The organism is Catellatospora coxensis (assembly GCF_016862635.1).
In the GTDB taxonomy this organism is placed as follows: domain Bacteria; phylum Actinomycetota; class Actinomycetes; order Mycobacteriales; family Micromonosporaceae; genus Catellatospora; species Catellatospora coxensis.
Map to the genome: position 1 here is coordinate 1 of NZ_BONI01000080.1, position 43,518 is coordinate 43,518.

Below are 43,518 nucleotides of genomic sequence, written 5' to 3' on the forward strand. Positions count from 1 at the left end.
CCCGCGGTGGCGACCGTCCGGGTTACGGCGACCGTTCCGGCAGCCGCGAAGGCGGGTTCCGTGGTGGTGACCGGGACCGCACCGGCGGTAGCCGGGAGGGCGGGTTCCGCAGTGGCGGGGACCGTCCGAGCTACGGCGACCGTTCCGGCGGCAGCCGTGAGGGTGGCTTCCGCAGTGGCGGTGACCGTGCCGGTGGCGATCGCGGTGGGTTCTCCCGCGGTGGCGACCGTCCCGGTGGTGAGCGTCGCGAGGGTGGCTTCCGCAGTGGCGGCGACCGCGAGCGATTCGGCGGCGGCGACCGCCGTGAGGGCGGCTTCCGCGGTGGAGACGACCGTGGCGGCGACCGGGGTGGTTTCCGCAGCGGCGGTGACCGTCGCGAGGGCGGCTTCCGCAGTGGCGGGGACCGTCCGAACTACGGTGACCGTTCCGGTGGCAGCCGTGAGGGTGGTTTCCGTTCGGGTGGCGACCGTGCCGGCGGCGACCGTGGCGGTTTCCGCAGTGGTGGCGACCGTCCGAGCTACGGGGACCGTTCCGGCAGCAGTCGTGAGGGCTTCCGCAGCGGCGGTGACCGCGAGCGCTTCGGCGGCGGTGACCGTCGTGAAGGCGGCTTCCGCGGCGACCGTCCCGGTGGCGACCGTCGTGAGGGCGGCTTCCGCCGCCCGTCCGAGGACCGTGGCGGCTACCGCAGCGGTGGCTTCGGCGACCGCGACCGCACCGGCGGCGGCCGCGAGGGCGGCTTCCGCGGCGGCGACCGTGACCGTACCGGTGGCGACCGCCGTGAGGGCTTCCGCAGCGGTGGCGACCGTCCGAGTTACGGTGACCGTTCCGGTGGCAGCCGTGAGGGTGGTTTCCGTTCGGGTGGCGACCGTGCCGGCGGCGACCGTGGCGGTTTCCGCAGCGGTGGCGACCGTCCGAGCTATGGCGACCGCGCCGGCGGTACCCGCGAGGGTGGCTTCCGCAGCGGCGGCGACCGGGAGCGTTTCGGCGGCGGCGACCGTCCCGGCGGCGACCGTGGCGGGTTCTCCCGCGGCGGTGACCGGCCCGGTTACGGCGACCGCAGCGGCGGCACCCGTGAGGGTGGGTTCCGCAGTGGCGGTGACCGCGAGCGCTTCGGCGGCGACCGTCGCGAGGGCGGCTTCCGGGGCGACGACCGCGGCGCCGGCCGTGAGGGCGGTTTCCGTGGTGGCGACCGGGACCGTCCGTCCGGCGACCGTCGCGAGGGCGGCTTCCGCGGCGGCAGCGGCCCTGCCGAGCGCCGTGAGGGCGAGCGGTCCGCCGAGGGCACGGAGGCCCGCGAGTTCGAGGGTACGGGCCGTCCCGGTCCCGCGCTGCCCGACGACATCACGGCCGCGGACCTCGACAGCGAGGTGCGTGCCGAGCTGCTCTCGCTGGCCAAGCCGGTGGCGGACACGGTCGCGCGGCACCTCGTCGCGACCGGTCAGCTGATCGACGACGACCCGGAGCAGGCGCTGGAGCACGCGCTGGCCGCTCGGCGGCTGGCGTCGCGCATCGCGGTGGTCCGCGAGGCGGTGGGCCTGGCCGCGTACCAGACGGGTGACTGGGCGAGCGCGATCGCGGAGATCCGCACGTACCACCGGATGACGGGGCGGCAGACGCACCTTGCCGTGCTGGCCGACTGCGAGCGCGCGCTGGGCCGGCCGGAGAAGGCGATCGACCTGTTCCGCGGTGTCGAGCGCGACAAGCTGAGCCAGGGCGAGGCGCTGGAGCTGCTGATCGTGGCCGCCGGAGCCCGGGGCGACATGGGCCAGCACGAGGCGGCCGCGGCGATGCTGCAGGTGCGCGAGCTGACCGTGGAGTCGAACGAGGACTGGTCACCGCGGCTGCGGTACGCGTACGCCGACGCGCTGCTGGCGTCGGGGCGTGCCGAGGAGGCCCGGGAGTGGTTCACCAAGGCGGCCGCCGCGGACACCGACGCGGTGACCGACGCGGCCGAGCGGCTGCTGGAGATGGACGGCGTCGAGATCGAGGACGAGTCGGACGACGAGCCCGCCGACCGTGACCGTGCCACCTCGGCGAAGGCTGGGGAAGCGGACGCGGACACCGACGAGGACGATGACGACCTCGACGGCGAGGACTACGACGACGAGGATGACGACGACCTCGAGGACGAGGACGACGAGGACCTCGACGAGGACGACCTCGACGACGATGACGATGACGACGAGGACCGCGAAGGCGGTGCCGACGACGAGGACGACGACGACCTCGCGGACTTCGACGAGAAGCCCACGGCCGCTGCCGCCGACGCCCCCGCGACGAAGGCGGAAACAGACAAGTGACATCGCTCGTCGAGAACTATGACCTGGTCATATTCGATCTCGACGGCGTGCTGTACCTCATCGACCGCCCCATTCCCGGGGCGGTCGATGCGTTGGCGCGCCTCAGGGATCAGGGCATGCCCGTGCGCTTCGCGACGAACAACGCGTCGCGGCGTGCGGCCGAGGTCGCGGCGCTGCTGCGGGGTATGGGCATCGCCGCCCAGCCGCAGGAGGTGCTGACCTCGGCCGGTGCGGCCGCGGCGCTGCTGGCGCAGCGGCTGGAGCCGGGTGCGCCGGTGCTGGTGCTGGGCGCGCCCGCGCTGCGCGGCGAGGTGACCGACGTCGGGCTGCGGCCCGTCGACAGCGCCGACGACAACCCGCGTGCGGTCGTCCAGGGCTTCGGCCCGGATCTGGGCTGGAAGCAGCTGGCGGAGGCGTGCGTGGCGATCCGGGCGGGGGCCTGGTGGATGGCGACGAACACCGACCGGACCCTGCCGACGCTGCGCGGGCCGTTGCCGGGCAACGGTTCCCTGGTCGCGCTGCTGGCGCACGCGCTGGAGCGGGAGCCCGACGTGGTGGTGGGCAAGCCCGAGCCGGGCCTGTTCGCGACCGCGGCGGCGCAGGCGTCGGCGCGGCGGGTGCTGGTGGTCGGCGACCGGCTGGACACCGACATCGCCGGTGCGCACCGGGCGGGCATGGACAGCCTGTTGGTGCTGACCGGGGTCTCGACCGCGGTGGAGGCGGCAGCGGCGAGCGGTCAGTTGCGCCCGACGTACGTGGCCGCGGATCTGGGGGGCCTGTTCACTGCGCCTGCGGTTCCGGCACTGTAGCGTTGGTCCGCGGAACGGTACGGGACGCGTGCGGCGTCCCAAACCGGGCATCAGTCGGCAGGAGAGGTGGTGACCGCTGTGGCGAGCAAGTCGGGTGAACCAGTGCAGGACGTGGTCAAGGCGTACCTGGAGCTGGCCTTCGGGCTGACCGAGGCGTCGAAGAAGAAGGCGGAGAAGACCGTCAAGAAGGCGGCCAAGGAGCTGCTCGGCAAGAGCGGCGCGACCGCGTCGCAGTTGCAGACGATGGCCGAGGAGCTGGTCACCACCGGCCTGCAGAACCGCGAGGCGATCACCCGGATCGTGCGGCTGGAGCTGGACCGGGCGCTCGGCCGGGTCGGGCTGGCCACCGCCGAGGAGGTCGCCACGCTGACCGCCCGGATCGAGGACCTCGAGGGCCAGCTGCGGGAGGCGAAGGCCGACCGGCCCGCGTCCACGACCAACGGTTCCTCCGCCGCCGCGAGCCCGGTGGTCGCCGCCGCGCCGGTGGCGAAGAAGGCCATCGCGAAGAAGGCGGTCGCCCCGGCGAAGCCTGCCGAGGCAGCCGAGCCGGCGGAGTCCGTCAAGACCACGCCGGCGGCGGTCGCCAAGCGGGTCCAGAAGGCCACGCCCGTGGTGAAGGCCGCGCCCGCGAAGAAGGCGCCCGCGAAGAAGGCGGAACCGGCTCAGGAGGCCCCGATCAAGGGCGCCGCGGCGGCCCGCAAGCCGGCGAAGGTCGTGGCCAAGAAGGCCGCGAAGGCCGTCGCCGGGGTGGACGCGGCCGCCGCGATCGACGCCGTCGCCAAGGCGACGTCCGGCCACGAGCCGGTCGCCCCGGTCGCGTTCAGCTCCGCGGCCGACGTGCCGGTCGCCGCGAAGAAGGCCCCGGTGAAGAAGACCGCGGCCAAGAAGGCCCCCGCCGGCAAGGCGGCGAACGCGTGACCTCACCGCAGCTGCCGCTGTCGTTCTCGCCGTCGGCCGTGCCGGCGCCGCGTCCGATGCCGACACCCGCGACGCTGATGCCCGGACCGACCGGCCACCACGCGGTGGACGCGGCGGTCCGGGCCGTGGCGAACGCTGCCGACCTGCCGCTGGCCGAGCAGCTGGCGGCGTACGAGGCCGCGCACAAGACGTTGCGGGAAGTCCTGACCGCGATCGAGGCCTGACGCACATGGCACGTCGCACCCGCCTCGACGCGGAGCTGGTCCGCCGCGGGCTGGCCCGTTCCCGCGACCACGCCGGTGAGCTGATCGCCGCGGGCCGGGTCGAGGTCAAGGGCTCCGTGGCGCACAAGGCCGCGGCCATGGTCGACCCGGCCGACGCGGTACGCGTGACCGGCGAGTCCACCGGCGACGACTACGTGTCGCGGGGCGGGCACAAGCTGGCCGGGGCGCTGGCCGCGTTCACGCCGCACGGCCTGACGGTCGCCGGCCGCCGCTGCCTGGACGCGGGCGCCTCCACCGGCGGGTTCACCGACGTGCTGCTGCGCAACGGCGCGGCCGAGGTCGTCGCCGTGGACGTGGGCTACGGCCAGCTCGCCTGGTCCCTGCGTACCGACGAGCGGGTGAAGGTGCACGAGCGCACCAACGTGCGCACGCTGACGCCCGAGGTGATCGGCGGGATGGTCGAGCTGACCGTGGCGGACCTGTCGTTCATCTCGCTGCGGCTGGTGCTGCCCGCGCTGGCCGCGTGCACCGACGGCGACCTGGTGCTGATGGTCAAGCCGCAGTTCGAGGTCGGCAAGGAGCGCGTGGGCACGGGCGGGGTGGTGCGCGATCCGGCGCTGCGGGCCGAGGCGGTGCTGGACGTCGCGGCGGCCGCGGGCACGCTCGGGCTGGGCGTGGCCGGGGTGACGGCGAGCCCGCTGCCCGGTCCGTCGGGCAACGTGGAGTTCTTCGTGTGGTTCCGGCGTGACGCACCCGCCCCCGCGGTGGACGACATCCGCGCCGTGGTGGAGGCTGGGGTGCCGAACGCACCCGACGCGGAGGACTGAATGACGGAGCGCGTGGCGCTGCTGGTCACCCATACCGGCCGGAAGGACTCCACCGATCACGCCCGCACCGTGGCGCGGGACCTGATCGCGGCGGGGTTCAGCGTGCGGGTGGTGGCCGAGGAGGCCGAGGACCTGGACCTGTCCGGGGTCACCCCGATCTCGGGCGCGTGCGCCGCCCAGGGCGCGGAGATCGTGTTCGCGCTGGGCGGTGACGGAACGCTGCTGCGCGCGGCGGAGCTGGCCCGCCCGGAGGGCGCCCCGCTGCTGGGCATCAACCTGGGCAAGGTCGGTTTCCTGGCCGAGGCCGAGATCGCGGACCTGGACACGGCGGTACGCGACGTGGTGGCGCGCGAGTACAGCGTCGAGGAGCGGCTGACCATCGACGTGACCGCGGAGCTGGCCGGTGAGGTCATCGCCGAGTCGTGGGCGCTCAACGAGGTCAGCGTCGAGAAGGGCAGCCGCGAGCGCATGCTCGAACTGCTGGTCGATGTGGACGGTCGCCCGCTGTCGCGCTACGGCTGCGACGGTGTGGTGTGCGCCACCCCGACGGGTTCGACGGCGTACGCGTTCTCGGCCGGCGGGCCGGTCGTGTGGCCGCGGGTGGAGGCGCTGCTGCTGGTGCCGATCAGCGCGCATGCGCTGTTCAGCCGCCCGCTGGTGACCGCGCCGGACTCGACGATCCAGATCACCATCGACCCGTACACCGAGCATGCGCTGATGAGCTGCGACGGCCGCCGGGTGTTCAGTCTCGCGCCGGGCGCGCAGGTCACGGTGCGGCGCGGGGCGCTGCCGGTGCGGGTGGCGCGGCTGCGCCCGCGGCCGTTCACCGACCGGCTCGTGGCCAAGTTCGGCCTGCCCGTGGAGGGCTGGCGGGCGCACGGGCAGCGGCACGCGACCGGCCACTGACGGGGTACCCACCGGTCGGGGCGCAGCGCTCCGACCGCCTTGTTCATGGTGCGGAACGTTCCCGTTCCGGCAACGGCCACGGCGGCCCGGCGTGACACTGTCGGAGGGGCGGGCTACTGTCATCTGCTGTGCTGGAAGAGTTGCGCATCACCGGTCTCGGCGTGATCGAGGACACCACCCTCCCGCTGACCCGTGGCATGAATGTCATCACCGGTGAGACCGGTGCCGGCAAGACCATGGTCGTCACCGGGCTGGGGCTGCTGTTCGGCGGGCGTGCCGACGCCGGCCGGGTGCGGGCCGAGCCGGGCCGCGCCACCGTCGAAGGCCGGCTGCGGCTGGCGGGCAACGCGGCCAGTGCCGTGGCCGCCCGAGTGGCCGAGGCGGGAGCCGAGGGCGACGACGACGGCACGCTGCTGATGAGCCGCACCGTCACCGTCGAGGGCCGGTCCAAGGCCCACGTGGGCGGGCGCACCGTGCCGGTGTCGCTGCTCAGCGACGTCGGCGAGCAGGTCGTGGCGGTGCACGGCCAGTCCGACCAGCTGCGGCTGCTGCGCCCGTCGGAGCAGCGCGGCGCGCTGGACCGGTTCGCCGGCCCGGAGCACGAGAAGCTGCTCGTGGAGTTCAAGGAGCTGTTCGGCCGCTGGCGCGGCGTCGCCGACGACCTCGCCGACCGGCGCGCCAACATGCGCACCCGGGCGCAGGAGGCCGACCTGCTGCGGCTGGGTCTCGACGAGATCACCCGGGTGGACCCGCAGGCCGGCGAGGACGAGGAGCTGCGGGCCGAGGCCCAGCGCCTGGAGCACGCCGAGGGCCTGCGCACCGCCGCGCACATCGCGCACCAGGCGATCGCGGGCGGCGGCGAGACCGACAGCGAGGACGCGACCAGCCTGGTCGGCACGGCCCGGCGCACCCTGGAGTCGCAGTCCACCGTGGACGCGAAGCTGGGGGAGTACGCGGCCCGCCTGGAGGAGGCCGCGTCGCTGCTCGGCGACGTCTCCGTGGAGCTCTCGACATACCTGGCGAGCCTGGACGCCGACCCGGCCCGGCTGCAGCAGATCTACGAGCGGCGCGCCGCGCTGCGCTCGCTGACCCGCAAGTACGCCGACGACGTCGACGGCGTCATCGCCTGGGCCGACAACGCCCGGTCGCGGCTGGCCGCGCTGGACACCTCCGACGAGCTGCTGGAGGAGCTGGAGCGGGAGATGACCCGGCTCGCCGGCGAGGTCGCCGAGCTGGCCGCGAAGCTGCGCGCGGCGCGGCTGGAGGCCGCCGGGCGCTTCGCCGACAAGGTGACCGTCGAGCTGGCCGGGCTGGCCATGCCGCACGCGCGCATCTCGGTGCTGGTCGTGCCGCGCCCGGCCGGTGACATCAGCCTGGTGGTCGACGGCGTCGAGTCCGGGGTCACCCCCGACGGCGCCGACGACATCGAGCTGCGCCTGCTGGCGCACCCCGGCGCGCCCGCGCTGCCGCTGCAGAAGGGCGCCTCCGGCGGTGAGCTGTCCCGGGTGATGCTCGCGATCGAGGTCGTGTTCGCCGGGGTCGGCGGCCCGCCGACGCTGGTCTTCGACGAGGTCGACTCGGGTGTCGGCGGCCGCGCCGCGGTGGAGATCGGACGGCGGCTGGCCCGGCTGGCCCGCAACCACCAGGTGCTGGTCGTCACGCACCTGCCGCAGGTCGCCGCGTTCGCCGACCGCCACCTGGTGGTGGCCAAGGACACCGGCGGCGCGATCACCACGAGTGGGGTGCGCGTCGTCGAGGAGACCGAGCGGGCCCGTGAGCTGGCCCGCATGCTGGCCGGCCTGCCGGACTCGGACCTGGGCATCGCGCACGCGGAGGAGCTGCTGGCCGTCGCGGCCCGCGAACGCGCCGCCTGACCTCGTACGACCGCCGAGGGCGGTGCACGCCACACTGTGGCGCGCACCGCCCTCGGCGCGTTGCCACGGCTCCCGCTTTCCATAGACGTTGGCCTATCACATCGACTGGATCGAGATCGAACTCGATGTCATAGGCCAACGTCGACGTAAGGCGCGGCGCGGTGCGGCGGATCGGACGGGGGAGCCGAGGTGGTTGTCGGATCAGTGCTGCCGGCCCAGTTCCAGGGCGACGACGCCCGCCGCGACCAGGGCCAGGCCGGCGATCTGGAGCCAGCTGAACCGGTCCTGGAAGAAGACCACGCCGGCCAGGGCGACCAGGGCCACCCCGATGCCCGCGCAGATGCCGTACGCCAGCCCGAGCGCCATACCCCGCTTCAGTACCTGGCTCAGCAGCACGAACGCGGTGACGTACCCCGCGACCACCACCACGGACGGGATCGGCTTGGTGAAGCCGGCGGAGGCGCGCAGGCACACCGTGGCGACGACTTCGGCGAGGATGGCTCCGGCGAGCATGACGTAGATCACGCGGCTCACTGTAGGCGTCGATCATGGGGGTCGGCGCTCGCGTGGCGTTGCGGTTACCGTTGATGTCGCGCGAGGTTTCCGACATCACAATTCGACCCGTATGGGCCGATCAAGGGGTGTCGTACGCGCCAATACCGGACTGACATGCCAGGATGGCTGCGATGCGTCTTCCCACCTTGCGCCGGACCCGGCCCGCCGAACCGGGGATCCTCACCGGCACCGCACGGCTCGACCGCCGGACCAAACGTCTGGTCGGTCGACTGCGCCCTGGCGAGATCGCCGTGATCGATCACGTCGACATCGACCGGGTCGCCGCCGACTCCCTGGTGGCCGTGGGGGTGGCGGCGGTGCTCAACGCCAAGCCGTCCATCTCGGGCCGCTACCCCAACCTCGGTCCCCAGGTGCTGGTCGAGGCCGGCATCACCCTGCTCGACGATCTCGGCGAGGGGGTGTTCCAGCAGATCCGCGAGGGTGACTCGGTCCGGGTCGAGGGCAACACCGTCTTCGTGCGCGGTGAGCCGGTGGCGCACGGGGTGCGCCAGGACGGGGACACCATCGCCAAGGCCATGCTCGACGCCCGCGAGGGCCTGTCGGTGCAGCTGGAGGCGTTCGCCGCGAACACCATGGAGTACCTCAAGCAGGAGCGGGAGCTGCTGCTCGACGGTGTCGGCGTGCCCGAGATCAAGACCCAGATCTCCGGGCGGCACTGCCTGATCGTGGTGCGCGGCTACGACTACAAGGCCGATCTGGACGTGCTGCGGCCGTACATCCGCGAGTTCAAGCCGGTGCTGATCGGTGTGGACGGCGGCGCGGACGCGCTGGTCGAGGCGGGCTACACGCCCGACATGATCATCGGTGACATGGACTCGGTCACCGACGACGTGCTGCGCTGCGGCGCCGAGGTGGTGGTGCACGCCTATCCCGACGGCCGGGCTCCGGGACTGGACCGGGTGCACCAGCTGGGTGTGTCGGGGATCACCTTCCCGGCGGCGGCGACCAGTGAGGACATCGCGATGCTGCTGGCCGACGAGAAGGGCGCGACCCTGATCGTGGCGGTCGGCACCCACGCGACGCTGGTCGAGTTCCTGGACAAGGGCCGCGGGGGCATGGCTTCGACGTTCCTCACCCGCCTGCGGGTGGGCGGCAAGCTGGTCGACGCCAAGGGTGTGAGCCGGCTCTACCGGCAGAGCATTTCAGGTTCCTCATTGCTTTTGCTGGTATTGTCCGCCATCGCGGCAATGGCCGCGGCCGTCGCCGTGTCCACGGTCGGCAAGGCCTACCTGTCGCTGGCCGCGGAGTGGTGGGACGACGTGATGTTCCATCTGCAGCGGCTGTTCTAGGAACCCGGACGATCAAGAGGCTCTGACGTGATCAACTTTAGGTACCACGTGGTGTCCATGACCGCCGTGTTCCTCGCGCTGGCGATCGGGCTGGTCGTGGGGACCGCCGCGCTCAACGGCCCGGCGGCCGACGCCCTCGAGAAGAACGTCAACGCGCTGCGCGCGACCAACTCGCAGCTGCGCGACCAGGTGACCGGCCTGCGCGACCAGGCCAACCGCGAGGAGCAGTTCGTCACCGAGGCCGCGCCGATCATGCTCAACGGCAAGCTCACCAACCGCCGGATCCTGCTGCTGGTGCTGCCCTCGGGCCGCGACCAGGTCGAGGGCGTCGAGAACATCCTCAAGACCGCCGGTGCCAAGATCGTCGGAACGGTCGACCTGACCGACAAGTTCTTCAACCCGGACAACAGCGTCGAGCTGCTCGACCTGGAGAACAAGGCCGAGCCGGCCAGCGTGCCGACCACGGCGATCCCGGCCAACAGCGACGGCGTCGAGTCGTCCAGCGCGCTGCTGGCCGCGGTGCTGCTGGACCGCAGCCCGGCCGTGCCCGCCCCGGACCGCGCCGCGGTGCTCGCCGCGTACAGCAAGCTCGGCTACCTGACCACCAGCGGCGCCGTGACCGGCCCCGCCGAGGCGGTCGTGCTGGTCAGCGGTTCGCCGTACACCGACAGCCAGGCGGGCGGCAAGAACGCGTCCGTGGTCACCACCGCGGTGCAGTTCGACCACGCGGGTGTCGCGGTGGTCGGCGGCGTGCTCGGCGGCGAGGGCAACCTCATGATCGAGGTACGCGACGACGCCACGCTCGCCAAGACCATCTCGACCGTCGACAACGCGGAGACGGTGCAGGGCCAGGTCGCCGCGGCGCTGGCGCTGTACGAGCAGTTCGCCGACAGCAAGGCCGGCCACTACGGCGTCGGCCCCAACGCCAGCGCCCTCCTGCCGCAGCAGCAGAAGTGAGCTGACGTGGGTTTACTCGCCAGAGCGGCACTGATCGGCCTGGGCGCTTACGGCGCCCGGGCCGCACTGCGTGTGGTGCGCGACCAGCCCCGGGCCAAGGAGCTGGAGCGCACGAACTTCCGCGGCCGCACCCTCACCCTGGCCGGCGGCCCCGCGCTGGCGGTCTCGGCGAGCGTCACCAGCGCCCTCGGCGCGGGCGACCCGCGCACCGCCGCCGCCGCGCTGGCCGCGGGCCTGTCCGGTGGCGCGGTCGGCCTCTACGACGACGTCGTGGGCGCACGCCCCGAACAGAAAGCCGACAAGGGCTTCCGCGGCCACCTGCGGGCGCTGCGCGAGGGCCGGGTCACCAGCGGCCTGGTGAAGATCGCCGGAGTGGGCGCGGGCGCACTCGTCGCCGCGGCGCTGCTGCCCGACCGCCGCGGACGGGGCAGGTTCGGCCGGGCCGCCGAGGTGGCTCTCGGCGCGGGCGTGATCGCCGGCAGCGCGAACCTGTTCAACCTGCTCGACCTGCGCCCCGGCCGGGCGCTCAAGGCCGGTCTGCTGGTCGGCGCGCCGCTGACCGCCACCCGGTCGGGCAGCCTGGCCGCCGGTCCGGTCGGCGCGAGCGCGAGCCTGCTGCCCGCCGACCTCGGCGAGGAGATCATGCTCGGCGACTCCGGCGCGAACGCGCTCGGTGCGCTGCTTGGCGTCAGCGCGACCGCCCGCACCGGCCTGTTCGGCCGCGCGGCCATGCTCGCCGGGATCGCCGCGCTCACCGCGGCCAGCGAGAAGGTCAGCTTCACCAAGGTCATCGAACGCACCCCGGTGCTCCGCGAGATCGACGCCTGGGGCCGCATCCCGGCCGCCAAGCCGAGCAGCCCGGCACCGCCCGCCGTGGAGCCGTCAGAAGCGGTTGCGCCGGTGATCGAGGGCGGGACGGCGACACCTGCCGCCCGGCCGAAGATTACCAAGAAGGCGACGAAGGCGGTCAGCGGATCGGCGGCCCAAGGGCTGGACGAGGCCGGCCACGCCACGGACGCGGCCCCGGCCGAGCCGGTGGCGGACAAGCCGAGGCCACGAGCACGGGCGCCGCGCCGTACCGCTTCATGACCGTGACCGCTGACGACAAGGCCGCGGCCCCCTCGACCGCCGGCCCGGCAGCGGCCCGCATTGCCGGCGCCGCGACGCTGATCGCGGGCCTGACCGTGCTGGCCCGCCTGGCGGGTTTCGCGCGCACGCTGGTGTTCTCGCAGACCGTCGGCGACGGCGGGCTCAGCGGCATGTACCTGGCCGTCAACACCATCCCCAACATCATCTTCGAGATCGTGGCCGGTGGCGCGCTGGCCGGGCTGGTGGTGCCGCTACTGGCCGGGCCGCTGGCGGCCGGTGACCGCGAGCAGGTGCGCCGCACCGTGTCCGCGCTGCTCACCTGGACGCTGGCCGCCCTCCTCCCGCTGGCGGCGGTGCTGTGGCTGGCGGCCGACCCCGTGGTCACGCTGCTGCAGTCGACGGCGACGCCGGAGCTGCACGAGGACGGCGTGGCGATGCTGCGGGTGTTCGCGCCCCAGGTGCCGCTCTACGGCATCGGCATCGTGCTGACCGGCGTGCTGCACGCGCACCGCCGGTTCGCCTGGCCGGTGCTCGCCCCGCTGCTGTCGAGCCTCACCGTCATCGGCGCGTACCTGTGGTTCGCCGCCGAGGCCGGGGCCGATCCGCAGCCCGGCACGGTCAGCGAGGGCGAGCTGGCGATCCTGTCGGTCGGCACCACCGTGGGCGTGGTCGTGCTGACGCTGTGCCTGGTCATCCCGGTCAGCCGGCTGGGCCTGCGGCTGCGGCCGGTGTTCGGCGTCGAGGCCGGGCAGCGGCGGCGGATGAGCTCGCTGGCGCTGGCGGGCGCGGCCACGGTCGTGGCGCAGCAGGTGGCGCTGCTGGTCGCGATCATCCTGGCCGGGCGGGTCCACCCCGTCGACGGCGGGGCGTCGGCCAACACGCTCTACAACTTCGCGATGACGCTGTACCTGCTGCCGTGGGCGGTGCTCGCGGTGCCCGCCGCCACGGCCGCGTACCCGGCGATCGCGACCGCGTTCGCCACCGCCGACCATGGCACGCTGCGGCTCACCGTGGCCCGAACCAGCCGGGCGGTGCTGCTGCTCAGCGGGCTCGGCGCGGCGGGCCTGGCCGCGGTGGCCGCCCCGGCGGCGGCGTTCCTGACCGACGGCGACGGCGCGGCGGCGCTGGCCGCGGCGGTGCTCGCGTTCGCGCCCGGCCTGCTCGGCTACGGCCTGGCCGCGCTGCACCAGCGCACCCTGTACGCGGTGGGCGCGAACCGGCTCGCCGCGCTCGGGGTCAGCGGCGGATGGGCGGTCACGCTCGTCTGCGCGGTGATCCTGTCCGGGGTGCTGCCGGACTCGCAGCGCGCGGCGGCGCTGGGCGCGGCCAACTCGATCGGCATGCTCGTGATGGCGGCGCTGCTGGCGGCGGCGGTCCGTGCCCGGGTGGGCGGTAGCGCCCTGACCGGCGTGTTCCGTGCCGCGCTGGCCGCTTCGGCGGCCGGGCTGGCCGGGGCCGTCGCGGGCGTCGAGGCGGGCCGAGCGGTGATCTCCGGGACCCCAGGCATCATGGGTCTGGTCGGACAGGGCATGCTGTCCGGTGGCGTGTCGCTTGTAGTCTTCCTGATCGTGTGCGCCCTGCTCGACCTGCCGGACCTGCGTCCGCTGCTCGAGCGGGTGAGCCGCCGACGCGGATGACCGGGCGGGCGCGGCGGGCGAGGGCAGGAGGACCGTTGACCACGGGGACGGAATGGACCGGCAGCGTGGTGCTGCTGCTCGCCTCCAGCACGGGCGGCATCGGCCAGCACGTGGCCGCGCTGGCCGAGGGGCTGAGCCGGACCGGGTGCGAGGTGACCGTGTGCGGTCCCGCCGCGACCGAGCAGCACTTCCGCTTCACCGATCGCGGCGCGCGCTTCCACCCCGTCGAGATCCCCGCCGAGCTGCACCCCAGTGACATGCGGGCGGTACGCACGCTGCGCCAGTTCCTGGCGACGTCGCGCCCGGCCGTGGTGCACGCGCACGGGCTGCGCGCCGGGCTGGCCGCCGCGCTGTCGCGCCCGCCGTGCCCGCTGGTGACGACCTGGCACAACGCCCCGCTGCGGGCGGGACTGCGCGGCCGGGTGCACACCCTGGTGGAGCGGATCGTGGCCCGTTCCTCCGCGGTCACCCTCGGCGCGTCCAACGACCTGGTCGCGCGGGCGCACGCGGTCGGCGCGGCGGACGCGCGGCTGGCCCCGGTGGCCGCCCCGCGGCTGCGGCGCACCCGGCGCAGCCGGGCCGCGGTGCGCTCCGGGCTGGGCCTGGCCGACGGGGTGCCGCTGGTGCTGTCCGTGGGCCGGCTGCACCCGCAGAAGGCGTACGACATGCTCGTCTCCGTCGCCGCGCGCTGGCGGGACATGTCCCCGGCGCCGCGGGTGCTGATCGCCGGCGAGGGCCCGTCGTACCTCGACCTCGCCGCCCAGATCTCGCAGCTGCGCTCGCCGGTCACCCTGCTCGGGCACCGCACCGACGTCGGCGATCTGATCGCGGCCGCCGACCTGGCCGTCGTCACCAGCGTCTGGGAGGCCCGCCAGCTGTTCGCGCAGGAGGCCCTCAGCGGCGGCCTGCCGCTGATCGCCACCGCCGTCGGTGGCATCCCCGAGCTGGTCGGCGACGGCGCGCAGCTGATCGAGCCGAACGACCCCGACGGGCTGGACAGCGCGGTGCGCAAGCTGCTCGGCGACGAGCAGGCGCGGGCACGGCTGGGCGAGCGCGGCCTGGCGCAGGCCGCGACCTGGCCCGACGAGCAGGCCAGCATCGACGGCGTGCGCGCCGTGTACGCGGAACTGGCCGCCGGCGATCGCGCGGGGCAGCTCTGATGCTCCTCCGGCCGGCTCCCCTCCCCACGGCCCTCCTGCTGACCCTGCTGGCCCTGCTCGGCCTCGCCCTGGCCGGGCCGGCCTCCCCGGCGGCCGCCGGGCCGGTCGAGGACGACGAGGCCGACTACGTGCTCATCGCGGGCGCGCCCGGGCTGCGCTGGGACGACATCGACGCCACCCGGACCCCGAACCTGTGGAAGCTGGCCGAGCGCGGCTCGATCGGCTCGCTGTCGACCCGGTCCGCGCACACGCCCACCTGCCCGGCCGACGGCTGGCTGACGCTGGGCGCGGGCAACTACGCCGAGCGGACCGGGGTCGGCAAGGAACCCGCCGAGGGCGGCTCCGCGCCCGAGCCGGACTCGCCGCAGCTGTGCCCGAAGCTGGACGTGGCCATCGAGCGGCCGGACGCGGTCGGGGCGTACCTGCCCGACCAGGAGGCGGTCGTCGAGCACCAGCGCGAGCTGCCGTACGGGACCGTGCCGGGGGCGCTGGCCGAGTCGGTGCGCTGCACCGCGGCGGTCGGCCCGGGGGCGGCGGTCGCGGCGGCCCGCTCGTTCGGCCGCGTCGACCGGTACCTGCCCGCGCTGCCGGCGAAGGACGACGCCAAGAAGGCGCTGACGGAGTGCCTGCTCAGCATCGTGGACCTGGGCGCGATCGACGGGCGCACACCGTCGCAGCGGCTGCGCCAGGCGGCCGCCGCGGACAAGCTGCTCGGGCAGGTGCTGGCGGCGCGGCCGAAGAATTCGACGCTGCTGGTCGCCGGGGTCGCCGACACCGAGGCCAGCTCGCGGCTGCACGCGGTGATCGCCGACGGCAAGGGCTGGGAGGGCGGCTACCTGACCTCGGCCACCACCGGCCGCGCCGGCTACCTGCAGCTGGTGGACCTCGCGCCGACCGCGCTGCACCTGCTCGGCCGCGACATCCCCAAGCGGATCATGGTCGGGCACGCGGCGGTGCTGGCCGACGGGCGCCCGGCGGACCTGGACCAGGCGACCGCGGCGGGCACCGACGCCGACCGGCGCGCCGCGGCGGCCCGTACCGTGTCGTCCTGGTTCTTCTGGCTGCTGGCGCTGGTGCAGATCGGCCTTTTCACGGCCGTGGTGCCGCTGCTGCGGCGCAGTTACCGCCATGCCGGGCCGACCGGTCCCACCCCGCCCCCGCAGCGGCTGGTGAGCGTGCTGGAGGTGCTGCTGACCGGGGCGTCGCTGGCGCTGCCCGCCGCGCTGATCGCCGGCGTGGTGCCGTGGTGGCGCTTCGGCCGCCGCGGGCTGATCTTCGGCCTGGTCACGGCCGGTATCACCCTGCTGCTCACCTTCGTCACGGTCCGGCTGCCGGTGTACCGCACGCGCACCCTGGGCCCGGTCGGCGTGGTGGCCGCGATCGCCGCCGCGGTGGTCGGCATCGATCTGCTCACCGGGGCCCGGCTGCAGCTCAACGGCGTCGCGGGTTACTCGGTCCTGGAGGGCACCCGCTACGCGGGCATCGGCATGGTCGGCATGGGCGTGTTCTTCGCCGGGGTGCTGCTCACCGCCGGCACCCTCGCCCAGCTCGTGCCGCAGCGCAACCGGCCGCTGCTGGTCAGCGCGATCGGCGCGGCCGGGGTGCTGCTGGTCGGCATTCCGGCGCTGGGCGCCGACGCGGGCGGCGCGGTCGCGCTGACCGCGGGGGTGTGCCTGACCGCGGCGCTGTGCCCGGGCGGCTGGCTCACCTTCAAGCGGCTGGCCCTGGCGATGGCCGCCGGGGTGGTGGCGACCGTGGTGTTCGCGCTGATCGACGTGCGCCAGCCGGTGGACCAGCAGGGCAGCCTGGGCCGCTTCCTGACCCAGCTGTCCGACGGCACGTCCGGGCCGACGCTCAACCGCCTCGGCGACGCCAACCGCATCGCCCTGGTGACCAGCCCGCTGACCGTGCTCGCGCTGGTGTCGGCGGTGTTCCTGTGGGTGGTGCTGATGCGCCCGTGGGGCGGCCTGAAGCGGCTGTACGGCATCTACCCGCCCATCCGGGCGGCGGTGGCCGGCATCGGCCTGGCGTCGATCCTGGGCGGCCTGCTGGGCGGCGCGGCACTGAACGTGACCGGCGCCGCGGCGGCGACCGCGATCCCGGTGCTCACCCTGGGCGCGATGCGGGTGCTCGGGCACGCCGCCGACCGGACCCGCATCGCTGAGGAGGCCCCGTCGCCCGTGACGGTGAGCGACGACACCCCGGGGGCGGTTTCGGGTACGTAGCCCGCGGATGAACGCGCGGACCGTGTTAGGGTGAAACCCCGTGGTAGCAGCGCGGACGACCAAGCATATTTTCGTTACGGGAGGCGTCGCCTCCTCGCTCGGCAAGGGGCTCACGGCCTCCAGCCTCGGCACTCTTCTCACCGCTCGCGGTCTGCGGGTGGTCATGCAGAAGCTCGACCCTTACCTGAACGTCGACCCTGGGACGATGAACCCGTTCCAGCACGGCGAGGTCTTCGTCACCGAGGACGGGGCCGAGACCGACCTCGACGTGGGGCACTACGAGCGCTTCCTCAACCGTGACCTGTCGGCCAAGGCCAACGTCACCACCGGGCAGATCTACTCGGCGGTGATCGCCAAGGAGCGCCGCGGCGAGTACCTCGGCGACACCGTGCAGGTCATCCCGCACATCACCAACGAGATCAAGTCCCGGATCCGGGCGATGGCCGAGCCCGACGAGCACGGCCGCACCCCCGACGTGGTGATCACCGAGGTCGGCGGCACGGTCGGCGACATCGAGTCGCTGCCGTTCCTGGAGTCGATCCGGCAGATCCGCCACGACGTGGGCCGCGACAACTGCTTCTACCTGCACGTGTCGCTGGTGCCGTACCTGGCGCCGTCGGGCGAGCTGAAGACGAAGCCGACGCAGCACTCGGTGGCCGCCCTGCGCAACATCGGCATCCAGCCCGACGCGCTGGTGTGCCGCTCCGACCGGGAGATCCCGGCGGGCATGAAGAGCAAGCTGGCCCTGTACTGCGACGTCGACGCCGAGGCCGTGGTCTCCGCGCCGGATGCGCCGAGCATCTACGACATCCCGAAGGTGCTGCACCGCGAGGGCCTGGACGCGTACGTGGTGCGCCGGCTGGGCCTGTCGTTCCGCGACGTGGACTGGTCCACCTGGGACGACCTGCTGGAGCGGGTGCACCACCCGGTGCACGAGGTCACCATCGCGCTGGTCGGCAAGTACATCGACCTGCCGGACGCTTACCTGTCGGTGTCCGAGGCGATCCGGGCGGCCGGGTTCGGCCACCGCGCCAAGGTGAAGCTGAAGTGGGTGCCCAGCGACGACTGCCAGACCGCCGAGGGCGCGGCCAAGGCGCTCGCCCACGTCGACGGCGTGGTCATCCCGGGCGGCTTCGGCGTGCGGGGCATCGAGGGCAAGATCGGCGCGGTGAAGTACGCGCGGGAGAACCGGATCCCGACCCTGGGCCTGTGCCTGGGCCTGCAGACGATGGCCATCGAGGTGGCCCGGCACGTCGCCGGGGTCGCCAAGGCCAGCTCGCTGGAGTTCGACGAGCAGACCCCGGACCCGATCATCTCGACGATGGCCGACCAGGAGGACATCGTCGCCGGCAAGGGCGACCTGGGCGGCACCATGCGCCTGGGGGCGTACCCGGCGAAGCTGACGCCCGGTTCGATCGTGGCCGAGGTGTACGGCGCGACCGAGGTCAGCGAGCGGCACCGGCACCGGTACGAGGTCAACAACGCCTACCGTCCCGCGCTGACCAAGGCCGGTCTGCACATCTCCGGCACCTCGCCGGACGGCAAGCTGGTCGAGTTCGTGGAGCTGGACCGGGAGCTGCACCCGTACTTCGTGGCCACGCAGGCGCACCCGGAGCTGAAGAGCCGCCCGACACACCCGCACCCGCTGTTCTCGGGTCTGGTGGGAGCGGCGATCGCCTATGCTCAGGCCGACCAGCTGCCCGGCGTGGCGGATGCGGCCGAGCCGGTGGCCGCCAAGCGCTGACCCGGGCCGGACAACCGAACAACCACGCTGGTCGCAGGCTCTTCGCCTGCGACCAGCGTCGTTTCCGAACAGGAGCCCGTGTGTACGAGGTCGTCGGCAGCACCGAGCGGTTCAAGGGGCACATCTTCCGGGTGGTCACCGATCAGGTGACGATGCCCGGGGGAGAGGTCGCGGGGCGGGACGTGGTGCGCCACGTCGGCGCGGTGGGCGTGGTCGCGCTGGACGACGCGGGCCGGGTGGTCCTGGTCCGCCAGTACCGCCACCCGGTGGGCCGCTACCTGTGGGAACTGCCCGCGGGCCTGATCGACGTGCTGGGTGAGGGCCTGGCCGCGGCGGCGCTGCGCGAGCTGGCCGAGGAGGCCGACCTCACCGCGGGCCGGGTGGACCTGCTGGTGGACATGTTCACCACACCCGGCTGCTCCGACGAGATGATCCGCGTCTTCCTGGCCCGCGACCTGTCCGCGATCCCCGAGCACGAGCGCCACGCCCGCACCGACGAGGAGGCCGACATGCAGGTCGAACTCGTCCCACTCGACGACGCCGTGGCCATGGTCCTCGACGGCCGTATCACCAACGGTCCCGCCGTCGGCGGCCTGCTCGCCGCCGCCCGCGCCCGCGACACCGGCTTCGCCGGCCTCCGCCCGGCCGACACCCCCGTCCCGCCCCGCTGACCGTCCCGCCGGCCGGGCCGCGGTTCGTGCGGTGCGGTCGCGTGGCGCACCATGATCGTTCGACTTGCCAGGCACCTGGGCGAATGCGCGGTCAAGATACGCACAGGTGCCGGGCAAGTCCGACGATCGTGGGGCGGGCGCGGGCCGGTCGGCGGGCGGTAAGCGGTAAATATCCGATTCAGCACTATCCTTGAGTTGATCGCAGGGCGGCAGCGCGCCGTCTTGACACCATGTCAAGCCGGCGAGGCATCAGCTTGCATCCTGTCAAGCGCTTTGGGCCGATATCCGGGCCTAGACTGCCGCCGCGGGGGGTAGACCTGCGGCAACGGTGCCGTCGGGCCCTCCCGCAAGCGCAGGATCGAGGAAGGTGCAGTCGTGAAGGTCGGTATCCCCCGCGAGGTCAAGAACCACGAGTACCGGGTGGCGATCACCCCGGCGGGCGTACACGAGTTCGTCCGCAACGGACACGACGTCGTCATCGAGACCGGCGCCGGTCTGGGCTCCTCCATCATTGACGAGGAGTACGTGGCGGCCGGCGCGCGCATCCTGCCCACCGCTGACGAGGTGTGGGCCGAGGGCGAGCTGATCCTGAAGGTCAAGGAGCCGATCGCCGAGGAGTACCACCGCATGCGTGAGGGGCAGGTGCTGTTCACCTACCTGCACCTGGCCGCGTCCAAGGAGTGCACCGACGCGCTGATGACGCAGAAGGTCACCGGCATCGCGTACGAGACGGTCGAGACCGCCGACCGCGCCCTGCCGCTGCTGGCCCCGATGAGCGAGGTGGCCGGCCGGCTCGCCCCGCAGGTCGGCGCGTACCACCTGATGCGTTTCGCGGGCGGCCGGGGCGTGCTGCCCGGCGGCGTGCCCGGCGTGCGCCCGGCCAAGGCCGTCGTCATCGGCGCGGGCGTGTCCGGCATGAACGCCGCGACCATCGCCCACGGACTGGCCTTCGAGGTGACCGTGCTGGACAAGAACATCAAGAAGCTGCGCGAGGTCGACCAGCTGTTCCACGGCCAGGTCCGCACCGTCATGTCGAACGCGTTCGAGCTGGAGAAGGCGGTGCTGGAGGCCGACCTGGTCATCGGCGCGGTGCTGGTGCCGGGCGCGAAGGCCCCGATGCTGGTCAGCAACGAGCTGGTGAGCCGGATGAAGCCGGGCAGCGTGCTCGTCGACATCTCGATCGACCAGGGCGGCTGCTTCGAGGACTCGCACCCGACCACCCACGCCAACCCGGTGTACAAGGTGCACGAGTCGGTCTTCTACTGCGTGGCGAACATGCCCGGCGCGGTCCCGCACACCAGCACCTACGCGCTGACCAACGTGACCCTGCCGTACGCGGTCGAGCTGGCCAACCACGGCTGGCAGGAGGCGCTGCGCCGCGACCCCGCCCTGAAGCTGGGCCTGAACACCCACGCGGGCGAGATCACCTACGGCCCGGTGGCCGAGGCGCACGGCCTCACCGCCGTGGACGTCGACTCGCTGCTCTGACCAGCGATTTTCTGAGGCCGGTGGCGTTCGAGCGCCACCGGCCTCATGCTGTTCACGTCTTCCGGCGACCGGGTCCGGCCGGGATCGTGAAGACACGCCGAGCCGTGGCGGTACGCCGAGGTGGTCGGTGACGTACAGTCGGACGACGACGACACGCATGCGGCCGGTCGGGGAGCTGATGGCCCACTCACGACGGTGCCTCATCCGGCCGGACGGATGTCGTCGGGAAGGGCGTAGCGGAGATGGCAGGCAACGGGCGCGCGGAGGCATGGACCTCGACGCTGCGGGCGGAACAGTCCCGCATGGACCTCGGTGCTGACCTGGGTCCGGCTGATCCGTCGGCCTACACCGCCCGCAAGGAGATCCCCGAACCGATGCCGACCGATCGGCACGGCCCGGCGCGGATCATCGCGATGGCGAACCAGAAGGGCGGCGTGGGCAAGACCACGACCACCATCAACCTGGGCGCGGCCCTGGCCGAGTACGGCCGCAAGGTCCTGCTCGTCGACTTCGACCCGCAGGGCGCGCTGTCGGTGGGCCTGGGCGTCAACCCGCACAACCTCGACCTGTCGGTCTACAACCTGCTCATGCAGGACGACGTCACCGCCGAGGACGTCATCATCAAGACCGACGTCGCCGGGCTGCACCTGCTGCCCGCCAACATCGACCTGTCGGCCGCCGAGATCCAGCTCGTCAACGAGGTCGCCCGCGAGATGGCGCTGGCCCGCGTGCTGAAGACGGTGCGCAAGGAGTACGACTACATCCTCATCGACTGCCAGCCGTCGCTGGGCCTGCTGGCCATCAACGCGCTGACCGTCGCCCACGGCGTGCTCATCCCGCTGGAGTGCGAGTTCTTCAGCCTGCGCGGGGTCGCGCTGCTGCTGGACACCATCGACAAGGTGCGCGAGCGGCTCAACTTCGACCTGGAACTCGAAGGCATCCTCGCCACCATGTACGACAGCCGCACCACGCACTGCCGCCAGGTGCTGCAGCGCGTCGTCGAGGCGTTCGGCGACAAGGTGTACCAGACCGTGATCACCAAGACGGTCAAGTTCCCGGAGTCGACCGTGGCCGGCGCGCCGATCACGTCGCTGGATCCCGCCTCGTCGGGCGCGCGCAACTACCGGCAGCTCGCGCGCGAGGTCATCGCCGCCGAGGCCGCCCGCCGGTGACCGGGGCCCACCGGCCTGCACCCGCGAACTGACCTGCTGGGATACTTGCGGCGTGAGCGATCCCGTGGTGACGGCCGACCCGGCCGGAGAGCAGTCGGCTGAACCGTCCGGTTCAGGCCGCTTCACCGTGCGGCTCACCAACTTCGAGGGCCCGTTCGACCTGCTCCTGCAGCTCATCGGCAAGCACAAGCTCGACGTCACCGAGGTCGCGCTGCACCGGGTGACCGACGACTTCATCGCCCACATCCGAGCCATGGGCAAGGACTGGGACCTCGACGAGGCCAGTGAGTTCCTCGTCATCGCGGCCACCCTGCTCGATCTGAAGGCCGCCCGGCTGCTGCCCGCCGCGCAGGTCGAGAGCGAGGAGGACCTCGCCCTGCTGGAGGCCCGCGACCTGCTGTTCGCCCGGCTGCTGCAGTACCGCGCGTTCAAGCAGGCCGCCGCGTTCATCGCCGACCTGGAGTCCACCGGCGGTCGCCGCTGGCCGCGCTCGGTGGCGCTGGAGGCGCAGTACGCCGAGGCGCTGCCCGACCTGGTGCTCGGCATCGGGGTGGACCGGTTCGCCAAGCTCGCGCTGAAGGCGTTCACCCCGAAGGCGGCCCCGCCGCTGGTCTCCGTCGCGCACATCCACCAGGTCCGGGTCAGCGTGCGTGAGCACGCCGAGCTGCTGCGCGCCCGCCTGTTCGAGCTGGGCACCGCCACGTTCAGCCGGCTCACCGAGGACTGCGAGAACACCCTGGAGGTGGTCGCCCGCTTCCTGGCCCTGCTGGAGCTGTACCGGGAGGGCCTGGTCGGCTTCGACCAGGAACTGGCGCTGGGCGAGCTGACGGTGCACTGGACCGGCGGCGAGGCGGCCGCCGGCGACCTCGCGGTCGACGACTACGACGGCGACGACGAGGCGAAACAGGCCCTGGCCGCCGAGTCGCCCACCCAGCCCGACGACGAGCCCGACAGCGACGAGCCCGACGACGATCCGGACGAAGATCTCGACGACGACGAGCCGGAGGACGAGCCGGCCGACCCGGAGTCGGACGCGAACGATCCGGGTACGCAGGAGACGGCGGCGGAGCCCGCAGCGCGACAGCCCGGCAAGGGCGGGGGAGCAGAACACGATGACTGACAACGAGTCCCTCGAACAACAAGCCGCATCCTGGGTCCCCCCCTGGGCCCGCACCCCCGACCCCGAGGAAAGCAAGGGCACCTTCCCATCGGATTCCGTAGAGGAAGGGCACCTTCCCCACGCGGAGCCGGAGGCTGCGCTGGTGGAGGAGCCCGCGGCGCCGGCCGAGCCCGCGCCCCTCGCGGCCGGGCAGGAGGTCGCCGCGGAACTGAGCGACCTCACGGAATCCGAGCTGCCGGAGACTGCCGAGCCGCAGGACGCCGTCGAGGCGCAGGACACTGCCGAGCTGCAGGACACTGGCGAGGCGCGGGACGCCGTCGAGGCGCTGGCCGCTGTCGAGGACGAGCCGGACGAGGAGGACGTGGCGGAGATCGTCGCCGTGGACGACCTCGCCGCGGCGCTCGGCCTGGACGAGCCGACCGTGCCGCGTCTGGACGTGGACGCTCCGGACGACAGCGCCGAGGCCGCCGTCGCGTACGCCGGAGCGAAGCTCGCCGCCCCGCCGCCCGGTGTGGCCGAGGCCGACCTCGTGCCGACCCTGGAGGCGATCCTGCTGGTCGTCGACGAGCCGGTCAGCGAGCTGACCCTCGCCGAGGTGCTGGAGGTGCCCGCCGAGCTGATCGCGGGCACGCTGATCGACCTGTCGGCGTCGTACACCCGCGAGGGCCGCGGCTTCGACCTGCGCCGCGCCGCGGGCGGCTGGCGGCTGTACACCCGCGCCGAGTACGCGCCCTACGTGGAGCGCTTCGTGCTCGACGGGCAGCAGCTGCGGCTCACCCAGGCGTCCCTGGAGACCCTGGCCGTGGTCGCGTACAAGCAGCCGGTGACCCGCTCGCGGATCTCCGCGATCCGCGGCGTCAACTGCGACGGCGTCATCCGTACCCTGGTCACCCGGGGCATGATCGAGGAGTGCGGCACCGAGCCCGAGTCGGGCGCCTTCCTCTACCGCACCACCAGCCTGTTCCTGGAGAAGCTGGGCCTCGACTCCGTCGCCCAGCTCCCGCCACTGGCCCCGTTCCTACCTGACAACGTCGAGGAGATCGCTGATGAGCAGCGCTGACGCAAAAACTGACGGCGCTGAGCGGCTGCAGAAGATCCTGGCCCAGGCCGGTGTCGCGTCCCGTCGGGCCAGCGAGGACCTGATCGCCATGCGGCGGGTCACCGTCAACGGCAAGGTCGCCAAGCTCGGGGACAAGGCCGACCCGATCGCCGACGTCATCCACGTCGACGGCCAGCGCATCGTCACCGACGCGAACCTGGTCTACCTGGCGATGAACAAGCCGCGCGGCGTGGTGTCGACGATGGCCGACGACAAGGGCCGCGAGGCCGTGGCCGACTACATCGGCAACATCTCGACCCGGGTGTACCACGTGGGCCGGCTCGACGCCGACTCCGAGGGCCTGCTGCTGCTCACCAACGACGGCACGCTCGCGCACAAGCTGATGCACCCGTCGTACGAGGTGCCCAAGACGTACCTGGTCGAGGTCGTCGGGCCGCTGCCGCGGGTGGTCGGCCGGGAGCTGATGGCGGGCGTGGAGCTGGAGGACGGCCCGGCGCGGCTCGACGACTACCGCCTCAAGCAGGCCATCGACAAGCAGGCGCTGATCGAGGTGGTGCTGCACGAGGGCCGCAACCGTATCGTGCGGCGCATGTTCGACCACGTCGGCTTCCCGGTGCAGCGGCTGGTGCGCACGGCGATCGGCCCCATCAAGCTCGGCGACCTGAAGGCCGGCCGGCACCGCCGCCTCAACGCGGGCGAGGTGGCCGCGCTGTTCAAGATCACGGACCGTAAGGGCCGCGGCGCGGCGCAGGAGGAGACGATCCGCGAGACCCCCGAGGTGTACGAGGACTGACCCGCGCGTGGATATGGTGGGCGGGATCGCCGCACGCCATACCGCCGGGGAGCCGTCCGATGCAGCCGACGACCGTCACCGACCTGCCCGCCCTGCTCGGCGGGGACAAGCTCGCCGGGGCCGACCGGCCGCTGCTGACCTACTGCGACGACGCCACCGGCGAGCGCGTCGAGCTGACCGCGGCCGAGCTGGGCGGCCTGGCCGCGCGGACGGCCGGGTTGCTGCGCGCGGACTGCGGGCTCGACACCGGTTCCCGGGTCGCGGTGCTGCTGCCGCCGCACTGGCAGACCGCCGCCGTGCTGCTGGGCGCGTGGTCGATCGGTGCCGCGGTCTCGTTCCGCCCCTGGGCCACCGCGGGCCTCGCCCCGGTCGGCCAGGGCGAGAACGACCCCCTCGACGCGCTGTTCGTGAGCAGTCAGCGGCTGGGCAGCTGGCTGGAGCAGGTCCCCGAGGCGCGGCACCGCTACGTGCTCGGCCTCGCGCCCGGCGGCGCACCGCTCGACGAGGCGCCGGACGGCTACCGGGACTTCGTCGCCGAGGCGTCCCGCCACCCGGCGAACCTGCCCGCGTACGGGTCGTTCGGCAGCACCGACGCGGCCAGCCCCGACGGCACCACCTACCGGCAGTGGGGCGGCCTGGCCCGGGGCGTCGCCGACCAGCTCGGTCTGCGCGCGGGCGACAAGCTGCTGGTAGACGTCGCCAAGCACGAGCAGCCCGTGATGTGGCTGCTGACCCCGCTGGCGGCGGGCGCGTCGGTGGTGCTGTGCGCGAACCTCGACCGCGGCGCCCTCGACGCCCGGATCGCCGCCGAGGGCGTCACCCGGGTCATCTGAGCGGTCAGCCGTCCTGGCGCAGGTAGGTGGCGTGGCCTTCGCGAACGAGGTCGCCGTCGAAGACGAGCACCTCGTTGACCAGCTGGCCGCGGTGGTTGCGGTAGTTGATGACGACGGAGCCGACGCCGGCGTACACGGCCTCGACGGTGAAGTGGAGGTCGGGCAGCCGCTTCAGGCCTTCGGCCCAGTACGCCCGCAGCGCCTCCTTGCCGCGCACGACCCCGCCGGTCTCCGGGAACAGCTGGGCCGCCAGCGGTGAGGAGAACACGACGTCGTCGTGGAAGTGCGCCAGCACCGCCGCCACGTCGCGCGCGTTCCACGCCGCTACCCAGCGCCGGCTGAACTCCGTCGCGTCCAGCTCGTTCGACATCGGCTTCCCCGTCCGCCGTGGACCCCGCCGACCGGGACCCGCCGCCTGAACCTAACCCGATCCGGCGGCGGGGCACGGTCGGTGTCCGCTCCGTGGAACCGGTCGGACGGCGGCCCGGTGATCCGCCGGGTCAGTTCAGCACCGCGTTGACGATCAGGGTCGCGTTGTCCTCGTGCTTGGCGTACGCGTCGGGGAACGCCGAGATCTGCACCGACTGCGCGGCGCGGGTCAGCGACATGTTCTCCCAGCCGTCGATCTGCACGAGGCGGCGGTAGAACGCGCCGGCCGCGTACGACGGCTGCATGATCTCCTTGACGGAGCCCCAGCTGCCGCTGGCGCGCTGCTGGAACAGGCCGATCGAGTCGTGGTCGGAACCGGTGCCCTGGTGCGGGTAGTTCAGCGACTCGGGCACGACATGGCTGGCCACGTTGTAGAGGCGGCTCTCCTGCATGGCGGTGGCCACGCCGACGATCATCGCCCACTTGGTCAGGCCCATGGACTGGGCCTTCTTGACGATCGCGGCGGCGTTGTCCATCTGCTGGCGGTCCATGCCGGCGACCAGCTTCACGACCCGTACCACCGGCTTGGGCTTCGGCTTGGGTTTGGGTTTCGGCTTGGGCTTCGGCTTGACCGCGGGCGTGCCGGGCTTGGCGGCCCGCAGCTGCGGTAGACGGTGCAGCAGCGCGCTGCTGGTCACGTCGCCGGCGGCGAGCATGACGGGGGAGGCCACGGCGTTGCCGGGCAGCAGCCCGGCGGCGGTCGGCGGCTCGACGACGGCCGGGCGGCCGGCGCCGGACAGGATCGCGACGGCGCCGACTCCGGCGAGCGCGGCGGTGGTGAGCAGGGGGGCGAGCAGGCGTTGCGCCCGGGACCGCTCGCGGCGGTGCCGAGCCTGCCAGCCGTCGTCACGGCGGTGCCGGCCGGAGGCGGGGGTGCCTTCGGCGGTGGCGGTGCGTCGGTCTTGCTGATCACGGGGGGTATGCGGGGGCATTGGCCGATATTAAGAAGGCATAAGCCCAGGTAAAAGGGGGTGCTATCAGATTTCTCCCAGAGTGGTGCTGATTTAGCCCGAATTGCTCGGACTTGTTCTCAAGATTGTTTCTGACCTGGGGTTTCATGAAGCCGTCTCGTAACCGCGTGGGCGGGCCTCCGCGGGGGTGCACGCGCCGGGCACTAGCATCGGCCGGGTGACACAGACCCTGCATGCCGACGCCGTACGCCTGCTGACCGGCTGGCGCCCGCCCGCCGACGCGGCGGCCGACTGGACCCAGACGATGGAGCTGCTGGAGCAGGGCCCCCGGGTGATGGGCAAGCCGCACCCCGACGGCCACGTCACCGCGAGCGCGATCATCGTCTCCCACGACCGCACCCGCATCCTGCTCTGCCTGCACGGCCGGCACGACATCTGGTGCCAGCTCGGCGGCCACCTCGAACCCGAGGACGGCGACCTCGCCGCGGCCGCTCTGCGCGAGGCCACCGAGGAGAGCGGCATCGCCGGGCTGGTCGTCGACCCGGTGCCGGTCGACGTCGACGTGCACCACGTGAACTGCGCGGGCAGCCTCAACCGGCACCACGACGTGATCTTCCTGGTGCACGCGCCCGCGGACGCGGTGGCGCAGGTCAGCGAGGAGTCGCACGAGCTCGGCTGGTTCCCCCCGGACGCGCTGCCCAGCCCGCTGGGCACCGACACCGCGCGCGTGGTGCGCAACGCCATGGCCCGGCTGGGCTGGGCCACGTGAGGGTGCCGCACGAGCCCTGGCCGGCCGACGAGGCCGAGGCGCTGCGCCAGCAGCTCGCCCTGCGCGAGCGGGTCGAGCCGGCCGGGCCGCCCCCGGTCGTGCGGACCGCGGCCGGGCTGGACGTGTCGTACGACGGGGAGACCGGGCGGGCCGTGGCCGCCGTCGTCGTGCTGGACGTGGCCACGCTGGCCGTCGTCGAGGCGGTCACCGCGGCCGGGGCGGTGAGCTTCCCGTACGTGCCGGGCCTGCTGGCGTTCCGGGAGCTGCCCACGCTGGTCGACGCGCTGGAGCGGCTCACGGTCACCCCGGACGTGCTGGTGTGCGACGGCTACGGGGTGGCGCATCCGCGCCGCTTCGGGCTGGCCTGCCACGTCGGCGTGCTCACCGGGCTGCCCGCGTTCGGGGTGGCCAAGACGCCGTTCATGGGCGCCGGTGGTGAGTCGTCTGCGTCCCGCCGTTCAGGCGGGGCGCAAGGGGTCGCCACTGGCGAAGCGCACGCCGAACCCGGGCCGGGCCGGGGCGACTGGTCGCCGCTGACCGAGGACGGCGCGGTGCTGGGGCGGGTGCTGCGTACCCAGCCGAAGGTCAAGCCGGTGTTCGTGTCCGTCGGGCACCGTATGGATCTCGACACGGCCACGGCGCTGACGCTGGCGCTGTCGCCGCGCTTCCGGCTGCCGGAGACCACCCGGCACGCCGACCAGCTCTCCCGCCGCCTGCTCGGCGGGCTGCCGGCCGGCGGCGGCCACGCCGCTCCCGCGGTGGCGTGACGCGGCTCACCGCCGTCGGGCGCGGTGAGTCCCTCGTCACCGGGGTGGCCGTCCCGGAGCACGCCGGCGCTGCCGGAACGGCCGGGTTCGGGCAGGTCGGCGTGTGACAGGCGGGCCGGTTGTGGCCGGCGGGACGTGTTCTGCGCCGCCTGGAGGCCCTCTGCCTGATCGGCGTCCGGACGGACCGGGCAGAATGGGAGCATCAAACCTAGGGGCGGAGGATGGGTCGTGGCTGAGTTGCGCTGCGTGGTCGCGGTGGACGGGCCCTCGGGCTCGGGCAAGTCGACGGTGTCGCGCCGGCTGGCGCAGCGCCTGGACGCACGCTACCTCGACACGGGCGCGATGTACCGGGCGCTGACCTGGGCCGTGCTGCAGGCGGGCGTGGACCTCACCGACCCCGACGGCATCGCCAAGGTGGCCGTCGACTGCGAGCTGATCATCACGACCGACCCCGAGCGGCCGTCGATCAGCGTGAACGGCGAGAACGTGGACGGCCCGATCCGCGGCGGCGAGGTCACCTCCGCCGTCTCCGCGGTGTCGGCGGTGCCGTTCGTCCGGCAGGTGCTCACCGCCCGCCAGCGCGCGATCATCGACGAGTCGGCGCGGATCGTGGTCGAGGGCCGGGACATCGGCACCGTGGTCGCCCCCGACGCCGACCTCAAGGTCTTCCTGACCGCCTCCTCCGCCGAGCGGGCGCGCCGGCGCAGTGCCGAGAACGCCGTCGACCACGCTGCGACCGAGGCCGACCTGGCCCGTCGTGATCACCTGGACTCCACCCGCAAGGTCAACCCGTTGCAGCAGGCCGCCGACGCGGTGGTGCTCGACTCGACCGAGCTGGGCATCGATGAGGTCGTCAGCGAGCTGCACCGGCTGCTGACGGCAAGGAAGGCAGTATGAACGAGCGCAGCGAGCGAATCATGGGCGCAGTGCTCATGGTTGCTCATGACGGTTGTGAGCGAAGCGAGGAACCGGCATGAGCAACACTGAATGGACCGAGCTGGAGGTCGTCGACCAGCCGACGCCGGAGGCAGCTCCGGTCACGCCTGTGGTCACGCCGCAGCCGGTCCTGGCGGTGGTGGGCCGCCCCAACGTGGGCAAGTCCACCCTCGTCAACCGCATCATCGGCCGCCGCCAGGCGGTGGTCGAGGACATCCCCGGCGTGACCCGCGACCGGGTGGCGTACGACGCGACGTGGTCGGGCCGCAAGTTCACCGTCGTGGACACCGGCGGCTGGGAGCCCGACGCCAAGGACCGGGCCGCGGCGATCGCCGCGCAGGCCGAGGCCGCCATCGCCGCCGCCGACGTGGTGCTGTTCGTGGTCGACTCGTCCATCGGCGCGACCGACGAGGACGCCGCCGCGGTGAAGATGCTGCGCCGCAGCTCCAAGCCGGTGCTGCTGGTGGCGAACAAGGCCGACAACCAGAACATGGAGTACGAGACGCACGCCCTGTGGTCGCTCGGGCTGGGCCAGCCGTGGCCCGTCTCGGCGCTGCACGGCCGCGGCTCGGGTGACCTGCTCGACGCGGTGCTGGACGCGTTCCCGACGCAGGCTCCGCTGGAGGACCACGTGCCCGGCCCGCGCGGCCCGCGCCGCGTGGCGCTGGTCGGCCGGCCCAACGTCGGCAAGTCCAGCCTGCTCAACCGGCTCGCCCGCGAGGAGCGCTCGGTCGTCGACTCGGTCGCCGGCACCACCGTCGACCCGGTCGACACCCTGGTCGTCATCGGCGGCCAGACCTGGCAGTTCGTCGACACCGCCGGCCTGCGCAAGCGCGTCGGCAAGGCCAGCGGCACCGAGTACTTCGCCTCCCTGCGCACCGCCGCCGCGATCGAGACCTCCGAGGTCACGGTCGTGCTGCTGGACGCGAGCGAGGTCATCAGCGAGCAGGACCAGCGCCTGCTGTCGATGGTGTCGGAGGCCGGCCGCGGCGTGGTGCTCGCCTTCAACAAGTGGGACCTGGTCGACGCCGACCGGCGGCACTACCTGGACAAGGAGATCGACCGGGAGCTCAAGCGCATCCCGTGGGCGCTGCGCGTCAACATCTCCGCGCTGACCGGCCGTGCCGTCGAGAAGCTGGCTCCGGCGCTGCGTACGGCGCTGGCGAGCTGGGAGAAGCGCATCCCGACCGGGCAGCTCAACCAGTGGCTGACCGCGCTGGTGCAGGCGACCCCGCACCCGGTGCGCGGCGGCCGGGCCCCGCGCATCCTGTTCGCCACCCAGCCCAGCGTGTCTCCGCCGAAGTTCGTGCTGTTCACGACGCAGCCGCTGGACCCGGGCTATGTCCGGTTCGTGGAGCGCAAGCTGCGTGAGGAGTTCGGCTTCGAGGGCAGCCCGATCGACATCGCGGTCAAGCCCCGCAAGGAGAAGGGCCCCGGCGGCCGCGGCAGGACCCACGGCTGACCGTCCACGAAGCTCCGCCCGCCGTCCCGGCGCGGCGGAGCTTCGCCGTATCCGGCGGGGACGGCTGATCGCGGCTGGTCCACCGGCCGCGCCCGGTCCACACCGGACGGGGGCGGCGCGGCCCACGCGGCGATCGTGGGCAGACGGACCTGCGGACGGTACTGTCAGTACATGATTCACATCGATGAGTCTTCCCCGCAGGTGGCGGCGGTGCGGCTGGCGTTCCCGGCGCACCGGTACCGCCAGGAGGAGATCGTCGCCGAGTTCACCGCGATGTGCCTGCCCGGCGAGCATCCCGGGCGGGAGGTGTTCGCCCGGTTCGGACGGACCACCGGTGTGCAGACCCGCCACCTGGCGCTGCCGCTGGACCAGTACGCCGGGCTGACCGGGTTCACCCAGGCCAACGACGCGTTCATCGAGGTGGCCCAGGAACTGGGCGAGGCCGCGCTGCGGGCGGCGCTGGACGCGGCCGGGGTGCGGCCCGACGAGGTCGATCTGGTCGCGACCACCAGCGTCACCGGGCTGGCCGTGCCGTCATTGGACGCCCGGCTGGCGGCGCGGGTCGGCCTGCGGCCGGACGTCAAGCGGCTGCCACTGTTCGGGCTGGGCTGCGTGGCCGGCGCGGCGGGGGTGGCCCGGCTGCACGACTACCTGCGCGCCTTCCCGGACCAGGTGGCGGTGCTGCTGGCGGTCGAGCTGTGCTCGCTGACCGTGCAGCAGGAGGACACCACGCCCGCGAACCTGGTCGCCTCCAGCCTGTTCGGCGACGGCGCGGCCGCGGTGGTGCTGCTCGGCGGCCGCCGAGCCGTCCCGGCGCCGGGACGGCCGCGGGTGCTGGCCACCCGCAGCCGCCTCTACCCGGACACCGAGCAGGTGATGGGCTGGCGGATCGGCTCCAGCGGCTTCCGGATCGTGCTGTCCAACGAGGTCGCCCCGATCGCCGAGCGTTTCCTCGGCGGCGACGTGCGCGGCTTCCTGACCGACCACGGCCTGGACTCCGCCGACATCGCGACGTGGATCTGCCATCCCGGCGGGCCGAAGGTCATCGACACCATCGAGAAGGTGCTCGGCCTGCCCGGCGACGCGCTCATGCCGACCCGGCGCTCGCTGGCCGGGCGGGGCAACCTGTCGTCGGTGTCGGTGCTGGACGTGCTGCACGAGGCGATGGCCGGCCCGCCAGGCGAAGACCAGCCCGGACTCATGATCGCCATGGGGCCGGGGTTCTGCTCCGAACTCGTCCTGCTGAGGTGGTGACAGCGTGCCCGCGTACACCCTGCTGATCCTGGCGGTGGCCGCCGAACGGCTGGTGGAGCTGGTGGTGTCCAAGCGTCACGCGGCCTGGGCGCTGGCCAACGGCGGCCGCGAGTACGGCCGGAGCCACTACCCGTACATGGTGGCCCTGCACACCGCGCTGCTGGCCGGGTGCCTGGCCGAGGTGTGGCTGCTGGACCGGCCGTTCCTGCCCGTGCTCGGCTGGACCATGCTGGCCCTGGTCGCGGCGAGCCAGGCGCTGCGCTGGTGGTGCGTGACGACCCTGGGCCGCCGCTGGAACACCCTGGTCATCGTGGTCCCCGGCCTGCCGCTGGTCGACCGCGGCCCCTACCGCTGGCTCAAACACCCCAACTACCTGGCCGTCGTCGTCGAAGGCTTCGCCCTGCCCCTGGTCCACACCGCCTGGCTCACCGCCCTCACCTTCACCGTGCTCAACTTCGCCATGCTGGCCGTCCGCATCCGCGTGGAGAACACCGCCCTCGCCGAAGCCACCGCGTGAGGCCGGCGGGCTTCGACGCCGATCTGCTGGTCGCCGGGGGTGGGCCGGCGGGGCTGGCCACGGCGCTGCTGGCGCGGCGGGCGGGGCTGTCGGTGGTGGTGGTCGAGCCGCGCGCCGATCCGATCGACAAGGCCTGCGGGGAGGGGCTGATGCCCGGTGGGCTGGCCCGGCTGCTGGCGCTGGGCGTCGACCCGGCGGGGGTGCCGTTCCACGGCATCGCCTACCGGGCGGGGCGGCGGTCGGCCCACGCCCGCTTCGCGGCCGGGCCGGGCCGCGGGGTCCGGCGCACCACGCTCCAGGCGGCGCTGCGCGAGCGTGCCGCGTCGGCCGGGATCGAGTGGTCGTGCGGGCGCGTCGCCGGGTTGCGGCAGGACGCCCACGGCGTCGAAGCGGCGGGAGTACGCGCGCGCTGGCTGGTCGGCGCCGACGGACTGCACTCGCGGGTACGCCGGGAGGCGGGCATCGCCTCGGCGGCGGGCACCCCGGCGCGGTTCGGGCAGCGCCGGCACTACGCCGTCGCGCCCTGGTCGGACCTGGTCGAGGTGTGGTGGTCCGCGCACGCCGAGGCGTACGTGACCCCGGTCGCGCCCGACCTGGTCGGCGTCGCGATCCTGCACCGCCGGGCCGGGCTGGGCTACGAGGCGCTGCTCGAGGGGTTCCCCGAGCTGAAGGCGCGGCTCGGCGGCGCGGGACCGGCCGGGCCGGTGCGCGGGGCGGGCCCGCTGCGCCGCACCGTGCGGGCCCGGGTCCGGGGCCGGGTGCTGCTGGTCGGCGACGCCGCCGGCTACGAGGACGCGCTGACCGGCGAAGGCGTCAGCCTGGCCCTGGACCAGGCCGAGGCGGCGGTGTCCGCGCTGGTCAGCGGCGACCTCGCCGGGTACGAGGCGCAGTGGCGACGGCGTACCCGCACCTACCGCCTGCTCACCCGGGGCCTGGTGCTGCTCACCGCCGCCCGGCCGGTGCGCGGCGCGGTCGTGCCGCTCTGCGTCGCGGTCCCGCCGCTGTTCCGCGGCGCGGTGAACGTGCTGGCGGGATAGGCGTCAGATCACGGTGTCGCGTCCGTGGCGCGGGCCGCGCCCTCGGATACGGTGTGGGACATGCTGAACGGCTTCAAGAACTTCATCATGCGCGGCAACGTCGTCGACCTGGCGGTCGGTGTGGTCATCGGTGCGGCGTTCACCGGTCTGGTCAACGCTTTCACAGCCTCGTTCCTGACCCCGGTGATCAACTTCATCGGCGCTCCGGACAAGGCCACCGGCCTGTCGGTGCCGCTGGGCAAGGGCGTGCTCGACTTCGGGGCGTTCCTGAGCGCGGTGATCACCTTCGTGATGACCGCCGCCGTGCTGTACTTCCTGGTCGTGCTGCCGATGAACAAGCTGGCCGAGCGGCGCAACAAGGGCAAGGAGCCCGAGCCCGCGCCGGTGACCGAGGACATCCGCCTGCTCACCGAGATCCGCGACGCGCTGGTCGCCGCCCGGGTGCCCGCCCAGGCCGCCCGCCAGGAGAGCGAGCACTCGGCCGACCGCTGAGCCTCGCGGCGGGCGGCGCCACGCCGCCCGCCGTCACCCGCGGCTATCGCGGCCCGGCGGTGAGCGCGATCGCGAGCACGTCGGGCACCTCGGTGTCCTGGAACGGCGGCGGCCGCAGCAGGATGAACGCGGTCGGATGCCGCACCACCAGGCCGCTGACGTTCTCCTCGCGGGCGACCGGGGGCAGGGCCTCGGACCAGGCGCTGCCGCCGGTATCCGGATCGATCGCGGCGAAGCTCTGCTGGGCGACGGCGTAGCAGTACCTGCCGTCCGGCGACGCGGCCAGGCGGGCCCCGCGCGCGGGGACCTTCCACTTCTCCACGCCGGTGTCGGTGCGGAACCCGTAGATGCCGTCGGCGGCCATCACCACGGTGTCGCCGATCATCTCGATGGCGGCGACCGGCTTCTGCCAGGGCTTGTTCCATCGCGTACGCCCGTCCGACAGCCGGAGCACGCGCAGCTCGCCACCCTCGCGCAGCAGCAGGTGATCGGCGTTCAGCCGGGCCTCGACGGCCTCCCAGGCGTCGTCGGGCGGGCCGCCACCCGGGCCGCCGGGTCCGCCGGGGCCGCCTCCGGGAGGTCCGCCGCGGCCCTGGTCGGCGGGTGGCGGGGCGAGCTGGTACGAGACCTGCCACCGCTGGACGCCGGTGGCCGCCTCGCGCAGCGTGATCCGCACCGTGCCGTTGCGCTCCTGCCTGGTGACCAGCCAGGTCATGTCGGCGATCAGCGGAGACTCGAGCACGTCCTGCCGCCACACCGGCGCGCCCACCCGGTTGAACGCGCGCACCGAGGAAGGCAGCCCCACGAACGCCCGGTCGGCGGCCAGCGCGACGTCGCCGACCGTGCCGCCGGCGTCGATGCCCTCGAAGCCCACCCGGCTGGTCGCGTTCTCCACCCGCCACAGCCGGCTGTCCGCGGTGACCAGCACGGCCGGTCCCCAGTCGCGCACGGTGAGCGGCTCGGCGTCGATGCGTACGCTCCAGGCCTGGTTCTGGCCCGGGCCGGACGGATCGGTGGCGAACACGCGCCGCCCGTCCGTGCCGATCAGCCGCCCGCTGTCGGCCACCACGAGGTGCAGCGGTCCGGGGAGGGTCTGCGAGTTGACCTGCCAGCGCACCGAGCCCGGCTGGAGCGGGCCGGTCGGGCTCGGCGAGGCGGCCGGACCTTCGGTGGCCGGGCCCGGCCCGCCGGGCGGGGCGGTGTTGCCGCCGCGGGTCGCCGCCCACACGCCGCCCGCCGCGAGCCCGAGCGCGCCCAGCACGGCGCCGGCCAGGACCGGCCGCCGCTGCCACGGCTTCGGGGTGCCCCAGGTCGGCGCGGGGGGCTCGATCGGCTGCGGCTCGCCGCTCGGCAGCGCGATCAGCGGCTGGAACCAGCCCGGCGTCGGGGTCGACACGCCGGTGCCGATGAGGATGCGGGACAGCTCCTTGGCGGTGGGCCGGTCCTGCGGGCGCAGGCTGATGCACCGCACCACGAACGGGCGCAGCTGGATCGGCAGGACGCTCAGGTCGAACCGGCCCTGGGTCACCTGGTTGATCTGCTCGAACATGCTGCCGCCGCTGATCAGCGTGCGGCCGGTCGCGGCGAAGTACAGGGTGGCGCCGAGGGCGAAGATGTCGCCCGGCGCTCCGGCGTCCTCGCCCTGGATGCGCTCGGGGGCCATGTACGACGGGGTGCCGACGTTGACGCCGGTGGTCATGCGCTCGGCGTCGGTGGCCAGCGCGATGCCGAAGTCGATGATGTGCGGGCCGGTGTCGTCGAGCAGGATGTTGGCCGGTTTCAGGTCGCGGTGCACCAGCCCGGCCCGGTGGATCGAGGCCAGCGCCTCGGCCAGGCCGGTGGCCAGGGTCAGCGCGGCGGTCACCGACAGCGGGCCGCTGGAGCGCACCCGCTGCTCGACACTCGGCCCCTCGATGTAGGTGGTGGCCAGCCACGGCGACTCGGTCTCGGTGTCGGCGTCGACGACCGCCGCGGTGAACAGCGGGTTCACCAGGCGCGCTGCGGCGACCTCACGGGTGAACCGGCGGCGGAACATCGGGTCGGCGGCCAGCTCCGGGCGGATCACCTTGATCGCGACGTAGCGCCCGCTCGGTGACTGTCCGAGGTAGACCCGTCCCATGCCGCCGCCGCCGAGCACGCCGACCAGCCGGTACGTAGCAACGGAGTGCGGGTCGGTGGTTCCCAGCGGCCTCATACGACACCCTCAGTCGGCTCCCAGTTGCGCTCCCGCGCGGCATACTATCCCCGTCTATCCGCGACGGGCGGTTCGACACCACATACAACAGTCGTGATTGGATATGCCGTCTGGGAGCGCTTCGGCAGTCATCATGCCCTGCCGTCCGGTTGGCCGCCCAGCCAGGGTAGTGAGTCCCATGGATTGGTACCCCTGTTCGAACAGGGTATAGAATCCCTGCTCATGGCGCATGCACACCAACCATCGATGTTCGATCTTGATGAGCGGGCGACCCTGGGCCCGCTGGCCGGGGCGGTGACCCGGCACCCGCTCACCCGCGGCGCCTGGGTCGACCACCTGCCGGGCTGGGTGCACGGCTCCGAGCAGATCCTCGACGTGCTGCTGGAACGGGTCGACTGGCGCGCCGAACGCCGCGAGATGTACGAGCGCGAGGTCGACGTGCCCCGCCTGCTGCGCTGGTACGGCCCCGACGAGACGCTGCCGCACCCGGTGCTCGACCAGGCCCGCACCGCACTGTCGGATTTCTACGCAGAGGAGCTGGGCGAGCCGTTCGTGTCGGCGGGCATGTGCCTCTACCGCGACGGCCGCGACAGCGTGGCCTGGCACGGCGACACCATCGGCCGGGGCAGGCACACCGACACCATGGTCGCGATCGTGTCGTTCGGCGAGCCCCGGCCGCTGCTGCTGCGCCCGCGCGGCGGCGGCGAGCCGAGCATCCGGTTCCCGCTCGGCCACGGCGACCTGGTCGTCATGGGCGGCTCCTGCCAGCGCACCTGGGAGCACGCCATCCCGAAGACGGCCCGCCACGTCGGCCCGCGCGTGAGCGTGCAGTTCCGCCCGGTCAACGTGGCCTGAGCGCCTGCGGCCGACCTGCCCGGTCAGCCCTCCGCGCCCAGGCCGAGGCGTTCGCGGAGCTTGCCGCGCCGGTCCTCCAGCACGGCGACCAGTGCCTCCTGCTCCTCCGCACTGCTGATCAGCAGGGTGGTGTCGCCGGGGTCGCCAGGGCCGTCCTCGCGGTTGCCGACCTCCTGCCGGATCTGGTTCGCCTGGCTGCGCAACTCGGCGATCATCGCATCGACCTGCTCCAGCTCACGCTGCATCGCATGCTCGTCCGTCATGGGTACATTGTCGGCGTCGTCGCGCCCGGCTCGTCCGAGTTCCGCCCAACGGGCGACGTAGCGCGTGGGGTCCGCGCCGCCTCGGCAAGGGATAGGACCGAGCGGGTATACATCTTTTTTGATGTGGCCACATCAAAAAAGATGTAAACCGGCAGAGACAGCTATGCCGCCGAGCGGCCCGCCGCCGAAGAACTCCGCGGCCTGCGCCCCGTCCCACGGTCCGCAACGGGCCTTCTCCCGCGCGCCGCGGTGATCCATACTGCCGCAGTGACCATGCCGCCCGACAATCTGCTCGAGTTCCTCCGCAAGTGCGGGGTCGCCCTGTGCCTGGCCGGGGAGACCGCCAACCGCATCCCGGACGAGCTGGTCGCCATCGCCGACGCGTACGGCGTGGGCGATGTGGAGTTCCTGGTCGTGCCGACCGGAGTGTTCGTGCGGGCCGGGGCGGAGGGCGGCGTCACCGTCGACTTCGCCAACGCCGACGGGCCGCCGCTGCGCCTGGACCAGGTCGACCGGCTGTACAAGCTGTTCGAGCAGGTCAAAGCGAACCCGATCCCGCCGGCCGAGGGCATCGAGCGGGTGCAGGACATCCTCGACGCGCCGCCGCGGTTCGGCGCGGTGGTCACCGTGCTCGGCCACGGGGTGCTCACCGTCGGCATCGGGCTGCTGTTCGTCCGCGAGGGCCGGGCACTGGTCAGCCTGGCCCTGCTCGGCCTGCTCGTCGGGGTGCTGCGGCTGCTGGCCGAGCGGGTGCAGGTGCTGTCGCTGGCGCTGCCGGTGGCGGCGGCGATGCTGGTCACCGTGCTGGCCTACCGGTACAGCCCGGAACTGGGCGCGGACCCGGCCAGCCTGCTGATCCCGCCGCTGGCCACGTTCCTGCCCGGGGCGGCGCTGACACTGGGCGCGCAGGAGATGGTCACCCGGTCCATCATCAGCGGCGCGAGCCGGCTGGTCTCCAGCGTGTACGTGCTTCTCCTGCTCACCTTCGGCATCTACGCCGGCATGCAGATCGCCGGGCCCGCGCAGGCGGTCGCGCCGAGCGAGCCGCTGGGCGTGTGGGCGCCGTGGGTCGGGGTGCTGGTGTTCGGCTTCGGCATCTACCTCAACAGCTCCGCGCCGTCGCGCTCGCTGCCGTGGCTGCTGGTCACGCTCCTGCTGGCGTACGCGGGCCAGTACCTGGCCGGGCAGGTCGGCGGCGGGGTCTTCGCGGCGTTCGTCGGCGGGCTGCTGATCGTGCCGCTGGCCAACGCGGTGCAGCGGCTGCACGGCCCGCCCGCGCAGGTCGTCTTCCTGCCGTCGTTCTGGCTGCTGGTGCCGGGCGCGCTCAGCCTGGTCGGGGTGACCGGCCTGACCGGCCTGGTGGAGCTGTCCGGCACGGGCCGGTCCAATCTGGTAACCGCGTTCCTGACCGTGGTCGCGGTGTCCCTGGGCGTGCTGGTCGGCTCCAGCCTGCTGTCCAACGTCACTGCGAGCTCGCGCCTGCTGACCTCCCGCTCCGCCTGAACCCGGGCCGGGCCGCGGTTAGGATGCGGCGGTGAACGTGCGGCGGGTGATTCTCAGCGGGTCGACCTTCGAGGAGCAGATCGGGTACGCCCGGGCGGTGGTCGACGGCGACCGGGTGTACGTGTCCGGGACCACCGGATTCGACTACGCCACGATGACGATCTCCGACGACGTGGTGGCGCAGGCCGAGCAGTGCCTGCGCAACATCGAGGCGGCGCTGGCCGAGGCCGGGTGCGGCTTCGCCGACGTGGTGCGGGTGCGCTACCTGCTGCCCGACCGGGCCGACTTCGAACCGTGCTGGCCGGTGCTGCGCCGAGCCTTCGGCGACGTGCGCCCCGCCGCGACGATGCTCGTCTGCGGCCTCGCCGACCCCCGCATGAGGATCGAGATCGAGGTCGACGCCCACCTACCCCGCCGTAACTCTTGAAGAGTCGCGGCCTCGGCGGATGCCGGTGGCCGCGACTCTTCAAGAATTGCGCGAGGGGAGGGGGTCAGGCGCCGAGTTGGCCGACGTCGGTGATGGTGATGACCGCCTGGCCGTGTTCGTCGGAGGCGGCGAGGTCGACCTCGGCGGTGATGCCCCAGTCGTGGTGGCCGTCGGGGTCGTCGAGGATCTGGCGCACCTTCCAGACGTCCTTGCCCTGCTCGATGATGATCCGGGCCGGGCCGCGGGCGTCGGGTCCGATGCCGATCTCGTCGTACAGCTCGAAGTACGGCTCCAGCGCCTCGCGCCAGGCCTCGCTGTCCCAGCCGTCGGCGGCGTCCAGCTCGCCGAGCGCCTCCCAGCGCCGGCGGGCGGCCAGCTCCACCCGGCGGAACAGGGCGTTGCGGACCTGCACCCGGAACGCGCGCACGTTGCGGGTGACCGCGGGCGGGGCGGCCTCGACCGGGGCGTCACCGGGGTTGCTGAGCTGCTCCCACTCGTCGAGCAGGCTGGAGTCGACCTGGCGGACCAGCTCGCCGAGCCACTCGATGACGTCGTGCAGCTCCTCGGTCTTGCTGTCCTCGGGCACCGTCTGGCGCAGCGTGCGGTACGCGTCGGCGAGGTAGCGCAGCACCAGCCCCTCGGAGCGGGTGAGGCCGTAGAAGCTGATGTACTCGGTGAAGGTCATGCCCTGCTCGAACATGTCCCGGACCACGGACTTCGGGGACAGCCGCTGGTCGTCGACCCACGGGTGGCCCTTGCGGTAGGACTCGAACGCGACCTCGAGCAGCTCCTCCAGCGGCTTGGGCCAGGTGACGCCTTCGAGCAGCGCCATGCGCTCCTCGTACTCGATGCCGTCGGCCTTCATCTGCGCGACGGCCTCGCCCTTGGCCCGGTCCTGCTGGGCGTAGAGGATCTGCCGCGGGTCCTCCAGCACCGCCTCGATGATCGACACCACGTCCAGGGCGTACCCGGGCGACTGCGCGTCGAGCAGCTCGATGGCGGCGACGGCGAACGGCGACAGCGGCTGGTTGAGCGCGAAGCCGAGCTGCAGCTCGTCGGTGACCCGGACGCGGCCGTCGTCGGCCTGCTCGACGATGCCCGCGGTCCGCAGCGCCCGGTAGATCATGATCGCCCGGCGGATGTGCTTGCGCCGCGCGGCCGGGGTCTCGTGGTTGTCGGTGAGCAGGTGGCGCATGTTGGCGAAGGCGTTGCCGCCGCGCTCGATGACGTTGAGCACCATGGCGTGGCTGACGTTGAAGCTGGAGGTCAGCGGCTCGGGCTCGGCGGACACCAGGCGCTCGAAGGTGGGCTGCGCCCAGCCGACGAAACCCTCCGGCGGCTTCTTGCGCACCAGCTTCTTCAGCTTCTTCGGGTCGCCGGCGGCCTTCGCGACGGCCTTCTCGTTCTCGACCACGTGCTCGGGGGCCTGCACGATGACCGTGCCGAGGGTGTCGTACCCCGCCCGGCCCGCGCGCCCCGCGATCTGGTGGAACTCGCGCGCCTTGAGCAGCCGCATGCGCTGCCCGTCGAACTTGTTCAGGCCGGTGAACAGCACCGTGCGGATCGGCAGGTTGATGCCGACGCCCAGGGTGTCGGTGCCGCAGATGACCTTCAGCAGGCCGGCCTGGGCGAGCTGCTCGACCAGCCGGCGGTACTTGGGCAGCATGCCCGCGTGGTGCACGCCGATGCCGTGGCGGACCAGCCGGGACAGCGTCTTGCCGAAGCCCGCCGTGAACCGGAACGTGCCGATCAGCTCGGCGATGGCGTCCTTCTCCGCGCGCGTGCACATGTTGATGCTCATCAGCGCGCTGGCCTGCTCCAGGGCCGCGGCCTGGGTGAAGTGCACGATGTAGATCGGGGCCTGCTTGGTGGACAGCAGCTCCTCGATGGTCTCGTGCAGCGGCGTGGTGACGTAGGAGTGGATCAGCGGGACGGGCCGCTCGCCGGAGCTGACCACGGCGGTGGCCCGGCCGGTGCGCCGGGTGAGGTCGTCGACGAACCGGGTGACGTCGCCCAGGGTGGCCGACATGAGCACGAACTGCGCGTCGGGCAGCTCGATGATCGGCACCTGCCAGGCCCAGCCCCGGTCGGGCTCGCTGTAGAAGTGGAACTCGTCCATGACGACCTGGCCGACGTCGGCGTCCGCACCGTCGCGCAGGGCCAGGTTGGCCAGGATCTCCGCGGTGCAGCAGATGATCGGCGCGTCCGGGTTGACCGCCGCGTCGCCGGTCATCATGCCGACGTTGTCCGGCCCGAACGCCGCGCACAGGGCGAAGAACTTCTCCGAGACCAGCGCCTTGATCGGCGCGGTGTAGAAGGTGCGCCGGTTCTCGGCCATCGCGGCGAAGTGCGCGCCGAGCGCGACCATGCTCTTGCCGGAGCCGGTCGGGGTGCTCAGGATCAGGTTCGCCCCGGAGACGATCTCGATGAGCGCTTCCTGCTGCGCCGGATACAGCGAGATGCCCTGCTCGGTGACCCAGCCGGAGAAGGCGTCGAAGAGGGAGTCGGGATCGGTGTCGCGGGGGAGGTGATCAGTGAGCGTCATGGTGGATAAATGGTCTCACGTCGCCAGCTCGGCCAGCGCCTCGCGTAGCCACGCCTGCTCGGCGCGGCTGGTGGCGCGGGCCACGGTGAGCATGCCCCGGCGGAACAGATCGGCCTGCTCGGCGGCGCGCTGGGGCCGGTCGCCGGCGTAGAAGAAACTCGCCGGGGTCGTCAGGAAGTCCAGCCGCCGCCGCAGCACGCGGCACTGCGCGGCGGGGTCGCCGAGCCGGCCGAGGAACGCCAGCAGCACGTTGAACCGGGTGCTGTCGGTGATGTCCAGCTCGGCGGGTTCGGCCAGGCGGCGCAGCAGTTCCGCGCGCCCGGCGGCGGTGAGGTCGAGGGTGTGCCGCTGGGCCGCGGCCGAGCCGGCTTCGAGGCGGCGGACCAGCAGCCCGGCCTTCTCCAGCCGGGTGATCGCGGGGTAGAGGCTGCCGTCGCTGATCGGCCGGGCGTGCCCGGCGAGCTGGGCGATCCGGGTGCGCAGCTGGTAGCCGTGCAGCGGCTGCTCGGCGAGGAAACCAAGGATGGCGAGTTCGATCACACGGCTCATTCTGCCTTGCCTCGATTCGAGGTACCCGCTACCTTGATGCCTCGAACCGAGGTATGCCAAGGAGGGTGTCATGGAGATCGAGGGCGCATACGGGACGCGGCTGCGCGTGACCGAGTTCGGCGGGACCGGGCCGGGCATCCTGCTGCTGCACGGCCTGACCGACCACGCCGCCACCTGGGCGTCCACCGCGTCGTGGCTGACCGCGTACGGCCGTGTCGTCGGCTACGACGCCCGCGGGCACGGCCGCAGCGAGCACCCCGACGGGCCGTACACCCGCGACGCCTACGTCGGTGACGCCGCCGCGGTGATCGAGCGCCTGGGCCTGGGGCCCGCCCTGGTGATAGGCCACTCCATGGGCGGGCTGACCGCGTGGCAGCTCGCCGGGCGGCGGCCCGAACTGGTGCGCGCGATCGTCATCGGCGACATGAGCCCGGTCACCCCCGCCGACGCGGTGAGCAGCTGGCGGGACTGGCTGGCGAGCTGGCCGGTGCCGTTCGCCTCGCCGGACGCGGTGCGGGCCCACTTCGGGGCCGAGCGGCCGGCGCTGGGGGAGGCGTTCGCCGAGGTGATGTGGCAGGCCCCGGACGGCTGGCGACCGCGTACGCGGACCGCACACCTGCTCGCCACGGTCGAGCACTGGGCGGCCCGCGACCATCGCCTGGAGCTGGCAATGGTCACGTGCCCGGCGCTGGTCGTCGCGGGCGGCCGCAGCGACAACCCGGCCGAGGGCCAGCGTGAGGGCGCGGAACTGCTGCCCGACGGCGAGTTCGTGCTGCTGCCCGAGTCCGGGCACGTGCTGCACCGCGAGGACCCGGCGGGCTGGCGCGCGGCCGTGCAGCCGTTCACGGCCCGGGTGCTGGCCTGACCCCCGCGCCGGGCGACGGCCCAGCCGGCACGGTCCGGGCACGCCGGTGGCGGGCCGCGACACGGTCGCGG

Annotated in this window: 39 protein-coding genes and 2 pseudogenes; 33 read left to right on the forward strand and 8 right to left on the reverse strand. The window is 73.1% G+C overall.

Translation table 11 applies throughout. From position 1 onward, the window contains the following. Window positions 1-1,478 (reverse strand): hypothetical protein (locus tag Cco03nite_RS33855; RefSeq protein WP_203697872.1); only part of this gene is annotated, 1,478 nt, incomplete at its 3' end. Between Cco03nite_RS33855 and Cco03nite_RS33860 the strand changes: the two genes are divergently transcribed. From Cco03nite_RS33860 to recN, 7 genes and pseudogenes are all read left to right on the forward strand, one after another. Continuing rightward, window positions 1,401-2,300 (forward strand): tetratricopeptide repeat protein, encoded by a 900-nt coding sequence (locus Cco03nite_RS33860; protein WP_308440673.1) that lies wholly within the window; start codon window positions 1,401-1,403, stop codon window positions 2,298-2,300. The genes Cco03nite_RS33855 and Cco03nite_RS33860 overlap by 78 nt on opposite strands. Further along, window positions 2,297-3,097: pseudogene (locus Cco03nite_RS33865) on the forward strand (HAD-IIA family hydrolase); the annotation flags it as partial. The gene Cco03nite_RS33860 and the pseudogene Cco03nite_RS33865, both read left to right, overlap by 4 nt. 81 nt (window positions 3,098-3,178) lie before the next feature. Continuing rightward, complete coding sequence (locus Cco03nite_RS33870) at window positions 3,179-4,027, forward strand: phasin family protein (protein ID WP_203697876.1); 849 nt, start codon at window positions 3,179-3,181, stop codon at window positions 4,025-4,027. Then, on the forward strand, window positions 4,024-4,251 hold the full coding sequence (locus Cco03nite_RS33875; protein WP_203697877.1) for a hypothetical protein: 228 nt from the start codon (window positions 4,024-4,026) through the stop codon (window positions 4,249-4,251). Before Cco03nite_RS33870 ends, Cco03nite_RS33875 begins: the two co-directional genes overlap by 4 nt. A gap of 5 nt (window positions 4,252-4,256) precedes the next feature. Beyond that, the gene (locus Cco03nite_RS33880) at window positions 4,257-5,078 is read left to right on the forward strand and encodes a TlyA family RNA methyltransferase (protein WP_203697879.1); all 822 of its coding nucleotides are present in this window, start codon (window positions 4,257-4,259) and stop codon (window positions 5,076-5,078) included. Then, window positions 5,079-5,984, forward strand: a complete 906-nt coding sequence (locus Cco03nite_RS33885) for an NAD kinase (protein WP_203697886.1) — start codon at window positions 5,079-5,081, stop codon at window positions 5,982-5,984. Window positions 5,985-6,112: 128 nt separating this feature from the next. Further along, window positions 6,113-7,858 (forward strand): DNA repair protein RecN, encoded by a 1,746-nt coding sequence (gene recN / locus Cco03nite_RS33890; protein ID WP_203697888.1) that lies wholly within the window; start codon window positions 6,113-6,115, stop codon window positions 7,856-7,858. Window positions 7,859-8,059: 201 nt separating this feature from the next. On the opposite strand, the gene Cco03nite_RS33895 is transcribed toward recN, so the two are convergent. Further along, on the reverse strand, window positions 8,060-8,383 hold the full coding sequence (locus Cco03nite_RS33895; RefSeq protein WP_239167882.1) for a DMT family transporter: 324 nt from the start codon (window positions 8,381-8,383) through the stop codon (window positions 8,060-8,062). 161 nt (window positions 8,384-8,544) lie between these two features. Between Cco03nite_RS33895 and steA the strand changes: the two genes are divergently transcribed. The 14 genes and pseudogenes from steA (at window position 8,545) to Cco03nite_RS33965 (ending at window position 25,672) form a co-directional block, all read left to right on the forward strand. Beyond that, window positions 8,545-9,723 carry a putative cytokinetic ring protein SteA gene (gene steA, locus Cco03nite_RS33900; RefSeq protein ID WP_203697890.1) on the forward strand — a complete coding sequence of 393 codons (1,179 nt, stop codon included), beginning with the start codon at window positions 8,545-8,547 and terminating at the stop codon, window positions 9,721-9,723. Window positions 9,724-9,750: 27 nt separating this feature from the next. After that, complete coding sequence (locus Cco03nite_RS33905; RefSeq protein WP_203697892.1) at window positions 9,751-10,680, forward strand: copper transporter; 930 nt, start codon at window positions 9,751-9,753, stop codon at window positions 10,678-10,680. 6 nt (window positions 10,681-10,686) lie between these two features. After that, window positions 10,687-11,514, forward strand: a pseudogene (locus Cco03nite_RS33910) (hypothetical protein); the annotation flags it as partial. A gap of 251 nt (window positions 11,515-11,765) precedes the next feature. Continuing rightward, complete coding sequence (locus Cco03nite_RS33915) at window positions 11,766-13,406, forward strand: lipid II flippase MurJ (protein WP_203697894.1); 1,641 nt, start codon at window positions 11,766-11,768, stop codon at window positions 13,404-13,406. 35 nt (window positions 13,407-13,441) lie between these two features. Further along, on the forward strand, window positions 13,442-14,566 hold the full coding sequence (locus Cco03nite_RS33920) for a glycosyltransferase family 4 protein (protein WP_239167883.1): 1,125 nt from the start codon (window positions 13,442-13,444) through the stop codon (window positions 14,564-14,566). After that, the gene (locus Cco03nite_RS33925) at window positions 14,566-16,791 is read left to right on the forward strand and encodes an alkaline phosphatase family protein (protein WP_203697896.1); all 2,226 of its coding nucleotides are present in this window, start codon (window positions 14,566-14,568) and stop codon (window positions 16,789-16,791) included. The genes Cco03nite_RS33920 and Cco03nite_RS33925 overlap by 1 nt, the downstream gene beginning before the upstream one ends. 40 nt (window positions 16,792-16,831) lie before the next feature. Beyond that, complete coding sequence (gene pyrG, locus Cco03nite_RS33930) at window positions 16,832-18,535, forward strand: CTP synthase (RefSeq protein WP_203697897.1); 1,704 nt, start codon at window positions 16,832-16,834, stop codon at window positions 18,533-18,535. Between the two features lie 80 nt (window positions 18,536-18,615). Further along, window positions 18,616-19,206, forward strand: a complete 591-nt coding sequence (locus Cco03nite_RS33935; RefSeq protein ID WP_239167884.1) for an NUDIX domain-containing protein — start codon at window positions 18,616-18,618, stop codon at window positions 19,204-19,206. 375 nt (window positions 19,207-19,581) lie between these two features. Further along, on the forward strand, window positions 19,582-20,694 hold the full coding sequence (gene ald, locus Cco03nite_RS33940) for an alanine dehydrogenase (RefSeq protein ID WP_203697898.1): 1,113 nt from the start codon (window positions 19,582-19,584) through the stop codon (window positions 20,692-20,694). Between the two features lie 242 nt (window positions 20,695-20,936). Beyond that, window positions 20,937-21,866, forward strand: coding sequence for a ParA family protein (locus tag Cco03nite_RS33945; RefSeq protein WP_203697899.1), 930 nt, complete (start codon window positions 20,937-20,939; stop codon window positions 21,864-21,866). Window positions 21,867-21,918: 52 nt separating this feature from the next. Further along, entirely contained in the window at window positions 21,919-22,986 is a 1,068-nt protein-coding gene (locus tag Cco03nite_RS33950) for a segregation and condensation protein A (RefSeq protein ID WP_373314395.1), read from the forward strand. Between the two features lie 142 nt (window positions 22,987-23,128). Further along, window positions 23,129-24,046 (forward strand): SMC-Scp complex subunit ScpB, encoded by a 918-nt coding sequence (gene scpB, locus Cco03nite_RS33955; protein WP_239167885.1) that lies wholly within the window; start codon window positions 23,129-23,131, stop codon window positions 24,044-24,046. Continuing rightward, window positions 24,033-24,839 (forward strand): pseudouridine synthase, encoded by an 807-nt coding sequence (locus tag Cco03nite_RS33960; RefSeq protein ID WP_203697907.1) that lies wholly within the window; start codon window positions 24,033-24,035, stop codon window positions 24,837-24,839. Before scpB ends, Cco03nite_RS33960 begins: the two co-directional genes overlap by 14 nt. Window positions 24,840-24,898: 59 nt before the next feature. Continuing rightward, window positions 24,899-25,672: a TIGR03089 family protein gene (locus Cco03nite_RS33965; RefSeq protein WP_203697909.1), complete on the forward strand. Its 774-nt coding sequence runs from the start codon at window positions 24,899-24,901 to the stop codon at window positions 25,670-25,672. A gap of 4 nt (window positions 25,673-25,676) precedes the next feature. Here the strand turns inward: Cco03nite_RS33965 and Cco03nite_RS33970 are convergent, their stop codons facing one another. Next, entirely contained in the window at window positions 25,677-26,042 is a 366-nt protein-coding gene (locus Cco03nite_RS33970) for a nuclear transport factor 2 family protein (protein ID WP_203697911.1), read from the reverse strand. Window positions 26,043-26,172: 130 nt separating this feature from the next. Then, complete coding sequence (locus Cco03nite_RS33975) at window positions 26,173-27,033, reverse strand: hypothetical protein (protein WP_203697912.1); 861 nt, start codon at window positions 27,031-27,033, stop codon at window positions 26,173-26,175. Window positions 27,034-27,229: 196 nt separating this feature from the next. Here Cco03nite_RS33975 and Cco03nite_RS33980 point away from each other — a divergent pair, with 196 nt between their 5' ends. The 8 genes from Cco03nite_RS33980 to mscL all read left to right on the forward strand — a co-directional run bounded on the left by Cco03nite_RS33980 (window position 27,230) and on the right by mscL (window position 34,246). Further along, window positions 27,230-27,781 carry an NUDIX hydrolase gene (locus Cco03nite_RS33980; protein ID WP_239167886.1) on the forward strand — a complete coding sequence of 184 codons (552 nt, stop codon included), beginning with the start codon at window positions 27,230-27,232 and terminating at the stop codon, window positions 27,779-27,781. Then, entirely contained in the window at window positions 27,778-28,548 is a 771-nt protein-coding gene (locus Cco03nite_RS33985; RefSeq protein WP_239167887.1) for an endonuclease V, read from the forward strand. Before Cco03nite_RS33980 ends, Cco03nite_RS33985 begins: the two co-directional genes overlap by 4 nt. A 228-nt stretch (window positions 28,549-28,776) precedes the next feature. Beyond that, window positions 28,777-29,445, forward strand: coding sequence for a (d)CMP kinase (gene cmk / locus Cco03nite_RS33990; protein WP_239167888.1), 669 nt, complete (start codon window positions 28,777-28,779; stop codon window positions 29,443-29,445). Between the two features lie 76 nt (window positions 29,446-29,521). Next, complete coding sequence (der, locus tag Cco03nite_RS33995) at window positions 29,522-30,946, forward strand: ribosome biogenesis GTPase Der (RefSeq protein WP_203697914.1); 1,425 nt, start codon at window positions 29,522-29,524, stop codon at window positions 30,944-30,946. Between the two features lie 171 nt (window positions 30,947-31,117). Further along, window positions 31,118-32,200 carry a type III polyketide synthase gene (locus Cco03nite_RS34000; protein ID WP_203697915.1) on the forward strand — a complete coding sequence of 361 codons (1,083 nt, stop codon included), beginning with the start codon at window positions 31,118-31,120 and terminating at the stop codon, window positions 32,198-32,200. 4 nt (window positions 32,201-32,204) lie between these two features. Continuing rightward, window positions 32,205-32,717, forward strand: a complete 513-nt coding sequence (locus tag Cco03nite_RS34005; RefSeq protein WP_203697916.1) for an isoprenylcysteine carboxyl methyltransferase family protein — start codon at window positions 32,205-32,207, stop codon at window positions 32,715-32,717. Then, window positions 32,714-33,754, forward strand: a complete 1,041-nt coding sequence (locus Cco03nite_RS34010) for an NAD(P)/FAD-dependent oxidoreductase (RefSeq protein WP_203697917.1) — start codon at window positions 32,714-32,716, stop codon at window positions 33,752-33,754. The genes Cco03nite_RS34005 and Cco03nite_RS34010 overlap by 4 nt, the downstream gene beginning before the upstream one ends. Window positions 33,755-33,814: 60 nt before the next feature. Continuing rightward, the gene (mscL, locus tag Cco03nite_RS34015) at window positions 33,815-34,246 is read left to right on the forward strand and encodes a large conductance mechanosensitive channel protein MscL (RefSeq protein WP_203697918.1); all 432 of its coding nucleotides are present in this window, start codon (window positions 33,815-33,817) and stop codon (window positions 34,244-34,246) included. A 43-nt stretch (window positions 34,247-34,289) separates the two neighbouring features. Here mscL and Cco03nite_RS34020 read toward each other — a convergent pair whose 3' ends face one another. After that, entirely contained in the window at window positions 34,290-36,440 is a 2,151-nt protein-coding gene (locus Cco03nite_RS34020; RefSeq protein ID WP_203697923.1) for a serine/threonine-protein kinase, read from the reverse strand. Window positions 36,441-36,662: 222 nt separating this feature from the next. Between Cco03nite_RS34020 and Cco03nite_RS34025 the strand changes: the two genes are divergently transcribed. After that, a complete protein-coding gene (locus tag Cco03nite_RS34025) occupies window positions 36,663-37,295 on the forward strand; it encodes an alpha-ketoglutarate-dependent dioxygenase AlkB (RefSeq protein ID WP_203697924.1) in 633 nt (210 codons plus the stop codon). A gap of 23 nt (window positions 37,296-37,318) precedes the next feature. On the opposite strand, the gene Cco03nite_RS34030 is transcribed toward Cco03nite_RS34025, so the two are convergent. Continuing rightward, entirely contained in the window at window positions 37,319-37,558 is a 240-nt protein-coding gene (locus Cco03nite_RS34030) for a hypothetical protein (RefSeq protein WP_203697925.1), read from the reverse strand. A gap of 273 nt (window positions 37,559-37,831) precedes the next feature. Between Cco03nite_RS34030 and Cco03nite_RS34035 the strand changes: the two genes are divergently transcribed. After that, complete coding sequence (locus Cco03nite_RS34035; protein ID WP_239167891.1) at window positions 37,832-39,061, forward strand: threonine/serine exporter family protein; 1,230 nt, start codon at window positions 37,832-37,834, stop codon at window positions 39,059-39,061. A gap of 31 nt (window positions 39,062-39,092) precedes the next feature. Further along, a complete protein-coding gene (locus Cco03nite_RS34040; RefSeq protein WP_203697927.1) occupies window positions 39,093-39,488 on the forward strand; it encodes a RidA family protein in 396 nt (131 codons plus the stop codon). 64 nt (window positions 39,489-39,552) lie between these two features. On the opposite strand, the gene Cco03nite_RS34045 is transcribed toward Cco03nite_RS34040, so the two are convergent. After that, a complete protein-coding gene (locus Cco03nite_RS34045) occupies window positions 39,553-42,033 on the reverse strand; it encodes a DEAD/DEAH box helicase (RefSeq protein ID WP_203697928.1) in 2,481 nt (826 codons plus the stop codon). Between the two features lie 15 nt (window positions 42,034-42,048). Next, on the reverse strand, window positions 42,049-42,573 hold the full coding sequence (locus Cco03nite_RS34050) for a PadR family transcriptional regulator (RefSeq protein ID WP_203697930.1): 525 nt from the start codon (window positions 42,571-42,573) through the stop codon (window positions 42,049-42,051). Window positions 42,574-42,652: 79 nt separating this feature from the next. Here Cco03nite_RS34050 and Cco03nite_RS34055 point away from each other — a divergent pair, with 79 nt between their 5' ends. After that, window positions 42,653-43,447: an alpha/beta fold hydrolase gene (locus Cco03nite_RS34055; RefSeq protein ID WP_203697931.1), complete on the forward strand. Its 795-nt coding sequence runs from the start codon at window positions 42,653-42,655 to the stop codon at window positions 43,445-43,447. Window positions 43,448-43,518: the final 71 nt, after the last annotated feature.

What these genes read in the sequence shown, in the direction of transcription:
- Cco03nite_RS33880 (WP_203697879.1), top strand. Translation starts at nt 4,257, where the DNA reads ATGGCACGTCGCACCCGCCTCGACGCGGAGCTGGTCCGCCGCGGGCTG.
- Cco03nite_RS34025 (WP_203697924.1), top strand. Translation starts at nt 36,663, where the DNA reads ATGGCGCATGCACACCAACCATCGATGTTCGATCTTGATGAGCGGGCG.
- Cco03nite_RS34055 (WP_203697931.1), top strand. Translation starts at nt 42,653, where the DNA reads ATGGAGATCGAGGGCGCATACGGGACGCGGCTGCGCGTGACCGAGTTC.
- Cco03nite_RS34000 (WP_203697915.1), top strand. Translation starts at nt 31,118, where the DNA reads ATGATTCACATCGATGAGTCTTCCCCGCAGGTGGCGGCGGTGCGGCTG.
- steA (WP_203697890.1), top strand. Translation starts at nt 8,545, where the DNA reads ATGCGTCTTCCCACCTTGCGCCGGACCCGGCCCGCCGAACCGGGGATC.
- Cco03nite_RS34020 (WP_203697923.1), bottom strand. Translation starts at nt 36,440, where the DNA reads ATGAGGCCGCTGGGAACCACCGACCCGCACTCCGTTGCTACGTACCGG.
- mscL (WP_203697918.1), top strand. Translation starts at nt 33,815, where the DNA reads ATGCTGAACGGCTTCAAGAACTTCATCATGCGCGGCAACGTCGTCGAC.
- Cco03nite_RS34030 (WP_203697925.1), bottom strand. Translation starts at nt 37,558, where the DNA reads ATGACGGACGAGCATGCGATGCAGCGTGAGCTGGAGCAGGTCGATGCG.
- Cco03nite_RS33960 (WP_203697907.1), top strand. Translation starts at nt 24,033, where the DNA reads ATGAGCAGCGCTGACGCAAAAACTGACGGCGCTGAGCGGCTGCAGAAG.
- Cco03nite_RS34035 (WP_239167891.1), top strand. Translation starts at nt 37,832, where the DNA reads ATGCCGCCCGACAATCTGCTCGAGTTCCTCCGCAAGTGCGGGGTCGCC.
- Cco03nite_RS33970 (WP_203697911.1), bottom strand. Translation starts at nt 26,042, where the DNA reads ATGTCGAACGAGCTGGACGCGACGGAGTTCAGCCGGCGCTGGGTAGCG.
- der (WP_203697914.1), top strand. Translation starts at nt 29,522, where the DNA reads ATGAGCAACACTGAATGGACCGAGCTGGAGGTCGTCGACCAGCCGACG.
- Cco03nite_RS33925 (WP_203697896.1), top strand. Translation starts at nt 14,566, where the DNA reads ATGCTCCTCCGGCCGGCTCCCCTCCCCACGGCCCTCCTGCTGACCCTG.
- Cco03nite_RS34045 (WP_203697928.1), bottom strand. Translation starts at nt 42,033, where the DNA reads ATGACGCTCACTGATCACCTCCCCCGCGACACCGATCCCGACTCCCTC.
- Cco03nite_RS33975 (WP_203697912.1), bottom strand. Translation starts at nt 27,033, where the DNA reads ATGCCCCCGCATACCCCCCGTGATCAGCAAGACCGACGCACCGCCACC.
- Cco03nite_RS33915 (WP_203697894.1), top strand. Translation starts at nt 11,766, where the DNA reads ATGACCGTGACCGCTGACGACAAGGCCGCGGCCCCCTCGACCGCCGGC.
- Cco03nite_RS33965 (WP_203697909.1), top strand. Translation starts at nt 24,899, where the DNA reads ATGCAGCCGACGACCGTCACCGACCTGCCCGCCCTGCTCGGCGGGGAC.
- Cco03nite_RS33945 (WP_203697899.1), top strand. Translation starts at nt 20,937, where the DNA reads ATGGCAGGCAACGGGCGCGCGGAGGCATGGACCTCGACGCTGCGGGCG.
- Cco03nite_RS33885 (WP_203697886.1), top strand. Translation starts at nt 5,079, where the DNA reads ATGACGGAGCGCGTGGCGCTGCTGGTCACCCATACCGGCCGGAAGGAC.